Annotated in this window: 48 protein-coding genes and 7 pseudogenes (1 of these 55 cut by a window edge); 27 read left to right on the forward strand and 28 right to left on the reverse strand. The window is 70.6% G+C overall.

Annotated features, from left to right (window positions below; all coding sequences use genetic code 11):
- A partial coding sequence (locus ABT186_RS27345) for a type I polyketide synthase (RefSeq protein ID WP_351927305.1) occupies positions 1-1,605 on the reverse strand: 1,605 nt, incomplete at its 3' end.
- A 387-nt stretch (positions 1,606-1,992) separates the two neighbouring features.
- Here ABT186_RS27345 and ABT186_RS27350 point away from each other — a divergent pair.
- Entirely contained in the window at positions 1,993-2,280 is a 288-nt protein-coding gene (locus ABT186_RS27350) for an Rv0250c family protein (protein WP_351235594.1), read from the forward strand.
- Between the two features lie 121 nt (positions 2,281-2,401).
- Here the strand turns inward: ABT186_RS27350 and ABT186_RS27355 are convergent, their stop codons facing one another.
- Complete coding sequence (locus ABT186_RS27355; RefSeq protein WP_351927307.1) at positions 2,402-2,980, reverse strand: LuxR C-terminal-related transcriptional regulator; 579 nt, start codon at positions 2,978-2,980, stop codon at positions 2,402-2,404.
- A gap of 1,376 nt (positions 2,981-4,356) precedes the next feature.
- Positions 4,357-5,805 carry an aminotransferase-like domain-containing protein gene (locus ABT186_RS27360; RefSeq protein WP_351235596.1) on the reverse strand — a complete coding sequence of 483 codons (1,449 nt, stop codon included), beginning with the start codon at positions 5,803-5,805 and terminating at the stop codon, positions 4,357-4,359.
- Positions 5,806-5,866: 61 nt separating this feature from the next.
- Here ABT186_RS27360 and ABT186_RS27365 point away from each other — a divergent pair, with 61 nt between their 5' ends.
- Positions 5,867-7,261, forward strand: a complete 1,395-nt coding sequence (locus ABT186_RS27365; RefSeq protein WP_351235597.1) for a pyridoxal phosphate-dependent decarboxylase family protein — start codon at positions 5,867-5,869, stop codon at positions 7,259-7,261.
- A gap of 192 nt (positions 7,262-7,453) precedes the next feature.
- Here ABT186_RS27365 and ABT186_RS27370 read toward each other — a convergent pair whose 3' ends face one another.
- The 4 genes from ABT186_RS27370 to ABT186_RS27385 form a co-directional block, all read right to left on the reverse strand.
- A complete protein-coding gene (locus ABT186_RS27370; RefSeq protein ID WP_351927309.1) occupies positions 7,454-11,938 on the reverse strand; it encodes a caspase, EACC1-associated type in 4,485 nt (1,494 codons plus the stop codon).
- Positions 11,925-12,323, reverse strand: coding sequence for an effector-associated constant component EACC1 (locus tag ABT186_RS27375; protein ID WP_351235601.1), 399 nt, complete (start codon positions 12,321-12,323; stop codon positions 11,925-11,927). Before ABT186_RS27375 ends, ABT186_RS27370 begins: the two co-directional genes overlap by 14 nt.
- Positions 12,324-12,541: 218 nt before the next feature.
- Complete coding sequence (locus ABT186_RS27380) at positions 12,542-13,081, reverse strand: TlpA family protein disulfide reductase (RefSeq protein ID WP_351235603.1); 540 nt, start codon at positions 13,079-13,081, stop codon at positions 12,542-12,544.
- 191 nt (positions 13,082-13,272) lie between these two features.
- Positions 13,273-13,833 (reverse strand): MauE/DoxX family redox-associated membrane protein, encoded by a 561-nt coding sequence (locus ABT186_RS27385; protein ID WP_351927311.1) that lies wholly within the window; start codon positions 13,831-13,833, stop codon positions 13,273-13,275.
- 218 nt (positions 13,834-14,051) lie between these two features.
- Here ABT186_RS27385 and ABT186_RS27390 point away from each other — a divergent pair, with 218 nt between their 5' ends.
- The 4 genes from ABT186_RS27390 to ABT186_RS27405 all read left to right on the forward strand — a co-directional run bounded on the left by ABT186_RS27390 (position 14,052) and on the right by ABT186_RS27405 (position 16,891).
- Positions 14,052-14,219, forward strand: coding sequence for a hypothetical protein (locus ABT186_RS27390; protein WP_351235607.1), 168 nt, complete (start codon positions 14,052-14,054; stop codon positions 14,217-14,219).
- Positions 14,220-14,265: 46 nt separating this feature from the next.
- On the forward strand, positions 14,266-14,436 hold the full coding sequence (locus tag ABT186_RS27395) for a hypothetical protein (protein WP_351235609.1): 171 nt from the start codon (positions 14,266-14,268) through the stop codon (positions 14,434-14,436).
- Entirely contained in the window at positions 14,436-16,322 is a 1,887-nt protein-coding gene (locus tag ABT186_RS27400) for an ABC transporter ATP-binding protein (protein WP_351927313.1), read from the forward strand. The genes ABT186_RS27395 and ABT186_RS27400 overlap by 1 nt, the downstream gene beginning before the upstream one ends.
- A gap of 83 nt (positions 16,323-16,405) precedes the next feature.
- Entirely contained in the window at positions 16,406-16,891 is a 486-nt protein-coding gene (locus ABT186_RS27405; protein ID WP_351230655.1) for a S26 family signal peptidase, read from the forward strand.
- 5 nt (positions 16,892-16,896) lie between these two features.
- On the opposite strand, the pseudogene ABT186_RS27410 reads toward ABT186_RS27405, so the two are convergent.
- A pseudogene (locus ABT186_RS27410) lies at positions 16,897-17,040 on the reverse strand (carbohydrate ABC transporter substrate-binding protein); the annotation flags it as partial.
- A 113-nt stretch (positions 17,041-17,153) separates the two neighbouring features.
- Here ABT186_RS27410 and ABT186_RS27415 point away from each other — a divergent pair.
- The gene (locus tag ABT186_RS27415; RefSeq protein ID WP_351927315.1) at positions 17,154-18,821 is read left to right on the forward strand and encodes a sigma-70 family RNA polymerase sigma factor; all 1,668 of its coding nucleotides are present in this window, start codon (positions 17,154-17,156) and stop codon (positions 18,819-18,821) included.
- A gap of 75 nt (positions 18,822-18,896) precedes the next feature.
- Here ABT186_RS27415 and ABT186_RS27420 read toward each other — a convergent pair whose 3' ends face one another.
- Together ABT186_RS27420 and ABT186_RS27425 are read right to left on the reverse strand one after the other, a co-directional pair.
- Positions 18,897-19,613 carry a CBS domain-containing protein gene (locus ABT186_RS27420; RefSeq protein WP_351230651.1) on the reverse strand — a complete coding sequence of 239 codons (717 nt, stop codon included), beginning with the start codon at positions 19,611-19,613 and terminating at the stop codon, positions 18,897-18,899.
- Positions 19,614-19,626: 13 nt separating this feature from the next.
- The gene (locus ABT186_RS27425; RefSeq protein ID WP_351927317.1) at positions 19,627-22,320 is read right to left on the reverse strand and encodes a bifunctional acetate--CoA ligase family protein/GNAT family N-acetyltransferase; all 2,694 of its coding nucleotides are present in this window, start codon (positions 22,318-22,320) and stop codon (positions 19,627-19,629) included.
- Positions 22,321-22,652: 332 nt separating this feature from the next.
- Here ABT186_RS27425 and ABT186_RS27430 point away from each other — a divergent pair, with 332 nt between their 5' ends.
- Positions 22,653-23,066: a V-type ATP synthase subunit D gene (locus ABT186_RS27430; protein ID WP_351927347.1), complete on the forward strand. Its 414-nt coding sequence runs from the start codon at positions 22,653-22,655 to the stop codon at positions 23,064-23,066.
- On the opposite strand, the gene ABT186_RS27435 is transcribed toward ABT186_RS27430, so the two are convergent.
- Together ABT186_RS27435 and ABT186_RS27440 are read right to left on the reverse strand one after the other, a co-directional pair.
- Positions 23,005-23,628, reverse strand: coding sequence for a CBS domain-containing protein (locus ABT186_RS27435; RefSeq protein WP_351230647.1), 624 nt, complete (start codon positions 23,626-23,628; stop codon positions 23,005-23,007). The genes ABT186_RS27430 and ABT186_RS27435 overlap by 62 nt on opposite strands.
- 171 nt (positions 23,629-23,799) lie before the next feature.
- The gene (locus ABT186_RS27440) at positions 23,800-24,222 is read right to left on the reverse strand and encodes an Hsp20/alpha crystallin family protein (RefSeq protein ID WP_351230645.1); all 423 of its coding nucleotides are present in this window, start codon (positions 24,220-24,222) and stop codon (positions 23,800-23,802) included.
- Positions 24,223-24,495: 273 nt separating this feature from the next.
- Between ABT186_RS27440 and ABT186_RS27445 the strand changes: the two genes are divergently transcribed.
- From ABT186_RS27445 to ABT186_RS27465, 5 genes are all read left to right on the forward strand, one after another.
- Positions 24,496-25,920, forward strand: coding sequence for a nicotinate phosphoribosyltransferase (locus ABT186_RS27445; protein WP_351927319.1), 1,425 nt, complete (start codon positions 24,496-24,498; stop codon positions 25,918-25,920).
- Positions 25,904-26,785: a universal stress protein gene (locus tag ABT186_RS27450; RefSeq protein ID WP_351230641.1), complete on the forward strand. Its 882-nt coding sequence runs from the start codon at positions 25,904-25,906 to the stop codon at positions 26,783-26,785. The genes ABT186_RS27445 and ABT186_RS27450 overlap by 17 nt, the downstream gene beginning before the upstream one ends.
- Before the next feature lie 246 nt (positions 26,786-27,031).
- A complete protein-coding gene (locus ABT186_RS27455) occupies positions 27,032-27,193 on the forward strand; it encodes a hypothetical protein (protein ID WP_351927321.1) in 162 nt (53 codons plus the stop codon).
- 203 nt (positions 27,194-27,396) lie between these two features.
- The gene (locus tag ABT186_RS27460; RefSeq protein WP_351230637.1) at positions 27,397-27,585 is read left to right on the forward strand and encodes a hypothetical protein; all 189 of its coding nucleotides are present in this window, start codon (positions 27,397-27,399) and stop codon (positions 27,583-27,585) included.
- 167 nt (positions 27,586-27,752) lie between these two features.
- Entirely contained in the window at positions 27,753-30,179 is a 2,427-nt protein-coding gene (locus tag ABT186_RS27465; protein WP_351927323.1) for a SpoIIE family protein phosphatase, read from the forward strand.
- 30 nt (positions 30,180-30,209) lie between these two features.
- Here ABT186_RS27465 and ftsH read toward each other — a convergent pair whose 3' ends face one another.
- Together ftsH and ABT186_RS27475 are read right to left on the reverse strand one after the other, a co-directional pair.
- The gene (ftsH, locus tag ABT186_RS27470; RefSeq protein WP_351927325.1) at positions 30,210-32,282 is read right to left on the reverse strand and encodes an ATP-dependent zinc metalloprotease FtsH; all 2,073 of its coding nucleotides are present in this window, start codon (positions 32,280-32,282) and stop codon (positions 30,210-30,212) included.
- A gap of 136 nt (positions 32,283-32,418) precedes the next feature.
- Positions 32,419-33,294, reverse strand: coding sequence for a universal stress protein (locus ABT186_RS27475; RefSeq protein ID WP_351927327.1), 876 nt, complete (start codon positions 33,292-33,294; stop codon positions 32,419-32,421).
- A gap of 353 nt (positions 33,295-33,647) precedes the next feature.
- Here ABT186_RS27475 and ABT186_RS27480 point away from each other — a divergent pair, with 353 nt between their 5' ends.
- The 3 genes and pseudogenes from ABT186_RS27480 to ABT186_RS27490 form a co-directional block, all read left to right on the forward strand.
- Positions 33,648-33,932 carry a DUF1540 domain-containing protein gene (locus ABT186_RS27480; protein ID WP_351230629.1) on the forward strand — a complete coding sequence of 95 codons (285 nt, stop codon included), beginning with the start codon at positions 33,648-33,650 and terminating at the stop codon, positions 33,930-33,932.
- A gap of 11 nt (positions 33,933-33,943) precedes the next feature.
- On the forward strand, positions 33,944-34,402 hold the full coding sequence (locus tag ABT186_RS27485) for a CBS domain-containing protein (protein WP_351230627.1): 459 nt from the start codon (positions 33,944-33,946) through the stop codon (positions 34,400-34,402).
- A 393-nt stretch (positions 34,403-34,795) separates the two neighbouring features.
- Positions 34,796-35,068 (forward strand): annotated as a pseudogene (locus ABT186_RS27490) (P-type ATPase actuator domain-containing protein); the annotation flags it as partial.
- Between the two features lie 131 nt (positions 35,069-35,199).
- On the opposite strand, the gene ABT186_RS27495 reads toward ABT186_RS27490, so the two are convergent.
- The 3 genes from ABT186_RS27495 to ABT186_RS27505 all read right to left on the reverse strand — a co-directional run bounded on the left by ABT186_RS27495 (position 35,200) and on the right by ABT186_RS27505 (position 36,540).
- Positions 35,200-35,643 carry a universal stress protein gene (locus ABT186_RS27495; RefSeq protein ID WP_351230625.1) on the reverse strand — a complete coding sequence of 148 codons (444 nt, stop codon included), beginning with the start codon at positions 35,641-35,643 and terminating at the stop codon, positions 35,200-35,202.
- 195 nt (positions 35,644-35,838) lie between these two features.
- Positions 35,839-36,015 carry a hypothetical protein gene (locus ABT186_RS27500; RefSeq protein WP_351230623.1) on the reverse strand — a complete coding sequence of 59 codons (177 nt, stop codon included), beginning with the start codon at positions 36,013-36,015 and terminating at the stop codon, positions 35,839-35,841.
- 261 nt (positions 36,016-36,276) lie between these two features.
- Positions 36,277-36,540, reverse strand: a complete 264-nt coding sequence (locus tag ABT186_RS27505) for an SHOCT domain-containing protein (RefSeq protein WP_351230621.1) — start codon at positions 36,538-36,540, stop codon at positions 36,277-36,279.
- Between the two features lie 233 nt (positions 36,541-36,773).
- Between ABT186_RS27505 and ABT186_RS27510 the strand changes: the two genes are divergently transcribed.
- From ABT186_RS27510 to ABT186_RS27520, 3 genes are all read left to right on the forward strand, one after another.
- A complete protein-coding gene (locus tag ABT186_RS27510; protein ID WP_351230619.1) occupies positions 36,774-37,001 on the forward strand; it encodes a hypothetical protein in 228 nt (75 codons plus the stop codon).
- 145 nt (positions 37,002-37,146) lie between these two features.
- Positions 37,147-37,374 (forward strand): DUF1918 domain-containing protein, encoded by a 228-nt coding sequence (locus tag ABT186_RS27515; protein WP_351230617.1) that lies wholly within the window; start codon positions 37,147-37,149, stop codon positions 37,372-37,374.
- A 507-nt stretch (positions 37,375-37,881) separates the two neighbouring features.
- A complete protein-coding gene (locus ABT186_RS27520) occupies positions 37,882-39,576 on the forward strand; it encodes a sensor histidine kinase (RefSeq protein ID WP_351927329.1) in 1,695 nt (564 codons plus the stop codon).
- Between the two features lie 92 nt (positions 39,577-39,668).
- Here the strand turns inward: ABT186_RS27520 and ABT186_RS27525 are convergent, their stop codons facing one another.
- From ABT186_RS27525 to ABT186_RS27535, 3 genes and pseudogenes are all read right to left on the reverse strand, one after another.
- Positions 39,669-42,053 carry a phosphoketolase family protein gene (locus ABT186_RS27525; RefSeq protein WP_351230613.1) on the reverse strand — a complete coding sequence of 795 codons (2,385 nt, stop codon included), beginning with the start codon at positions 42,051-42,053 and terminating at the stop codon, positions 39,669-39,671.
- A 323-nt stretch (positions 42,054-42,376) separates the two neighbouring features.
- A complete protein-coding gene (locus ABT186_RS27530; protein ID WP_351230611.1) occupies positions 42,377-42,850 on the reverse strand; it encodes a hemerythrin domain-containing protein in 474 nt (157 codons plus the stop codon).
- Positions 42,851-42,868: 18 nt separating this feature from the next.
- A pseudogene (locus tag ABT186_RS27535) lies at positions 42,869-43,810 on the reverse strand (MFS transporter); the annotation flags it as partial.
- Between the two features lie 221 nt (positions 43,811-44,031).
- Between ABT186_RS27535 and ABT186_RS27540 the strand changes: the two are divergent.
- Positions 44,032-44,697, forward strand: coding sequence for a hypothetical protein (locus ABT186_RS27540; RefSeq protein WP_351927331.1), 666 nt, complete (start codon positions 44,032-44,034; stop codon positions 44,695-44,697).
- 544 nt (positions 44,698-45,241) lie between these two features.
- Here ABT186_RS27540 and ABT186_RS27545 read toward each other — a convergent pair.
- Complete coding sequence (locus ABT186_RS27545) at positions 45,242-45,853, reverse strand: hypothetical protein (protein ID WP_351230605.1); 612 nt, start codon at positions 45,851-45,853, stop codon at positions 45,242-45,244.
- A 5-nt stretch (positions 45,854-45,858) separates the two neighbouring features.
- Complete coding sequence (locus ABT186_RS27550) at positions 45,859-46,512, reverse strand: radical SAM protein (protein ID WP_351230603.1); 654 nt, start codon at positions 46,510-46,512, stop codon at positions 45,859-45,861.
- A 400-nt stretch (positions 46,513-46,912) separates the two neighbouring features.
- Between ABT186_RS27550 and ABT186_RS27555 the strand changes: the two genes are divergently transcribed.
- The 6 genes and pseudogenes from ABT186_RS27555 to ABT186_RS27580 all read left to right on the forward strand — a co-directional run.
- Positions 46,913-47,347 (forward strand): hypothetical protein, encoded by a 435-nt coding sequence (locus tag ABT186_RS27555; protein WP_351237695.1) that lies wholly within the window; start codon positions 46,913-46,915, stop codon positions 47,345-47,347.
- Positions 47,311-47,880 (forward strand): annotated as a pseudogene (locus ABT186_RS27560) (molybdopterin dinucleotide binding domain-containing protein); the annotation flags it as partial. The gene ABT186_RS27555 and the pseudogene ABT186_RS27560, both read left to right, overlap by 37 nt.
- A 1-nt stretch (position 47,881) precedes the next feature.
- A pseudogene (gene narJ / locus ABT186_RS27565) lies at positions 47,882-48,496 on the forward strand (nitrate reductase molybdenum cofactor assembly chaperone); the annotation flags it as partial.
- Positions 48,493-49,266, forward strand: a complete 774-nt coding sequence (gene narI / locus ABT186_RS27570; protein ID WP_351237693.1) for a respiratory nitrate reductase subunit gamma — start codon at positions 48,493-48,495, stop codon at positions 49,264-49,266. The pseudogene narJ and the gene narI, both read left to right, overlap by 4 nt.
- Positions 49,263-49,898 carry a vitamin K epoxide reductase family protein gene (locus tag ABT186_RS27575; RefSeq protein ID WP_351237691.1) on the forward strand — a complete coding sequence of 212 codons (636 nt, stop codon included), beginning with the start codon at positions 49,263-49,265 and terminating at the stop codon, positions 49,896-49,898. The genes narI and ABT186_RS27575 overlap by 4 nt, the downstream gene beginning before the upstream one ends.
- A gap of 113 nt (positions 49,899-50,011) precedes the next feature.
- A pseudogene (locus ABT186_RS27580) lies at positions 50,012-50,290 on the forward strand (DUF6457 domain-containing protein); the annotation flags it as partial.
- A 77-nt stretch (positions 50,291-50,367) separates the two neighbouring features.
- Here the strand turns inward: ABT186_RS27580 and ABT186_RS27585 are convergent.
- A complete protein-coding gene (locus ABT186_RS27585) occupies positions 50,368-50,829 on the reverse strand; it encodes a MerR family transcriptional regulator (RefSeq protein WP_351231573.1) in 462 nt (153 codons plus the stop codon).
- Positions 50,830-51,030: 201 nt separating this feature from the next.
- Complete coding sequence (locus ABT186_RS27590; RefSeq protein ID WP_351927333.1) at positions 51,031-52,065, reverse strand: globin domain-containing protein; 1,035 nt, start codon at positions 52,063-52,065, stop codon at positions 51,031-51,033.
- A gap of 32 nt (positions 52,066-52,097) precedes the next feature.
- On the opposite strand from ABT186_RS27590, the pseudogene ABT186_RS27595 reads away from it, so the two are divergent.
- Positions 52,098-52,230: pseudogene (locus tag ABT186_RS27595) on the forward strand (hemin transporter); the annotation flags it as partial.
- A gap of 159 nt (positions 52,231-52,389) precedes the next feature.
- Here ABT186_RS27595 and ABT186_RS27600 read toward each other — a convergent pair.
- From ABT186_RS27600 to ctaD, 4 genes are all read right to left on the reverse strand, one after another.
- Entirely contained in the window at positions 52,390-53,979 is a 1,590-nt protein-coding gene (locus tag ABT186_RS27600) for an oleate hydratase (RefSeq protein WP_351927335.1), read from the reverse strand.
- A 280-nt stretch (positions 53,980-54,259) separates the two neighbouring features.
- A complete protein-coding gene (locus ABT186_RS27605) occupies positions 54,260-55,258 on the reverse strand; it encodes an Acg family FMN-binding oxidoreductase (RefSeq protein WP_351231567.1) in 999 nt (332 codons plus the stop codon).
- A gap of 136 nt (positions 55,259-55,394) precedes the next feature.
- Positions 55,395-55,991 carry a hypothetical protein gene (locus tag ABT186_RS27610; RefSeq protein ID WP_351927337.1) on the reverse strand — a complete coding sequence of 199 codons (597 nt, stop codon included), beginning with the start codon at positions 55,989-55,991 and terminating at the stop codon, positions 55,395-55,397.
- A 3-nt stretch (positions 55,992-55,994) separates the two neighbouring features.
- Positions 55,995-56,614: the 3' portion of an aa3-type cytochrome oxidase subunit I gene (gene ctaD, locus ABT186_RS27615; RefSeq protein WP_502973337.1), read on the reverse strand. It continues 1,027 nt past the right edge of the window; the window shows 620 of its 1,647 coding nt (coding positions 1,028-1,647); its start codon lies off the right edge, out of view; its stop codon occupies positions 55,995-55,997.

Raw genomic sequence — 56,614 nt, forward strand, 5'->3', positions numbered from 1 at the left:
CACCTCACCAGACGCCAACGCCCCCAACCCGGCACCGAACTCACCCACATCGGCACCCAACACCACAGCCCGGTTCTCGAACGCCGTACGCGTCGCCACCAACGACCACGCCACATCCACCGGCCGCACACCCTCGCCATCAGACGCCAGGAACGACGCCAGGCTCCCCGCCTGACCAGCCAGCGCGTCCCCACCGCGGCCCGACACCACCCACGGCACCACACCACCAGCCGCAAACACAGGCGCCGAACCCTCTACGACGGACTCACCCCCCGACACACCCGGCGCCTCCTCCAGCACCACATGCGCATTCGTCCCGCCCATCCCGAAGGCACTCACACCGGCGATGAGGGGCGCATCGGGGCGGGGCCAGGGGCCTACGGTGTCCTGGACCCGCAGGCGGAGAGCGTCAAGAGGGATGTCGGGATTGGGGGTCTCGAAGTTGAGGCTGGGCGGGAGTTCGCGGTGCTGGAGCGCGAGCACCGCCTTGACCAGGCCGGCGATTCCCGCCGCGCCCTCCAGGTGGCCCACGTTGGTCTTCACCGAGCCGACGTGAACGGGCTCGTCGGGTGCCCTTCCGGCCCCCAGAACCGCGCCGAGGGCGGCCGCCTCGACCGGGTCTCCGACAGGCGTACCGGTGCCATGGAGTTCGACGTACTGGATGTCATGTGGCGCCGCGCCCGCGTTGCGCAGGGCGCGGCGGATGACTTCTTCCTGGGCGCGCGGGTCAGGGGCGGTGAGGGTGTCACCGCCCCCGTCGTTGTTGATGGCGCTGCCGCGGATGACGGCGCGCACGGGGTCGCCGTCGGCGAGGGCCCGGTCGAGCGGCTTCAGTACGACGAGGCCGCCGCCCTCGCCTCGGACGTAACCATTGGCGCGGGCGTCGAAGGTGTAGCAGCGGCCGTCGGGCGAGAGCGCGCCGAAACGGTGGGGGTACAGGCTGCTCTCGGGGGCCAGTTGCAGGTTGACGCCACCGGCGATGGCGATGTCGCTGTCGCCGGTGCGCAGGCTCTCGCATGCGAGGTGGAGGGCGACGAGGGAGGACGACTGTGCCGAGTCGAGGGTGAGGCTCGGGCCGCGCAGGCCGAGGAGGTAGGAGAGGCGGTTGGCAATCAGGGCGCGGTGGGTGCCGGTGAAGGACTGATGCGTGACGCTCTCCGGGCCGAGCCCGTGCAGCAGCGTGGCGTAGTCGTCGTGGGCGGCACCGACGAACACGCCGGTACTGGTGCCTTCGAGCTGGTCGGGGACGATGCGGGAGTCCTCGAGGGCCTCCCATGCAAGTTCGAGGACGAGGCGCTGCTGGGGGTCCATGGTGTCGGCTTCGCGCGGCGAGATGCCGAAGAAGCCGGCGTCGAAACCGTCCACTTCGTCGAGGTAGCCGCCCCAGAGCGGGGCGCCGTCTTCGGGCGAGCCGTCCTCGGACGCACCGGCAAGTCGCAGTCGGGCGGACGGAGTTGGACGCACGGCACTGTCCCCGGCGCGGAGCAGCCGCCAGAGGGCGTCGGGGGTCGAGGCGCCGGGCAGACGGCAGGCCAGGCCGATGACGGCGATGGCACGCCGGGGCGCGGCGTTGAGCCCGTACCGTGTGCGTTCTGACTCGCTCATTCCACTCCACCCGCTTGTTGGCCCGGTCCGCATGGGATGCAGACACCAGGTATGGCGTGTGTACGACATGCGTACGTGCCCGCGTCGTTGACGGCCCGCACCAGCCGGTGAGGGAGGGTTACTGAACGCGGGCCGTCGGGCTCCCCACGCTAGGCGCGCATGGACTAGGGCGCCCCCTAGATTCACGTGGGGCCGGGGAGTGCAGGGGCCCTGTCCTCGGCCGCTGTCCCGGGAAATGCCCAGACATGGCGCGCAGGACAGCTTGAGGTGTTGCGCTCGTCCGGGTTCTCCCCATGAATGAGCGCATCACCACTGAGGGAGCGGCGCCGATGCGTCCGGCGTACGTTTATGGCGCCTTGACCGTTCCGCAGGAGACGGAGGCACTTCATGATGAGCGCGGAGCTCGCGGACATGCGCGATGCCCTGATCAAGCTGCGCGGCAGCCTCGAGTCGCTGCGGCGGGCCGAGGGCGATTCACCGTACGTCCGCAGGCTGATGAACGACCTCGACCGGTTGCAGTTGGACATGGAGGACGTCTCAGGAGCGAGGCTCCCTCGGGCGGCGATGGCCGGGGGGACGAGTGCGCAGAAGGTCGTTCCGGTCAAGGACGGCCCGTACCATCACCTGCCCTGGCAGGACGCGGACGACGAGGGGATCGGGGGTCACCGCCGCTGAGGGTGTGGATGCGGTGCCTCGGTGACTGCCACCGGGGCCCGCCGTCGCAGTGCAATGGAGAACGCCGGGTTCCCCAAAGTGTGCTGAGGGGAACCCGGCGTCGGCGTCGAACGCGGCAAGCTCACTTCACGAAGTCGGGCATGGCACGGGGCGGCCAGCTGCCGACGGTGAGGACACCCATCGAGTAGGCGCGGGAGACCAGCGCGGCGCGGTTGGGGGCCTTGAAGCGACGCAGCATCAGTCCGACGTGGTATTCGACGCCTTGGCGGCTGAGGTAGAGCCGCGAGGCGAGTTGGATGGTCGACGCACCGGTGGCGACGCCCTCCAGTATGCGGGCGTCAAGGGCCGTGAGCATCGGTGTCGGCTTGGCCGGCCGCTCTGTGGCTTCGGCCGTTTCGTCGTCCGGGCTCATCAGTACGACGACACCCGAGAGGTCATCTCCCTCTCCCTTGACGGCTATACCGGTGATCTCGGCCGAGAAGACCCGATCGTGGCCGTGCATGGCGACCACGCGCTCGACGAAGCGGCTGCCATGGCCGTTCGAGAGATGGGTGAAGTGCTTCGGCAGGATGTTGCGGGCGCTCGGGTGCAGTACGTCGTAGATACTGCGTCCGCAGATCTCCGTGGACGACCGGGCCACATGACGGAAGAAGTCGGCGTTGGCCGCTTCTATTTTGAGGCCGGGGTCCAGGCTCGCCATGCAGGTGACATGGTGCGGGGCGCTCGGCCGTCGGTCTCCACGGCGGGTGTTGCGCGGGAATTCCTGAAGGCCACTGACCATTGCCGGCCTGTCGGCTTGCGGGAGCATGGAAGTCCTCTCCTGGGCGTCACACCGAACATTCACTTAAACAGGGGAGCCGGAGCGGAAAGGCCATTGCAAGAATTATCCCTTTCGTTTTTCTGCTCCGCTGTCGGCGACAGTAGGTTGGGCCGCGCGCCGGAGTCAACGATGACCTGGGCCTACGGGGGAAATACTGCGGTACCCCCGTACGGCGGGTTCGGTCATCGCGCGTAGCGCTGGTTCGGTGGGTGGGGTTGGTACGGTCACTCGTGCACCGGCCGCGAGAGATGCACACCCGCGTGCCCATGTCTCGGCGAGATGCCCGGCGTGTGTCGCGCACGCGCAGGAGACGGCCGGATCAAGGCTCCGGCCTGCCGCCCTCAGCGCACACACCTTGTCTGTAACCTGAGCGTCCACATGCGGAAACGTCAGTCACACCGTCTCGCGAGGCGCGATTACAACGATCCGATAACGAAGCGCACTTCATGGTTTGATCATGAAAAAAGCGAGTTTGAAGCGCCGACTCCTCCGCCCTCCCCTTCGCACGGAGGACCGCTCCCTCCCCATCCTGTCCAGACAGGTGACATGACTTCCCGCTCACCTCGGCACTCATTCAGGTCAATGGGAAACCGTGTTCCCCCTTGGAAACTCGGAAATAGAGGGTGCTCCGGCACACCCATTCCGAAATGCACCTCATACTGATTCGAAGCGGCTCCGGCGGCGCCGCCATGAGAAGTGCAACCGCGATGGCAACGGTCTTGCCCCTGCGCGGTTCGTCCCATTGGCTTCCGGCGGAGTTTCCGGCCGAGTCGGCCATCGATGCGGTGACCTGCCGACGGCGGAGACGGGCTCAGCGGCATGCACCGACTGCCTGGTGCTCCCACCACCTGGCGGCGCCGGACGAGCGCGAAGGCGCAACGCACTCACCTCGTACGACGGACACCACTGGCCTACAACATATGAGCCCCATCCCGCACGTGACGGGATGGGGCTCATATCCGAGCGCCGGGCAGGCCTTGCACCTGCATCTCCCCGCAGGAAGCGGGGCGTCTTTCCTTGGACCACCAACGCACTACCGGCTACCGGTAGTTCCGGCGACCAGCGCAAGATCCAGTGTAGCGCATGCCCAGCGCCCCCCCGGTGGCCTCGATGCCGGGCCTTGCCGACCGGGTGACCGCCCTGCGCCGCCAACTGACCGGGCCTCGCGCGAGAGCTCGTTGATCACAAGCCGCAGCCTGCGGCTGAGCTCGCGCAGCCGAGCGCCGTCCAGATCCCGGTTCGCCGTGGCGGGAGAATCATGGAGCTGAACGGTCCCCGCCGTCCTTGTGGACAGGTACGCGGCACTGACCCAGCAGGTCCACAGCACGCGCGAGGACCTCGGGTGTCGCCGTGAACGGCAGCCGCAGATGGTGGGCCAGGGTCGCGCGGTCGGCGGCGAACAGGGGGCCCGGGGTCAGTGCCAGTCCGCGCCGGGCGGCGCATGCCGCCAGGTCTGTCGCCGTCGTCGCAGGGCCGAGATGCAGCCAGAGCGACAGGCCGCCCGCCGGCACGACGTACGTCCATCCGGTTCCGATGAGGAGCCTGGCGAGGTGGTCGCGCTGGGAGCGCAGGCGCTGTCGACGGTCGGCAAGCACGGCGTCCAGTCCGTCGCCCAGCAGCTCGGCCGCGATCACCTGCTCCAGCGGCGGGGGCGACAGCTGGGCCTGCAGCGGATTACGCCGCAGCTCGCTCACGAGGTGCGCACTCGTCCGGATCCAGCCGACCCGCAGCCCGCTCCAAAGGATCTTGCTCGCCGAGCCGATCTGGATGACACCCGGCCCCGACAGATGCCGCTCGGTACCGGCCGGCGTCCTGAGATCGAGGTCGCGCATCGTCTCGTCGACGACGACGGTGACCGTGTGTCGGCGGGCCAGTTCGGCGACCTGCCGGCGGACCGGATCGGCCATGTGCGCGCCGGTCGGGTTGTGGAAGTCCGGTATGGCGTAGACGAGTTTGGGACGTCCTCGGCGCAACGCGTCCGCCAGATGCTCGATGTCCCAGCCGTCCGCCGTAACGGGGATGGGCAGCAGCCTCGCCCGGCGGCGGCGCAGTACCGACAGCACGCCCGGATAGGTCGGGCTCTCCACGGCGACTGCTGCTCCACGGTCCGTGTGGAGGTGGTCGAGGAGCAGGGTGAACGCCGCCAGCGCGCCCGAGGTGACCAGGATCTGTTCGGGCCGGGTGGGCAGGCCGGTACCGGTGTAGCGGTCGGCCAGGAGTTCGCGCAGGCGCGGCAGCCCCTCCGTGGCGACGCCGGAGTCGACGAGCAGGGATGCACTGCGTCCGACGGCCCTGTCGAGGGCGGCGAGGTAGGCCTCGTGGGGTGCGGCGGTGACGGCGAGAGTGAGGTCGAGGTCCGCCTCGGCGGCCCCGCCCCGGTCCAGGGACCACGGTGTGGTGCGCTCGGTGAGCCGGGCGGGCAGGCGTACGACACTGCCGCTGCCGTGTCGCGTGTGCAGCCAGCCGTCGCCCCGCAGCAGGCTCAGCGCGGCGACGACGGTGCCGCGGCTGATCCCCAGGGCGCGGGAGAGCTCGCGTTCGGACGGTATCCGTGTCCCGGCCGGCAGCCGACCGTCGATCACCCCCTCGCGTACCGCAGCTGCGAGCGCCCCGGCCAGCGGTCCATCCCGGTCGCGCCAGGCGCCGAGGCCTGCGAGAAAGCCCGTCGCCGGGTGTCCGGGGCCCGTGCCGATGTCTCTGTCCACCGGTCCAGTTTCCTGCAACAGGACCAGTCGTCCAATGGCAAGCCCCTCCTACGCTCCCCCCATGCACTCCACACTCGCCGAAGACCTCTCCCGGATCCCCGAACTCCTCCAGTCCGCCCGCGACTTCGCCGCCCGGGAAGTGACCGGACTGGCCGAGCGGACGGTCGTCCACCTGGGCAAAGCGCCCGACCGTGATCCCATGCCGGCGGAGGGCGCCGGTGCCGAAGGGGCGCTGGCGCGGTTCGCCGAGCGGTGGGCGCCGGGGTTCTCGGGATCGGCGGGCCCGCGGTACCTCGGATTCGTCACCGGTGGAGCGACACCTGCCTCCGTCGCGGGGGACTGGCTGACGGCCACATACGACCAGAACGGCTCCGGGGCGGCCGGTTCCTGGGCAACCGCGCTGGAACGGGAGACGGTGGGCTGGCTGCGCGAGCTGTTCGGGCTGGGCGAGGCGCACGCCGGAGCGTTCGTCACCGGCGCCACGGTGTCGAACACGGTCGGACTGGCCATCGCCCGCGAGTGGCTGGGCGAGCGCCTCGGTGTGGACGTGTCGCGGGACGGTGCCGCCGCACTCGGCCCGGTCGACGTCCTCTCCGGCAGTCCGCACTCCAGCGTCACCAAGGCGCTGTCCGTCCTCGGCATCGGCCGCAACCGGCTTCGCCACATACCCGTACTCCCCGGAAACCGTGAAGCCGTCGACGTGACCGCGCTCGACGCCGCTCTGACGGAGCTGGACGGACGGCCGTCGATCGTCGTGGCGAACGCGGGCACCGTGAACACGGTCGACTTCGACGACCTGCAGGCAATCGCCGCGCTGAAGGAGCGGCATGACTTCTGGCTGCACGTGGATGCCGCGTTCGGCGGCTTCGCCGCCCTCTCCCCCGCATACGCACACCTTGTCGACGGACTGGACGCCGCCGACTCGGTCTGCGTCGACCTGCACAAATGGCTCAACGTCCCCTACGACGCCGCCGTCCAGTTCACCCGCCGCCGCGACCTGCAGATCGCGGTCTTCCACAACGCCTCGCCCTACCTGGGCCTGCCCAGCGGCGAACCCGACTTCCTCCACCTCACTCCGGAGAACTCCCGGCGGCTGCGCGCCCTGCCGGCCTGGTTCTCCCTGATGGCCTACGGTCACGCCGGGCACCGCGAGATCATCGAACGCAACGTCGCCCTGGCGCACCGGCTCGGGTCGGGTATCGCTGATCTGCCGGGGCTGCGGCTGCTCGCGCCGGTGCGGCTCAATGTCGTCTGCTTCACCCTCGCCGACGAGCCCACCAAGGAACGCGTCGACGCACTGGCCGAGGCAGTTGCCACCTCCGGAGAGGCCTTCCTCACGCCGACGGTGTACGGCGGGGTGCCCGCACTGCGGGCGGCGTTCAGCAACTGGCGTACCAGCGAGGCGGATACGGAGCGGGTGCTCGGCGTCCTGGCATCGGCCACGATCCCGAGGTGAACGAAGCCACGACTCTCCAGCGCCCCCTGCATCACCGGTTTGGCAGGTGATGCGAACGGTGCAAGCCAGGGAACAACACGCCGCCTCTCCCCACGGCATTCAGGAACGCCCAGCAGGCTGGGATCGCCGGGGACATCATCGCGCTGCTGGACGACCTGAAGATCGAGAAGAGGCTGCCTGCCGTGCGGCCTCTCAGCAGGTCGTCTGGTGCTCCAGCCCGCGGACATAACGAGCCCATTGCTCGCCGTCCAGCCCCTGACCGGCCCGGGTGCAGGCCAGGTCGAGAGCGTGCGTGCGCGCGTCGTTGAGCTCCGCAAGGCTGTTCACGTTGACGGTGCCGTCCAAGGAGGCGGTCAGCAGCGTCCTGTCATCGGCGCTGATCGCCACGGACGTGACCGCATCGGTGTGGTGGCTGCCGACCACGCCGAGGTCGTAGGGGTGGACCGGGTCCGTGACGTCCCAGAGGATCGAGGTCTGGTCGGCGCTGCCGGACACCAGTGTGTGGCCGTCAGGGCCGAAGGCCAGTCCGAGGACCCAGCTGCTGTGTTGGACGAGCGGCGGGCCGAGATGGTGCGGCTCGGCCGGGTCGGTGATGTCCCAGAGGATGATGCTGGAGTCCAGGCTGCCGGTTGCCAGGGTGTGACCGTCGGGACTGAAGGCCACGGAGGAAACCCAGTTGGTGTGGCCGGCGAGTGGCTTGCCCAGTTGGTGCGGCGTGGCCAGGTTGTCGATGTCCCACAGTCTGGCCGTACCGTCCCAGCTCCCGGTGGCCAGGGTGTGTCCGTCGGGACTGAATGCGACCGCGTCCACACCTCCGCGGTGGCCCGTGAGCGGCTTGCCGATCTGCCGGGGACGGGACGGGTCTGATGTGTCCCAGAGCGTGATCGCGGAGTCCCCGCCGGCGGTGGCGAGGGTATGCCCCACGGGGCTGAAGGCCAGCGCGTCGACTCCGCCGTTGTTGGCGGTGAACTGCTCGATCTTCCGGAGATGGTGCAGGTCGCCGGCGTCCCAGAGGATCACGGTCCGGTCCAGACTGCCGCTGGCCAGTATGCGACCGTCGTGACTGAACGCCATCCCGAACACCCTGTTGGCATGGCGCCCTGTCTTGGGTGTGATCCCTCTGGGATGCTTCGGATCGGTCAGGTCCCAAAGGGTCACCTTGCCGTCCGCTCCACCAGTGGCCGCCGCACGGCCGTCCGGGCGGAGTGCCATGGACTGCACACCGGCGGAGCTGCCTTCGAGGCGGGCGGAGAGCGGAACGATTCCGTTGGCGGCCTTGCTTTGCCACAGGATCACCGTGTTGTCGGCGCTCCCGGTGGCAAGCAGGGTGCCCTGCGGGGCGAACGCCACTGCGTGGGTCCAGTTGGACGCCCCGGCGATGGAACTGGCCGTCATGCGGGGAGCGGCCGGATCCGAGGTGTTCCACACGGTCGTGTAATGGTCGGCGAGTGCAATGTCGATCTGGCGTCGGAATACTTCCAGTGCCTTCACCGGGGCATCTCCGGCAGAGATCTGGCTCATCCAGGTGGGGTGGCTCGGATCACCGGCGTTCCAGAGGTCGGCCTTCCCATCTCCGCCGCCGACGACGAGCGTACGACCGTCGGGAGCGAAGCCGAGGGCGGTCACTCCTCCTGAGTGGCTGATCGGGCTCTTCAACCGCCGGGGGTGCGCGCGATCGGTCACGTCCCACAGAACCGCGGTGCCGTTGGCGCTGCCCGTCACAAGCACGTGCCCATCGGGCCTGAACGCCATGGACGACAGGTCCCCGTTCTGGGCTGTCAGGGGCTGTCCGAGCAGGTGAGCGTGTTGGGGGTCGCTGGTGTCCCACAGCCGGACTGTGCCGTCCGCCGCACCGGCCGCCAGCGTGCGCCCGTCCGGCGCGAAGCCCATCGTGTGGATATTGGCCGGGCCGGTCAACGTCTCGCTGAGACGGCGCGGTTGTCGGGGGGAACTCACGTCCCACATCTGTACGGTGTGCCCTGTCTGGTCGCCGCCGCCGGCTGCGAGGAGACGCCCATCGGGGCTGAACGCCACTGTGAACACTCCGTAGCTGGGGCCCGGCAGCCGATCGAGCTCATGGGGGTGCTGGGGGGAGCTGGTGTCCCACAGGATGATGGTGCCGTCCTGGCTTGCGGTGGCCAGCGTCCGCCCGCCGGGCCCGAAGGCGACACCGACCACCGTGGCGGTGTGTTTCGACAAGGTGCCGGCATAGGGCGTGAACAGGCTGCTGAGGAGGTTCGCGGTCGTCGCGGGACTGTGGTCCAGCCGGTCGGCCGCGATACCGAGCTGCAATGCCAGCCGCGGGTCGTTGGGTCGGGTGGAGTCCGCGTCGCGCACCAACGCCTCTGCGACCGCGGCACGTTGTTCTCTCTGCGCGTCTCTGCGGCCCTTCACGGCGAACCCGGTCGCCACCAGTGACGCCACCAGCAAAAGGGCCAGCGTGACGACGGTGCCCGTCCGCAAGCGGCGGCGTCGCCGGTCGGCTCGTATGCTGGCGGCGAAGAACTCGGCCGCCAGCCTTCCAAGTTGGCTGCCGTTCTGACCCGGATCGCCGAACTGGTCGCGGACCAGTTCCAGTTGGCTTCCGCGATAGAGACCACTCGGGTCGCGCCCGTCTCTCTCCCAGGACTCGGCCGCGTCCAGGAGCTTCTGCTGAACCAGCAGGCCGGCGCGGCTGGTGTCGATCCAGCCGCGCAGTCGGTGCCACGCGCGCAGCAGCGCCTCGTGGGCGATCTGGGCGCTGCCGCCGTCAAGGGTGATCAAGCGTGCGCCGGCCAGCGCGTCGCGGGCAGCGGCGATGGCGGCGGCTTCGTCCGGCGGCCGTTGGGCCAGCAGGTCGGTGAGATCGAGCCGTCGACGGGTGTCCTCTGTGCTCTCGCTGATCCGGACCATGCGGAGCAGCATCAGCTTGGCGGCTCGCCGGGCGTCCGGGGTCAGGCTGTCGTAGGTGAGATCGGCCTGTTGGGTGACCGCGTCCCAGATCCCGCCGGTTGCGCCGTACCCGGCAAGGGTCAGGGTCCGGCCCTCGCGGCAGCCCCAGGTCAGCCAGAGGGCGTAGGACAGCAGCGGGAGGGCGCCGCCGGCGAACTCGCGGTCGGCGCGCAGGTCACGCAGCAGCGTGTCGGCCAGACCCGCCTCCAGGTTCAGCCCGGCCACTTCGGCGGGTTTCTCGATCGCCTCGCGGAGCTGCTCCGGTGTCATGGGCTCGATCGGGAACTGACGGTGCTTCAGCACGCCGACCAGCTCGGGATACGCCAGACAGGACGCATAGAAATCCGCACGGATTCCGAGCACGACCAGGGCCGGTGCGCTGATGGCAGCTTCGTCGCTCGCCGCGGCCGAGCAGATCGCCGCGATGAAGCGCCGCCGCTCGTCCTCGTCCTGGCAAGCGGTGAACACTTCCTCGAACTGGTCCACCACGAGCAGCAACCGGCCGCCCGGTACGTCCTGCCCACCTCCCTGCCGGCGTAACGCACGACGCATCAGATCGGCCGAGCGGGTCGGGTCCCCACGCAGCTCGGCGGCCAGCTCGGCTTTCGAGTATCCGGTCGGGCCGGCCAGTTGGCCGGCCAAGCTGTCGAGCGGATGTTCGCCGGGGGTGAGGATGAACTGCGGCCAGGTACCGGCCCCGGGCAGTGGGAGCTCGCCACGCTTGACGGCGGGAAGCAAGCCCGCACGCAGCAGCGAGGACTTTCCTGCGCCGGACAGCCCCACCAGCGCGACCGGACCACCGTCCTGCGACCATGCGGCCAGCTGCGTGAGCAGCTCGGCGGTGACCTGGGCTCGGCCGAAGAAGAACCTGGCGTCGTCGGCGGTGAACGGATCGAGGCCCGGATACGGGCAGACCTGTTCGTCAAGTTCCTCTGAAGGCACATGGGTTGCCGACGGAGTGTGCAGAGGTGCGGCAACCGGGTTGGCCGCCAGCACCAGGTCACCGGCCCTGCCACTGAGGTGGCGCTCCGGTGCGGGCAGGTGCCGGAGCGGCAGGACACGGCGCAGATGCCGGTAGGCGCCCTCAATGGTGAGCCCCGGTGGGCCGCCCGGGTCCCCCTCGCGCAGGAAGCGCAGCAGCTCCCCGGTGAATGCCGTGTACGGCTCGTCCGGCATTGCCAGCGCCTGTTCGTCCCGCGAGGCCGAAGCAAGCACGTAGCTGCCGCTGAGCGAGGCCAGCGCGAACGCATCAGACGCGGCAGTACCGAAGGAGCCGCGGGCGCGCCCGGCGAAGCAACAATCCAGCACCACGATGATCGAGCGCGCCCGGCAGTTGCTCAGGGCGTCGCGCACTGCCTGGTACGGCAGCGCCTTGAAGGCCAGTCCCTCGGTCAGGTCATCCGTCGCGGCCGTGGCCAGGTAGAGCTCGTTGCCGAGACTCACCAAGCCGTGGCCGACGTAGTAGAGCAGCAAGACGTCCTCGGCCTGCTTGGCGGCCGCGACGACGGCGTTGCCGAACTCGATCGGGTCTCTCGGATCGAGGAGCGGCGGGAGAAGGTTCTCCGGCCGAAGCCCGCAGGTGTCGACAAGGTTTCGGCCGAGCTCCTGGACGGTGGCCGACACCGCGGGCACGTCCGGCAGTTGAGAACCGGGCAGGTGACGTCCGGTGCCAATGAGCAGGGCGCGGGATCCGGGCGAGCCGAGCCCGGATCCCAGGGACGCGCCGGACGGGTCAGCCGGCGTCACCGGTTTCCCGATCGCCGACGGGGTGGAGGGAACGGGACAGTTCAGCCGTGATCCGCCGTGCTTCCGTCGCGTCCAGGCCGCTGACATTGGTGGCGCTGAACTCCGTCGATGTCCCGTCCGGCCGGACCACCTTGACCGAGACGTTGCCGGTACGCCGACGCAGCCAGGAGATCAGCACGCTAGCGACAGCCGTCGCCACGCCCCCGGGCCCGAGCGCGACGGTCAGTGCCTCCACGGCTGAGCCCAGTGCACCCTGCTCCGGCGGAGGCAACTCCAGCCGCACCAGGCCGCGCAACTCGTCCTCGGCGACCAGCCAGTCACGCAGCGAACGAAGCTCGTCGGCAGACCGATCGCCGACGACCTCGACCACTACCCGCTCGTCCACTCAGGTCTCCTGTCACTCCGCCCACAATCTTGACCATCCTGGCAGAGGGACTGGCTGCCAGAGGGGCGATTGGAGTCAGTGGTAACTGTTCTCCTCACAGGCAGGTGCGTACCAGTCACTCGTCGGGGTTGGGTTGTGGGCAAGGACTGGTTCTCTTCCAGCGCCACCTCAATGCCCTTGGCGCCCGCTCCGGACCTGCCGCGGGGCACTGCCCGGTGTCAGACCGCGGCCTTCGAGGGCGCCGGCAGCCGGGCCGGGTCGAAGGCGGTGGCGGCGAGGGTTCCGTCGGCCGTGATCAGGCCGAAGACCGGGTAGCCGGTGATGTCGAAGGCCTCACCGAGCGGTCCGTCGCCCGGCTCGACCACGACGTGTGCGACCTCGGACAGGGCCGCCACCTGCTCACGGGCCTCCTCCTCGGTGCCGTGCACTACGGCGAGGACGCTGCGACCGGTCTCGCGGGCGGTGGTGCGCGCCTGCTCCACGAAGAGCGGCAGCCGTTCCTTGCAGGCCCGGCAGTCGGGCGAGAAGAAGCCGAGCATGGTCTCGCCGAGGCTCTCGCGAGTGATCCGCTCACCGGCGGTGGTGACGGCGGAGAAAGCGGGGGCGGCGGAGCCGGCCGGGATGATCAGTCCTTCCGCCACCCGGTCGGCCTTCTCGGCGGCCTGGGCGCGGAGTTTGCGTATGACGCCGAAGGTGAGCAGCAGGTTCAGCAGACAGAGCACGGCGATAAGGGCGACTGCGGTGACCAGAAAGGGCATGGGTGACTCCGAGGTCTCGTGTCATCGTGAGGCGGGGTGTCCGCCGATTCGTGATCGCGACATGCGTGGCGGGCGGCGACCTGAAGGGGTACGGCGCGCGCCCGGTGCAGCGGCTGCGACTTGTGCGTCGCGGTGGCCGCCGCGGTGTTCCATGAGACATCAACCACCTTGGGCATCAGGGCGGTTGTCGCCTACGGGGCGGATCTGCGGACCCGTCCCGAGGTGCGTGGGGCGCCGTCGTCGAACAGCGTGCCCAGCTCGTCCGTGAAGATCACGAGCAGGGCGCCCACCAGCGCGCCGAACGCCGCGATCAGCACGCCCGCCGCCCGGGTCGGTGCCGACGTCCCCGCGAGCCCGGCGGCCAGACCGAACGCGGCGAGGGCGAGCAGCACGCTGTTCCGGACGACGTGGCGGCGGCCGATCGGCGCGGTCGAAGCACCGAAGCAGGCGCAGGACGCCTTGGTTCCGCTGCGGAGCGTGCGGACGATTCCCATGGTGAACGCGGCGAGCAGCAGCAGCGTCAGGACGAAGCCGGGCGCGCCGCCCGGCCCCAGGGCGAGCAGCACCACTGCGGCGCACTCCCCCGCGACCACGGCCACCGCCACGAGACGGCTCAGACGGGCCGGAACGCCCATGGAGCGGGCGGATTCCTGGAAGCCGTGGAAGGCCGCGGCGTTGCGGAGCTTTCCGGTTGCGGATGCCGCGAACACGATGCCGACGAGGAGTCGTACGGCAAGCAAGGCATAAGCCACGAGCAGCTCTCACCCCCCATGAGACGACTGTGCCAGAGGCAATGTAGTCCCAAGTCGACATGAGCAACAGTGGTCACTGGTCGCCCAGCCTTCCATAGAGAAACCGGAAGCAATCCGTCAACTTCCGTACTCTTGCGCTCAATTGGCATCACGACATAACTTCTGCCCCGGCCGGACTCACCCATGGTCCGGTCTTCACCCCGACGAGGAGGTCCACGATGACCCGTGTGATCGGCACGATGGGCGACAAGCTGCTGGGCATGCTGCTGAAGGAGGACCGGGCCGGCGCCTGCGTCCCGGAGCACGGCAGTTTCTGCAAGTGCGTGAACCATGTCCGGTACGTTTACAGCTGCAACGGCCCCTGCGTGAAGGACGGCAGCTGCTGACCCACGCCCATCCCACGCCATCCCGTCGCGTAACCAGGAGGTAGTCATGAGGCGAATGATCGGCACGATGGGCGACCGGCTGCTGCGGCTCGTACTCAACGAGCAGCACGCGGGGGCCTGCGTCCCCGAGGTGGGACAGCTCTGCTACTGCAAGGGCGGACACCAGTACCGGTACGCCTGTAACGGCGTGTGCACCAAGCGCTCCAACACGTGTTGATGACGCACTCGGATGCATCTGTTGGTTCCCCGGAGGCGGCTTCGCCTCCGGGGAACCGGCTCCGGGCCCGCGCCGTCTGGGCCGCGGTCGCCCTCCAGTTCCGCGCCACGCCCGGCGGCGCCTCCCTGCTGTTCGGCGTGACCGTGGGAGTCGGGGTGACGCCCGCCGCCACCGCGTGGCTCGCCAAGCTGCTCTTCGACGAACTCGGCCGCGGTGCACAGGCCGACGCGCGGCACGCCGTCAGCCTCGGCATCGCCACGGCGGCGCTCGGCGCGCTCTCCGCCGTCCTTCTGCAACTGGCTGGATATCTGGACGAGTTGGTGCGCAGAAGGCTCGTCGTCGAAGTCGAACGGACCCTGTTCGCCAAGGTCGACGAGTTCCACGGTCTGAAGCGGTTCGAGGATCCCGCGTTCCACGACCGGCTGCGGCTCGCCCAGCAGGCCTCGGAGGACGCACCGCACAACATCACCATGTTCACTCAGGAGGCCGTGCGTTCGGTGGCCGCGATCAGCGGCTTCACGGGCGCCCTGCTCGCCGTCTGGCCCCCGATGGTGGGCCTGCTGTTCATGGTCGGTGCCGCCGCACTGCTGGCCCGGCTCTCGCTGGCCCGCCGCCAGGTGGTGGTCTGGGAGCTGACCTCGGCCAGGCTGCGCCGGCACCTTTTCTACCGCTCGCTGCTGACCGACCCCCGCGCCGCCAAGGAGATCCGGCTGTTCGGCCTCGGCGGCTTTCTGCACGGCCGGCTGGTCCGCGCACTGAGCGACGCCACCGAGGCCGAACTCGCGGTGGCCCGGCGTGGGGCCCTGGTGCAGTCGGGTTTCGCCGCGCTCAACGCCCTGGTCGCCGGGCTCGGTACGGTCGTCGTGGTCGCGGGCGCGGCCCACGGCAGATTCACGGTCGGCGACGTGACTCTGTTCATCGCCGCCGCCGCGGGAGTGCAGGGCGCGTTCACCGGGATCGTGCTGCAGGCCGGAACGGCCGCGGAGGGCGTCCGGCTCTTCGGCCACTATCTCGATCTGCTCGACACCCCGGACGACCTGACCCGGGGCGAGGCCCCCGCGCCGCCGCTCACCGGGCGAATCGAACTGCGGGATGTCTGGTTCCGCTACGACACGTCCGGCCCGTGGGTCCTGCGCGGGGTGAACCTGACCGTCCCGGCGGGCACCGCAATGGGCCTGGTGGGCCGCAACGGCGCAGGCAAGAGCACCCTCATCAAGCTGCTCTGCCGGTTCTACGACCCAGAGCGCGGCGCGATCCTCTGGGACGGCGCCGACATCAGGACCATGGACGTGGCCGAGCTGCGCCGCCGGATCGGCGTCACCTTCCAGGACTACATGACGTACGACCTGTCGGCGGCCGAGAACATCGGCATCGGCGATCTGCCGCACCGCGAGGACCTGGAACGGATCCGCGCCGCCGCGGCGCTTGCCGGCATCGACAAGACCCTGCGGAACCTCCCCGACGGGTACGAGACCCAGCTCAGCCGGGTCCACCTCGACGAGGAGGGCGGCACCCCAGGGGTCACCCTCTCCGGCGGCCAGTGGCAACGGGTCGCGCTGGCCCGCTCGCTGATGCGCGGCGACTCCAATCTGCTGATCCTGGACGAGCCCAGCTCGGGCCTGGACCCGGAGGCCGAGCACGAGGTGCACCGCACCCTCAGCCACCACCGCCGGGGACGGACCGCGCTGCTGGTCTCACATCGACTCGGCGCCCTGCGCGAGGCGGACTCCATCGCCGTACTGGTGGACGGCAGGATCGCCGAACTCGGCTCCCACGACGAGCTGATGGCCGTGAGCGACGGGCACTACGCCCGGCTGTTCGGCCTGCAGGCCGCGGGTTATACCAAGAGCGGCGAACGGGCGAGGACCACGGAGGCGGCCACATGAGCCGCGAGGAACAGAAGGCGGTCGCATGAGCCGCCAGGAACGGAAGGCGGCCACATGAGTCGCCTGGAACGGAAGGCGGTCGCATGACGGGGGCCGGGCGGACGACGGCGGCGTTGGCAGTGGGGGCGGGCGTGCTGCTCCTTTCCGTACGCGTACTGCGTTCACGCATCGCGCTCATCAGGGTCACCGGGTCGAGCATGGCCCCGGCCTTCGCGGACGGCGACCGGCTGCTGGTCCGCCGCACCACGCGCGTGCGGCACGGCGACGCGGTGGTCTTCCGCAACCCCTTCCCCTTCGGCGACGGGGACGACCCCCTGGCCTGGCTTGTCAAGCGGGTTGCCGCCCTGCCCGGCGATCCGGTGCCGCCCGACGTGCGCGACATCGTCGGGGCGCCGGACGGCGGACTGGTGCCGTCCGGTTCACTGGTCGTCCGTGGCGACGCCGCCCGCACCCAGGATTCCCGCCACTTCGGCTATGTCCCCGAGTCGTCGCTGCTCGGCGTGGTGCTCACCCGTCCGAATGCCCCCGGCCGGAGCCGCGTCCGACCGTTCCCGAACCCGGCCGACTGACTCTGGCGGAAGTTGATCTGGTCGAAGGTGCCCATCGCGGGCCAGGCGTCCTTGTCGCCGAAGGCGATCGGGACCAGCCCGTCCTCCTTCATCTGCTTGCACAGGGCCACGAGCTCGTCCCAGGTGGTGGGGACCTTGTAGCCGTGCTCGTCGTGGCACTTCCGGCGCCCGCACAGGCTTTCGTAGTTTCTGTGACCAACGGGCCTCCCTGGGGTCTCCTCTTACGTACGGCCAAGCAGGAGTCGGTGGAAGGAGCACGACGATGATGGAGTCAGCGGCGGACGGGGAACTGGTGACGGCGGCGCGCGACGGAGTGCCGGAAGCGCTGGATGAGCTGGTGACCCGGTATTTGCCGCTCGTCTACAACATCGTCGGACGTGCCTTGTTGGGACGCGCCGATGTGGACGACGTCGTGCAGGAGACGATGCTGCGCGTGGTCCGGGGCCTGTCCGGACTCCGGGACGAGCAGGCGTTCCGGTCCTGGCTGGTCGCGGTGACCATGAACCAGATACGGGACTACCGTCAGACGCGTGGCGCACCCCTGTGCGACCTGGACGAGCTCACGGCAGTCGCCGACCCTGGTGCGGACTTCGCGGACCTGACGCTGACCGAGCTGGGCCTGTCCGGGCAACGGCGGGAGACCGCGGAGGCGACCCGTTGGCTGGACGAGGACGACCAGGAGCTGCTTTCGCTGTGGTGGCTGGTCGCTGCCGGACACCTGACCCGGACCGAACTGGCGGGCGCGCTCGGTCTGGACTCCCACCATGTGACGGTCCGGGTGAGCCGGATGAAAGCACAGCTGGAGACCGCACGACTGGTGGTGCGCGCGCTCGCCGCCGACCCTCGCTGCGCCGAACTGACCCGGACCATCCACCTGTGGGACGACCGGCCGAGCACGCTGTGGCGCAAGCGCGTGGCCCGCCACCTGCGCGAGTGCATGTACTGCGGCGGTCTGGGCGCGGATCTGGTCCCCGCGGAGCGCCTGTTGGTGAACCTCGCCCTGGTCCCGCTGCCGCTGGGCTTCACGGCGCTCGTCCTGGCGCGCATTGCGGGCCAGGCGACACCCGCCCCTGCGGCATACGCGATGCCCGCGTCTCACGCGCCGAAGGAAACCGGGCCAGTATCCCGCGGACGCACCCGTGGTCCCAGGCACCGCGCCAGGCGATCGCTCGCAGATTTCACCGGTAAGCCGCTGTTGACGGCCGCCGCGGTCACGGCCACCGTCACGGCGGCGGTGGGCATCGGGGCGTTCGCCTCGGGACCGGACAGCGGGCGTTCGACGGTCGGCCAGCAACGCCTCGACGACACAGGCGAGACCAGCGGTACCCCGACGCCGAAGGCGGCGGCAACCGCGTCGGTGGCCAGGACAACGCCGCCGAAGCCCTCACCGAGCAAGACCCGCACGCATACCGCTTCCCCCGCGCACCCGACCCGGAGCCCCTCCCCCACCCCCCACACCGCGGCTGCTCACGCGCAGACGGCGCCCACATCCGGCTCCGACCCGGAGGCTGCGGCAGCCGCGCAGGTCCTCGCCGTCATCAACCAGGCTCGTGCGGCCCAGAACCTGGCACCGCTCCAGCCGCTGAGCGGTCTGGAGTCGAGCGCGGGAGCACACAACCAGACCATGGCCTCGGGCTGCGGCCTGGAGCACCAGTGCCCGGGCGAAGCCTCCTTCGGCGACCGGGAGCACGCAGCCGGCGTCTCCTTCGGGTCCGCCGGCGAAAACATAGGCACCGGCGGACCCATAGCCCACACGACGGCAGCCCTCACCGACATGGCCGTGGGAATCACCAAGTCCATGCTCGCCGAGCAGCCGCCCAACGACGGCCACCGCAAGAACATCCTCAACCCGGGCTTCCACCACATAGGTATCAAGGTGCTGCACGACGCATCAGGCACGCTCTGGATGACTCAGGACTTCTCCGACTGAGGGGGCTTCGGCTCTACCTGCCCCCGGCCCACGCCGCCGGAAGGTCGCGTTGTCCAGTGCCTTGCCGCTGCGCAGTCAGTCGTCCGCGATTCCATGCAGCGCCTGCTCGTCGGGGGACACACGGGAGTCGTCGAAGCGGTAGGTGAGTTGGTCGATCACCGCGACCACGCCGTCGATCTGCCTGGTCATGGAGACGGCGATCTCCGTGTCGCTCTTGCCGTCCAACCGGCCGGTGAGGGTGACCACGCCCTCGACCACGAAGACGTCGACGGACCTGGGCGTCAGCCTCAGCGTGCGGACCAGTACTTCCTCGATCACCTCGTCGCGGATCTCCGTGTCGGGCCGCAGGAAGACCTGGAGCAGGTCACGGCGGGTGACGATGCCGACGAGACGGTCCTCCTCGTCCAGCACGGGCAGCCGTTCCACGTGCCGTTGAACCATGATCCGCGCGGCCATGGCGATGGTCTCGTCGGCGTGCACGGTGACGGGCGGTTCGGTCATCAGCTGACCGGCGGTGAAGGCCCTGGACTTGGCGGCCTGCCTCGGGGCCCTTGGCATCAACTCGGCGAACGTGAAGTGGTGTTTCGGCTCGTCCGCGTCGAGGGCTTCCGACTGCCGGGCCATCAGGTCCGTCTCGGAGATGACGCCGATGACCTTCTCATCGTTGTCGACGACCGGCAGTCCGCTGATCCGGTGGTCCGCCAGCAGCCGCGCGACTTCCTTGAACGTGGTGCCGTACTCCGCTCGGACGACCTCCGAGGTCATCACGGAGCCCACCTTGTTGTGCTTCATGGCCGTTCCCTCCTCAGCGGAGTCGGCGCAGATACGGGTCCTGGGGCTCGCGCGGCAGCAGACGGACGCGTGCGTCGAGCACGGTGACTCCGCCCGGTGCCGCAAGGACGGGGTTGAAGTCGGCCTCGGCAAGCTGCGGCAGGTCGCTCGCCATGCGGGACACCCGCAGGAGCAGTTGTTCCAGGTCTTCGAGGTCGACGGGCCCGGCACCGTGCGCGCCGAACAGGAGCGGAGCACAGCGCGGGGCCGTGATCAAGTCGTGGACGTCGTGGTCGGTGAGCGGGGATAGCCGGGCCGCATGGTCGGCGAGCACCTCGGTCGCGGTACCGCCGAGCCCGAAGAGCACGAGCGGTCCGAAGACCTGGTCCTGGACGACGCCGGCGAACAGTTCGGTGCCGCGCGCGGCGAGCGGCTGGACGACCACACCGGTCATCAGTCCCGCGAACCGCGTCTCGAAGTCCCGGAAGGCTGCCCGTACTTGCGCGTCGCCCTGGAGGTCGAGGTGGACGGCGTGCTGTTCGCTCTTGTGCAGCAGGCCCGGCCAGTGGGCCTTCATGACGACCCGGCCGTCGGGGCCGCGCAGTCGTTGGGCCGCGATGACGGCGTCCTCCTCGGTCTCGGCCCAGGACCACGGGAGTTGTGGGATGCCGTAGCAGGTCAGGAGGTCGGCGCAGGTACGCGGTTCGAGCCAGCCGCCGTCCGGGTGTGCGGCAAGACAGGCCTCGGCGATCTCCTGGGCATGCCGGGTGTCGACTCCGTCGAGGTCCGGGACGGTGCCCAGGGGCCGGTCGAGCCAGGCGGCGCGGCGGGCGGCATGGGCCAGCGCCCTTGCGGCCGACTGCGGGTCGGCATACGAAGGAACGGATCCGCCGGCGGTGGCGGGCAGCAGCTTCACCGGCAGGTCCTGTTCGAGGCGTACGGCAACGACCGGTCGTGCCCGGTGCGCGAGGCCGTTGGTGAGGGCGCGGATGAGGTCTTCGCCGGTCGCCGCGGCGAGCGCCGTAGGTACAAGGGCCACCAGCACGGCGTCGATGTCGGGGGACCGCAGGAGCCGGTCAAGGGCGTCCTGGAGCTGGTCTTCGGAGACGGCGGCGGTGGTGTCGACAGGGTTCCCCACGACGGCACCCAAGGGCAGCACGGCGAGCAGGTCGTCCACCACCTCGGGGGCGAGCGACGGGAGGGCCAGGCCCGCCTCCACGCAGGCGTCGGCCGCCAGGACCCCGACACCGCCCGCATTGGCGACGATCGCGACACGCGTACCGGCCGGCAGCGGCTGGGAGTGCATCAGGGCGGCCGTTTCGAGCAGTTCTCCCACCGAGCGGGTGGCGGTGATGCCGGCCTGGGTGAACAACGCCTGCCGGGTCATGGTGCGGGTGGCGGCGGCCGCGGTGTGCGAGGCCGCGGCTCGACGGCCCGCCTCGGTACGGCCGGCGTCGACGGTCAGCACGGGCATACGACGGGTCACACGCCGGGCCGTGCGGGAGAACGCCCTCGGGCTGCCGAAGGACTCCAGGTGCAGCAGGGCGAGGTCGGTGCGGCCGTCGCTCTCCCACCACTGGAGCATGTCGTTGCCACTGACGTCGTACTTGTCGCCGAGGGACGCGAAGGACGAGACGCCGATGCCGAGCCGGGACAGCCCGTCGAGCAGCGCGATCCCCACACCGCCGGACTGCACGGCGACCCCCGCGGTGCCGGGGCGCGGATGGTCGGCGGCGAAGGTGGCGTCCAGGCACAGCTCCGGGTCGGTGTTGGAGATGCCCAGGCAGTTGGGTCCGACGAGCCGCATGCCGTGCGTGCGGCACGCGCCCAGCAGCGCCTGGGCCTGGCTACGGTCGAGGCCCGCGGTGACGACGAGGAGGGCCCGTACGCCGGCCTTGCCGCACTCCTCGGCAGTGGCGGGGACCACCGCGGCGGGCACCGCGACGACCACGAGGTCCGGTGTCAGGGGCAGGGCACTGACCGAGGGGTGGCAGGGGACGCCGAGGACCGAGTTGACGCTGGGGTTCACGGCGAACAGGCGGCGGGTGAAGCCGCCCGCCTTCAGATGGTGCAGGATCGCCCGGCCCACGGAGCCGGGCTTGCGTCCGGCGCCCACGACGGCGACCACGTTCGGGCGCAGCAGCGGCTCCAGGCTGGCCACATCGGCGGCCCGGCCGCGTTCCTCCACCGCCGAGAGGTAGGTGTCGTCGGCGTCGAGCGCGATGGTGCAGCGCACCTCCGGGCCCTCGAAGTGGCGCGCGGTGCGCAGGCCGAGGTCGGCGAAGAGCCGGAGCACGTCGCGGTTCTCGCTCAGCGCGTCGGCGGTGAAGGTGGTGATGCCCCTGGCCCGGGCCGCCGAGACCAGGTGCTCGACGAGGAGGGTGCCGACGCCCCGGTGGTGCAGCGTGTCGGCAACCGCGATGGACATCTCTGCCGCGTCTCCGTCTCCCCCGGTGTCGTACTCGGCGAGACCGATCACGTGGCCCTGTGTCTCGGCCAGGAGCGCCCGATATCCGGGACGCGCCGGGGCGCACGCGCGGTCGGCCGCCATGGCGGCGGATCGCGGGCTCACCGCGAAGAACCGCAGCCGGAGGTTCTCCGGGGACATCTCCTCGTAGAACCTCTGCAGCTGCTCGTGATCCCCGGGCCGCACGGGACGGACGCGCACGGTGGTGCCGTCCGCGAGCAGCGCGTGGACCGGGGGGCGGCTGAGCGTGCCGTCCGTCATCACGGACCTCCTCGAAGCCAGTCGATGCTTCGAGCATCCGGCGGACCGGGAGGTGATCACATGGGCTGTCCGGGGACATGGAGGGGGCCGGTCGGCCCTGAAATCGGCCCACGGCCATGTCGGGTACCTGATCGTTGCGATGAGCAACTGCTCCCGCTCTACGGGGGAGGGAAGGAAGCCCCCTTCACTTCCCAGCTGCCAGAAGGCGAGAGCCCCGCTCGCAGGACGGCGGGCGAGCGGATTGGTGACGACCTTCCGGGCGAGGGGCGGGGCCGGGCAGCACTCCGTCGGGCAGGTCCGCCGGCCCCCCGCGCAGGAGGCAGGAGGTAGCCATCCGTCCCGCGTGTCGTGGACGGTGCGCTCGCCCCGCGGAACCGACGCCCGGGACCACCGCGCTCGCTCACGCCGAGACGGCGTACCGCGCGGCGGTCCGCACCGCCGCCGAGCACGCCACTTCCCGCACCGCGGCCGAACTCATCGCCGCGGAGGCCGAACGGACCCGCCAACGGGTGCGCGCCCTGCGCCGGCACTGGATTCTCCGCCTCACGCGCGAGCCGGCCGCCGTGGAACTGGCTCTGGAGGAGGGGGAGCACGAGGAGGCGGTACGGCGGCGCTGGGCCGCCTCGTCCCGCAACCGGGCACGGAACCGAGTACGGAGCCGGCCGGTCCGGCACTCCGCACATCTCAGCGAGGCGGCACCGTCGCCCCGTCCACCGTGTCGTCCCGGTCGAAGTCGAGCCGGTTGACGACCTCCACGACGCCGTCGACCCCCTCGCACAACTGCACAGTGACAGGGAGCAGACTCTTGCGCTCCACTCTGCCGCTCAGTGTGACCCTGCCGTCGGTGACCTCGACCGTCAGCGACGAGGGTGGCATGCCCAGCGTCCGGACGATGACATCCTCGAGGATCTCCTCCTGGATCGCACGATCCTGACGGAGGAACAGTTGCACCAGGTCGCTACGGCTGATCACGCCGGTCAGGCGGCCGTCGCCGTCCACCACGGGCAGGCGTTTGACCTTCCGCCTCTCCATCGTCCGCGCGGCCCGGACCACGTTCCACCCCGGCTCCGCGACCACGGCGGGGCTCGTCATCAGTTCCCCGGCGGTGCTCCCGACGCCGACGGACGTGTGCTTGCGCAGCAGGTCCGCCTCGGACACCACCCCGACGGGCCGGCCACCGTCGTCGACCACCGGGACGGCGGTGATGTCGTACTCGTCCAGGATGCGTGCGATCTCCTTGAACGTCGTGCCCGGCCGCACGCTCACGGCGTTGGGTGTCATCAGTTCGCCCACGCTGCGGTGCGTCATCGCTCGGCGCCTCCTTCCCGTGGCCCCTGGGGCAGCACCTCTGATCAGTGTCGGCCAGGTGGCAGGATGGCGCGCCGTGTGGCGGGGAGCGCGCGTGTCTTGAAGGCCGGGCGTGAAGCTGCGGCTTGGGCGGGCGTGAGCCCGCCCGTCCGGGACCTGCCGGGCACGGGATCACGTGCCGTGCTTGACCTCGATGTGCTTGGCCTCGGCCTTCTCACGTCCGAGGCCCACGCTGATGGTGAGCATGCCGTTGGTGTAGTCGGCCTTGACGTCGTCCTCGTTGGCGCCCGGCGGCAGCGAGACGCTGCGGCTCATCGAGCCGTAGCGGATCTCACTGCGGTTCTTGTCCACATCGCGTTCGGTGCGCTCGGCCTTGACGGTCAGCACGCCTTCGCTGATGGCGACGTCGATGTCCTCGGCGGAGACGCCCGGAAGCTCCGCCCGCATGACGTACCGGTCGCCCTCCGTGTAGTCCTCGATGCGGACCGCGTAGAGGTCAGCCATCGTGGGCATCGCGAAACGCGCCGGGAAAGACTCGAACCACTCCGGAACGTCCGGGAACGGGAACCTCTGCCTGCGTGTGAGTGTGGCCATTGCCGTACCTCCAGGACTGCGGTTGCGGCTGTCGACATCTCCAGTCCACCGCATGCACCTGTCTCGGCACTGAGGCCGAACAGCCCATACCGAGGGGGACCTATAGTCCCTTTGGCACCTTTTCATCCACCGGTCACTGTCAGTCACGGACAAGACCCTGCTCACTGGGCCGGTCGGCCCATGCTTTCGCGCGGGCATTCGCCGAGACTGGTGAGGAGATGAAGGAGCGTCCTCGGCACCTGCTCCTCCCCGGCCCACCCAGTGGCGATCACCATGTCCGATGTCACCACCACCGATCTGTACGAGGTGACCATGGCCATGTCCTACCTGCGGGAGGACATGCGAGCCCCGGCCACCTTCAGCCTCTTTGTACGGGATCTGCCGCCCGGCCGGGGTTTCCTGGTCGCCGCGGGCCTCGAACCGGCCCTGGACTTCCTGGAGGGCTACCGCATCGAACGGGGCGATGTGGAGACGTTCGCGGCAGCCCTCCACCGGCCGCCCAAGGACCTCGAGCCGCTGCTGGGCCTGGCCTTCGACGGCGAGGTGCGTGCCGTCCCGGAGGGACACGTCGTCTTCCCCGGGGAGCCGTTGCTCGAAGTAACCGCGCCTCTCCCCGAGGCCCAGCTCGTCGAGACGTACCTGCTCAACCAGCTGTGCCATCAGACGGCGGTGGCGTCCAAGGCGGCACGCTGTGTCCTGGCGGCGGCCGGACGGCCCGTCGTGGACTTCTCGCTCCGCCGCACCCACGGCCCCGGGGCCGGGTGGCAGGCGTCCCGGCTGGGAGCTCTGGTGGGCTTCGCGGCCACCAGCAACGTGGCGGCGGCCCATGCCCTGGGCCTTCCGGCCACGGGCACCATGGCCCACTCCTACGTCGAGGCGTTCCCCGGTGAGGAGGAGGCGTTCCGCGCCTTCGCACGTACCCACCCCGGCCCGGTCACGTTCCTCGTGGACACCTACGACACCGACACGGGAGTGAGGGCCGCGGCCCGCGTCCTGAAGGAGATCCGCCGGGGGCCGGGTTGTGCCATCCGCTTGGACAGTGGCGACCTCGGAGAGCTGGCGCGGCGGGCACGCGCCACGCTCGACACCGTGGGGCTGGCCGATGTACGCATCGTCGCGAGCGGCGGGCTGGACGAGTACGCCGTCGCCGAACTGGTGCACAGCGGGGCCCCGATCGACGTGTATGCCGTGGGCACGAAGGTGGGCGTGGCCGCGGACGCGCCGTATCTGGACGCGGCGTACAAGCTCGTCGAGTACGACGGCCGCCCGGTCATGAAGCTGTCCTCGGCGAAGGCGACGGCCCCGGGCCGCAAACAGGTCTTCCGCTGCCCGGGACGGCCGGATGTGATCGGCCTGTGGGACGAGGACCCGCCGGGCGGGACACAACCGCTGCTGCGCACCGTCATGCGCGCCGGCCGGCGGACGGGCGCCCCCGACCGGTGGGAGTACGCACGGGCACGCCTCGCCCATGACATCGCCGCCCTTCCCGCCTCGGCCCGCAGGATCGACGATCCCGAGCCGCTGCACCCGCTCAGTTCCCTGGCGCTCGAGGATCTGACATCACGAGTGCGTGAAGAGACCGAAAGTCGGTTCTGCCCTGAACGCCTCGGCGTGTCCGGGAGCGGCGGGCATGCCGATCGGAAGCCCACGTCCCCGCGTCGACGAACTGCTGGAGGCGACCATGGCCCGACCCTCTGATCACCGGCCGATCGTGGTCGGTGTCGATCCCGACCCCGCGAAGCGGATGGCGCTGACCTGGGCGGCCGACGAGGCCGCACGGCGCCGGGTGCCTCTGCGTCTGGTTCACGCCGAGGGCGTACCGACCGTGGAGTTCCGGCGGTGGCAGGTGCCGCCCTCCTGGGAGGCCTGGAACCAGGTGATGCACGTGGCCGGCGAGCAGATGCTCAAGGACGCGGTGGCCTTCGCCGAGACCCGGCAACCGCAGGTCGAGGTGTCCGCGCTGCTGGCGGAGGGGAACGCTGCATGGGTCCTGCAGGAGCAGAGCCACGACGCCACCGCGGTCGTACTGGGCTCGCGGCACCTCAGCCGGGTGCGGGAGGTGTTCAGCTCCAGCTCGATCGCTCTCCCCGTCATGGCGCACGCCCACTGCCCCGTGGTGGTCGTGCCCGAGGCGGAGCACATCACCCAGCAGCCCGCCCACTTCGTCGTCGGCGTGGACGGCAGCGCGCATTCCGTCGCCGCCGTCGACTTCGCCTTCGAGGAGGCCGCCCTGCGCGGCGCGGCCCTGCGGGCCCTGTACGCGTGGCAGCCCGGACGGCTCGGGATTTTCGACGAACGCGCGGCGCAGCACGAGTGCCGCCGTCTGCTCTCCGAGACCGTCGCGGGCCGCCGCGCGGCGTACCCGGACGTCGAGCTGCACCACGAGCTGGTGATCGGCCATCCCGTGAAGGTGCTGGCCGAGCAGTCCACGCACGCGCTGGGCCTGGTGGTGGGCACCCGAGGACACGGCGGCTTCGCCGGCCTGCTGCTGGGCTCGGTGAGCCAGGGCGTGCTGCCTCACGCCCGCTGTCCCGTCATCGCCGTGCCGCATACGCCCGCGTGAGCCGGAACGGTTCGGGTCGGGCTGGAGCGCACCGTGCCGAGTGAGGACGCCCATGGCGGGCGGGAAGAAAACCCCGTTCTGACGAGGGCTCGTCCGGGCCGGCGTCTGATGGAGTCCGGGCTGTTGGCGTGACCGCGTGTGCTCTGCTCGGCGGCGGGATCGCATGGCTGCTGGGCCGCCACGACGCCGCCGACGCCTGCTGGGCCGCCGGCACCGCACTGGCCGTGGTACCTGCGGTCGCCTGGCATGACGATGTCCCTGGCCGCCATGACCGCCGCCCTCCTCGGACGGCTGTCACCCGCCCCGGGCGCTCTCCTCCAGGAAGCCATCGACGTGACCGTCATCCTCAACGCCCTCCGCGCGCTGCTCCCCGCACCCGGGAAGGACCCGGCACGCCCTGGGACCTGAGGCGGAAAGCCTCGTCCACCGGTTCGCCACCGAGCACGACGGCCTCAGGGGCACCCTCGACGCCATCGTCCACCGGTTCGCCACCGAGCACGACGGCCTCAGGGGCACCATCGACGCCATCCGGGAACCCGCAGGCCTCCTCACCACGGACCACGGTCCCGACGCCCTGGCCGCCGTACGCGAGATCGGAGACCACCGACACGATGAGCCGCGCCCACGCCGAGATCGAGCGCCTGGCCCACCGCATCGCCACCCATGTGCGCCTCGCCGACGAGCAGGGCGGACTCGGGCCGGAACAGCTCGACGGTCTGCGCGCCTCGCTGTACGACCTCCACACGATCCTCCGCCTCCATTTCGCGCAGGAGGAGAGCTACTTCTCGCTCGCACCGTGACGTCGCCTCCCTGGTGCTCAGCGTCGCGATGCCACGACGCGCGAGAGCGAGCGAAGAACGATAGAAGTGGAGTACAGGGTCGACGCGGCGAGGCGGACGCTTTGCCGGACCTGTGGCGTCGTCGGCGCCTACCCAAGGCCGCGGTGTCCGCGGGGGCAGAATGGGCGATGATCGACATGCACGGTGCCACCTCACTCGGTAGCGGCTCCGGTGCGCACCCGGATCCGGCCGTCTCGGCCACGGCAGTCGTCGATGCACAGGGAATCGTGACGGGATGGAGTGCGGGCGCCGAGCGCTTGCTCGGCTACCCGTACCAGGAGGTTGTGGGGCGTCCGGCGAACCGTCTGCTCGGTTCGGACACTGACGTCGGGAAGGCATTTCCCGCAGCCGCGGACGGGCGGACCAGGACGGCCCTGCTTCGGCACAGCGACGGCCGGCGCGTGGAACTGCAACTGCGGGCGTATCCCTCGTACGACCGCGAAGGCAACGCACAGCAACTCGTCGTGGCCACACTGCCCGAGAAGGCGCATCCGGACCTGGCGACGACGGAGGAGGCGTTCGCACAGTGCCACCTGCCCATGATCGTGTTCGACCGCGAGTTGCGGGCCCTGCGGGCGAGTGCCGGCGCCGAACGCGAACTCGGCCTCAGTGAAGACCGGATGTGCGGTCTGCGCATCACCGACATCCTGCCGCCGCACATCTGCGCGGCCGTCGAGGACGGCATGCGCCATGCGTTCGAGGCGGGGCGCCCCGCGCAGTTCCATGTACGTGGCAGAGCCCGGCCCGGAGCACGCGAGAGGATCTGGTCCTTCACCGTGTCCCCGCTCAAGACTCCGGGAGGGCAGGTGCGACACGTGGAGCTCACCGCGCTCGATGTCAGCGACCAGTACCTGGCTCGGGAGCGGCTCGCCCTCCTGAACGACGTCAGCACCCAGGTGGGCAGCACTCTGGACGTGATGTGCACGGCCCAGGAGATGGCCGAGGTGGCGGTGGGCCGGCTCGCCGACTTCGTGACCGTCGACCTGTTGGACTGCCTGTTCCGCGGTGTCGAGCCGACTGCTTCCGCCACGGGCACCGTTGCTCTGCGGCGTGCCGGGCAACAGTCCGTCCTTGCCGGCGTGCCCGAGGCAGTGATCAAGCTGGGGGATGTGGATTACTACCCGGAGTCCGCGCCTCCCGTCCGCTGCCTGGCCACCGGCCGGCCCTCGCTGCATCGCACCCTGGACGAGCCGATCCACGCATGGGCGGCAGCCGATCCCGAACGGTCAGGAGTGGTCCGGGCCTTCGGAATCCACTCGCTCATGGTCATCCCGCTGCGCGCCCGCGGTACCACCCTCGGCGTGGCTGTCCTCGTGCGCCACCGGCGCCAGGAACCCTTCGAGGAGGACGACCTGCTTCTCGCCGAGGAGATCGGCGCACGCGCCGCCGTCGCCGTGGACAACGCCCGCCGCTACACCCTCGAACGCACAACCGCTCTGGGCCTGCAGCGCAGCCTGCTCCCGCGCCGGCCCGCCGCCCAGCAGGCGGTCGAGGTCGCCCACCGCTATCTTCCGGCCCGCACCCGGGCAGGACTCGGGGGCGACTGGTTCGATGTGATCCCGTTGTCGGGTGCTCGGGTCGCGCTCGTCGTGGGCGACGTGGTGGGCCATGGCCTGCGTGCCTCCGCCACCATGGGGCGCCTGCGGACCGCCGTACGGACCCTTGCGGACGTGGACCTTCCGACGGACGAACTCCTCGTCCATCTCGACGACCTGGTCATCCACCTGGCGGCAGAGGAGGACACGACCTCCGAGCCCCGCCTCGAAATCTCCACCGAACTCGTCGCCACCTGCCTGTACGTCGTCTACGACCCGGTCTCGCGCCGCTGCACAGCCGCAACCGCGGGCCATCCGCCGCCCGTCGTCGTCACTCCCGACGGCGCGGCGGACTTCGTCGACATTCCGCCGGGCCCACCACTGGGGATGGGCGGTCTGCCCTTCGAAACGGTGGAGTGGGAACTGCCCCCGGACAGCCTCCTCGCGCTGTATACGGACGGCCTGGTAGCAGGGACCCAGCACGACCTGAGCAAGGGCCTCGCCCTGCTGCGCCAGTGCCTGGAACAGCCCGCCCACTCCCTGGGGGCCGTCTGCGACAGCCTGATCCAAACTCTGCTCCCCGCACAGCCTCAGGACGATGTCGCCCTGCTCGTCGCCCGTAACCGAGCCTTCGACATCGGCCAGGTCGCCACGTGGGACCTGCCGTCCGACCCTGCCGCGGTGGCCGATGCCCGTGCCGATGTCCTGGCTCGACTGGCGGATTGGCGGCTGGGCGATGTGGCGTTCACCGCTGAACTGGTGGGCAGCGAACTCGTCACCAACGCGATCCGCTACGGGCAACCGCCCATCCGGTTGCGTCTGATCCGCGACACAGTCCTCATCTGCGAGGTCTCCGACAGCAACAGCACCGCCCCGCACCTGCGGCGGGCCCGCACCTTCGACGAAGGCGGCCGTGGCCTGCTGCTGGTCGCCCAGTTCGCCGAGCGCTGGGGGACGCGCCACCATGCCCGGGGGAAGACGATCTGGGCCGAGATCGAGCTTCCCGACGGGCGAGTGTGAGGGCACCCGTCGCCTTGGTCCAACTCCGACTCACGCAGTCCCCCGGCCGATGCCGGGCTCCTCGTTGCCGGGCGTCGATTCGGCCGAGCGGTCTCCGCCACCGGGAACGCGGGCCACTGGGGGCACCGGCAGCAGATCGGCGCCTCCGGACCCCGGAAGGCGTCCGTCTCCTTCCCGACGATCCTGCCGATCTTGCTGTTCGTGCCGGAGAACCTCCAGGACGGCGGAGCCGTCCACGGTCTCCCGGGTGACGAGCAGGTCGGCGAGCCGGTCCAGGGCCGGGCGGTGGTCCCGCAACAGGCCCGTGGCCCGCTCCTCGGCCTCGCGCAGCAGGCGCGCTGCTTCCTCGTCGATGATCCGCTGGGTCTGTTCCGAGTACGGCTGCCGAGTGGGCTCCTCGGCGGTCTCGCCCAGGTAGCGCGGGTTCGCGGAGGCGTAGCCGACCGGGCCGAGCGCCCGGGACAGACCGAAGTCCCGCACCATGCGGGTGGCGATATGCGTGGCCCCGGCCAGGTCGTTGGCGGCGCCGCTCGATCCCTCGCCGAAGACGACGAGTTCCGCCGCCCGGCCGCCGAGCCGGACCGCGAGCAGGTCGGTCAGATAGCCCTCGCTGTACAGGTGGCGTTCGGCCTCCGGAAGCTGCTCGGTGACCCCCAGCATCATACCCGACGGCAGGACGGTGACCTTGGCGACCGGGTCGGCGTGCTCGCACAGCGCGGCGACCAGGGCATGCCCTGATTCGTGCACGGCGACGGCATGGCGTTCTTCGGGCAGCAGGGCGTTGGACGCCTCGCGGCGGCCGAGCAGGACGCGGTCTCGGGCGGCGTCGAGGTCGTCCGGCTCGATCTGCACGCGGTCGGCCCGTACGGCGTTGATGGCGCCCTCGTTGACCAGGTTGGCGAGGTCCGCGCCGGAGAAGCCCGGAGTGGCCCGGGCGACGGTGTCGAGGTCGACGTCGGGGGCGAGGATCTTGCCGCGGGCGTGGACCCGGAGGATGGCGGCGCGCTCCATCTGGTTGGGCAGCGGCACGGTGACCTGGCGGTCGAAGCGGCCGGGGCGCAGCAGGGCGGGGTCCAGGGCCTCGGGACGGTTGGTGGCGGCGAGGACGACGATGCCGGTGGACTGGTCGAAGCCGTCCATCTCGGCCAGCAGCTGGTTGAGGGTCTGTTCCCGTTCGTCGTTGCCGCCGATGTGCCCGCCGCCGGCGCGCCGTGCGCCCACGGCGTCGATCTCGTCGATGAAGATGATGGAGGGCGCGCGTTTGCGGGCCTCGTCGAACAGGTCCCGCACCCGGGAAGCACCGACTCCGACGAACATCTCGACGAAGGCCGACCCCGTCACCGACAGGAACGGCACATCGGCCTCCCCGGCGACGGCACGGGCGAACAGTGTTTTGCCGGTGCCGGGCGGCCCCACCATGATCACTCCGCGGGGGCCCTTGGCGCCGGCCGCCGCGTAGCGCGACGGGTTGCGCAGGAAGTCGACGACCTCACTGATCTCCTGCTTCACCCCGTCGTACCCGGCCACGTCGTCGAACCTGGTGGTGGGCCGCTCCGCCTCGATGATCTTCGCCCGGGAACGGCCGATGGCGCTGAGGCCGCCGGTCACCGAGCGCGCGGCGCGACGTCCGAACCACAAGAAGAGCCCGATGAAGAGCAGCATCGGCAGGAAGGCGACCAGGAGCGACCCGAACGGGTTGCTGCCGCCCTTGCTCTGTGAGGCGGTGATCTGCACGTGCTCGGCCTGGAGCTGCTGCTGCAACTGTCCGGTGCCCAGTGCCGTGGGGATCTGCGTGGTGAACTTCGTACCGTTCTTCAGCGTGCCGCTGACCGCCCCCTTGTCGTTGATGTCGACGGTCTTCACCTGGCCCACGCCGACCTTGGCGGCGAAGGCGCTGTAGGACAGGTGGGCCGGCGGGGTCCCTGACGGCGCGCGGACGAGCAGGAGGACGACCAGGAAGACCACCCAGGCCACGGGCAGGATCCACCACTGCCAGCCCGAACGCGGCGGTTGCTGCGTGGGCGGCTTCGGGGGTTCCCGCGGCGGCCCGGACTTGGCGGGCGGCGTGAGATGCCGGTGCGGCATACGCACTCGCGTGATCACAGTGCACCGCCTCCTCCGACGGGCCTGATGTCACCTTGTCCCACCAGTCCACCACATCGGCAGCGCGCTCCGATCACGGCGCCGGCCCGCGTTTCGTGGAACCCGGTGCGCGAGGCCTCGCACCCGATACGACCGATCACGGCAGCTCCGGCACGACCGCCACCGGGCATTGGGCATGGTGGAGCAGCATGTGTGCCACCGGGCCCAGTTGAAGCCCTGGGTGGCCGCGACGACGCCGTACGCCGATGATCACGAGGTCGGCGGCGGCCGACCGGTTCATGAGGACCCTCCAGGCCTGTCCCTCGACCGGGGACCGGCACACCCGGACGTCCGGATGGTCCGGCGCGGTGTCCTGCAGCAGGGCGTCGATCAGTGTGGAAGCCCGCTCCTCGTGGTAGAGGGCGGGATTCCCGGCGAGCAGGGGGTGCTCGACGGGTTCGTGCGCGGGAAGGCGCCAGGCACGGACGACGTCCAAGGCACAGTCTCGCGCCTCGGCCTCGCGAAAGGCGAACCGCACCGCTGCGCCGCTCGTTCCCGGTTCTCCGGCACCGAGAACGATCCGCCCGCGTGGGCGCTCCAGTGCTGCCGGGTCACCGCGGATCACGATGACCGGACAGGAAGCGCGACCCGCCACGGTCAGACTCACCGAGCCGAGCAGCAGTCCCTTCAGCTCACCACGGCCACGGCAGCCCGTCACCAGGGCCATGGCGTTGTTGCTTTCCTGCAGCAGGGCGACCACAGGGTCTTCCGGCAGCACATCGCCGATGACCTTGACGTCCGGGTTGCGGCACTCGACGCGCTCCACCGCGGTGGCGACGATGTTGTCCGCCAGCGCCTGAGGCGCCGGGCGCTGGAGGCTGCCCGAGGGCACAAGGCTTTCGTACCGCTCCCACAAGGACGCGTACACAAGCCGCAACGGCAGGCCGTACCGGGCCGCCTCGTCCGTCGCCCAGTCCACCGCCATCAGGCTGGAACCGGATCCGTCGACGCCTACCACCAAGGGCCGTTCCATGGTTCCCACCGCCTTTCGTGCGGTTGCGGAACCCACGGCACGCAGGTCCCATCTGCCACCGTCACACCTGCCGGGACGCCGCGAGAGGGTCGATCGGTCCCTTGTCGGCGGCATTCGGCCCAAGTCGTGGGTGCCTGTCCGGAGTGCCCTGGTCGGATTGGTCCCGCAAGGGTCCGGGTGGCCCTGCCCTGGGCGCGACGCACCCCCGCCCTTCGGGTGATTCCCGGCCTGTCGGGGTGTCGCACACCATCCCGGCGTGAGAGTCCCAACACCTTGAGGACTGACCGATCGTGCGACGTCACGCAGCCCGGCACGCTCGCATCCGCAGCGTACGCGGAGGTCAGGAGGACCCCATGGACATGCCCTATATCAATGAGTGCGCGGTGGAGTCGTGCTCGTACAACGTCGGCAGCGCGTGCCACGCCCTGGCCATCACCGTCGGCGATCCCCCGCACGCCCGGTGCGACACGTTCTTCATCACCTCCTTCAAGGGCGGTGACCCGGCCGCCACCGGGCAGGTCGGGGCGTGCAAGATGACCGATTGCCGGCACAACTCCCGACTCGAATGCCAGGCGGCGGGCATCGCGGTCGGCCCCGGGCACGGGGGCGCCGACTGCCTGACCTACAGCCCGCGCTGAGGAGCCATCGTATGAAGGTGTCCGAGGTGATGAGCGCTCCAGCGGTTGCTGTCCCCCCTCAGACCTCATTGGCGGAGGCGGCCCGGCAGATGGACGAATACGGGGTCGGTTCCGTGCTCGTCGTCGAGGGCGGGGCGCTGCGCGGCATCGTCACCGACCGCGACCTTGCCGTGCGTGGGCTGGGCAACGGCCTGGACACCGAGGCGCGGGTGGATGCGGTGATGTCGCCGCAGGTCATCACGCTGGACGTGTCCGACGACATCCACGTGGCGTATCGGACCCTCCGTCGGGCCGGTGTGCGGCGCCTGCCCGTCCGCGACGGGCACCGGGTCGTGGGAATGCTGACAGTGGACGACCTGCTCCTGGACGTGTTTCAGCGCATGGCCGACCTCCTCGGGCCGGTTGCCTGGAGCATCCTCGAAGAGCCACCCGGTCCGCCCTCGGCGGACAGCTTTTCGCACGAAACCTGAACCGGCCCGCACAGACTGCGAGGACGGTCCTGGTGCCCCGGATACGTCACGGACAAGGTGCCCGCCGATGGGAACCGGAACCGAAGTTCTGACCCCGCCGGGAGACGGCGGCCACGGGCCGCCTTCGGCCGGCGAGGCAGGCTCCTGTGTGCAGACACGGCCGGCCGGGGACGTCTTCGCCGTACTGGACAGCTCTCCCCGCGGCCTCGCGTCGACCGAGGTGGCGGAGCGAGGGCTCGGTTCGGCACGAACGAGCTGCCGCGCGCGGGACCCAGGCATGTGTGGCCGCAGCCGGCCGCACCGTTCACCGGCCTCTTCGCGGTGGTGCTGAACGCCACGATCGGCTTCGCCCAGGAGCACTCGGCCGAACGCACGGCGGAGTCCCTGCGGGCGATGGTGCCGCACACGCGCCGGGGGCTGCGCGACGGGGAGCGGCGGGAGCTGCCCACGTGGGAACTGGTGCCGGGTGACGTCGTGGTCCTGGAGGCCGGGGACGCGGTGTCGGCCGACTGCCGTCTGGTGGAGGCACAGGAGGTGGCGGTGAACAACGCGGCGCTGACGGGCGAGAGCGACGCCGTCGCCCGTACCGGCGAACCGGTGGCGCCCGGCCCGGTGCTGGAGGCGCGCAACTGCGTGTTCATGGGCACCGATCTGGTCGCGGGCACGGGGAAGGCCGTGGTGTTCGCCGCGGGAGCGGCGACGGAGTTCGGGCGGATCTTGTCGTCAGCACATGTCCGGATGTGCTGTGCAGGTCCGGGGGCGGTGGCTGTGGTGCGGGCGAGGCACGGCGTCTTCGGCTATGACGCTTCCGGGCGGACGATCACCACGGGGCAGTTCGCGTGCTGCGCGACCTGGTGGCTGACGGACCCCAGAAGGGCGCGGGCGAAACCGCCTCGCCCCCGGCTGCCGACTACCAGGGCCTCGGCCCCCTCGGCCGCCTGCAGCAGCACGTCGGCGGGGTTGCCGCGCACCAGGTGTGCCTTGACCGAGGAGGGCAATTCCGCGCCCAGCACGTCCCTCAGCTCTTGGACCAGCCCTTGCCGGGCGTTGTCCTCGTCCAGGGCTGCGTCCACGACAGGACCCGACCAGCCGTACATCCCCGGCAGCTCCCACGCGGCCACGGCATCCACGCTCCCGCTGATCAGGTCGGCGTACCGTACGGCCCACCGCAGCGCGGCGTGCGAGGACGGCGACCCGTCGATGCCGACCACGACACGCGGCCCCGGGGCGTTCCTGCTCATGAGTCTCACCTCTCCTGTGGCCCTGTCGGCGGCCAGGCTCACCGCGCCTCTCCCGTCCACGCTGCGCGAGTCGGCGGCGGCCCGCCAGACGAGGGCGGCCCAGGGCATGGCTCGGGTGACGCCTGGTGACTGGCCAGGGCGTCGTGGAACAGGTCGCTGCACATGGCCGGACACATGCCGGCCGGCACACCTTGGTCATTCCAGCCTGGCTGGTGCGTCCTGGGGCAGCAGCGCGGGCAGGGCGAGCGCGGCGGCGATGGGAAGGGCCACGACGATGGCCCGCGGGGGACCGCGCGTGTGGTGCACGTGGACGGCGCAGACCGCGACGGCCAGGATACCGACGGCGATCAGACCCCAGGTCACTGCCGCCATCGCCGCTCACCTCGGGGTGGCGGCCTGGTGCGGACCGCGGGCACCACCCGGCGGGTGGCTGCGGGCGGCTGTCCGGTGACAGAGCTTCGGCCGGAACGCGGGGGTACGGCGGGTACAGGGGGTCCACCGTGTGCGTACGGCGACCTCGCGTTCGGCGAACACCGCGATCGCGACAGCGACGCGTACGTGCCGTGGTTGCGCTGGTTCGTCGTCGGCCTCCTTCAGCGGAGGACGGAGGCCGCAAGCGATGCGGCCAGTGGTTCATGGTTTGGCGAGTGGGCCGGCGTGCAGGGCGTTCAGGCGGCGCCGGTACTCCTCCTCGTCGATCTCCCCGCGGGCGAACCGCTCACGGAGGATCTCCTCGGGCGTGGGCCTTGCGGGGGTGTGGGTGTGCTCCTGGGGCCGGTTGAGGGCGCGGAAGAGCAGCACGGCGATCGTGATGATCAGCGCCCAGAAAAGGATCATGCCGAACGACATCATGAACCAGCCCCACCCGCTGACGCCATGGTCGTACCAGAACATCATCGCCACTCACCTGCTTCGGCTGTTTCGGCGACCGCGTGGTGACGGGCACCCAAGGATTGTTCGCCTTGACTGCATCATGCCTCTGCCCCATGCCGCAGTCCGGGGCCGGACGGTCCAGGGCCGATGGGCCATTCCGCCCCTACCGGGCAGGGGTACCCAGCCGCAGGCTGAAAGGTGGCCTCCGGGAGGCGAAGCTGCCATGAGTGTCGTGGAAATCGTCGTGGTCGTAGCTGGTGACCGTGACCGTACGGGGCGGCTGCAGCCCTGACGTGATCAAGGTCCGCCAGGGTGCGCCGGTGGAGCTGGTCTTCGACCGGCAGGAGGCCGGGGAGTGCACCTCCCGTGTGATCTTCCCCGACCTCAGGGTCGGTGCCGGTTTGCCCGCCCGCAGCGACCCCGCTCACGCCGAGGAGAAGTTCAACGAGCTCACCGACACCATGCGCCGGACATTGCGCTTTTAGCGGGGCTGGGTCCCGAGGCCCTCCTGGGTGCCCGAACGGCCCCACTTCACGACCTGGCTCAATGGCCCATCCTTGAAGTGGGACTCCATGCCCCGACGCAAGAAGGACGTCGGCGGAAGCCAAGGCAGGTGAGGAGTGATCGAGCATGCAGGCACATGCGGGTGACGTACTGCGGTTCACCGGCAGGACCGTGGGCACACCGGAACACCATGCCACCATCACGGAGGTACTCGGCCGGAACGGGGAACCGCCGTACCGAGTGCGCTACGACGACGGTCACGAGACCGAGATCTTTCCCGGCCCCGGATGCGTGATCGAGACCCGCCCGGCAAGCGATGCCTCGTCCGGGCATCCGCGGCGGGAGCGGCGGTGACCACGCTCGCCGGAGCCGGCCCAGAGCCGGAGCGGGCCGCGTGCGGCGCCAGGCTGCCGTCGCACCGACTGGTGCGTGGTGCCGCCGCGGTGCGGCCGGGGAGCGGCAGGGATCGGGAGAGCGCCCGGAATGCCGCCAACGGATGGCTACTGCTGCCCAAGGCCGGGTGGAGACGCGTCGACACCATTCGTGTGCGCCGCCTGTTCGGCTGAAGCGGCAGACGGCTGCCGGGCCCCTGCGCGCCTCGCTCTGGCTCAGGGGCCGACATCCGACGCCGACCCCGCGCACCTGTGCGAGCAGGCCATCCGCAACCACGACCCGTGCATCTCGTGCTCGGCCCACTTCCTGGACCTCGACATCGAACAACGCCCCTGCCCTCGCTGACCACCGGAGTGCCTGCGAACGCGTTCGGCCCGTCGGGCATCCTGGGGGTGAGCCGGCGACACGGTGAGGGGAGCTGTGGTGGAGGAGCGCGCGCGGGATTCGCGTGAAGTGGAGACGTCCGGGATGTCTTCACAGCTGCGGCTGGATGCACTGCTGGACGACCTTCAACAGCAGGTGGCGCAGGTCCGGGCGGCCCAGGACCGCGTCCACACGTTGCTGGACGCGGTATTGGCGGTCGGATCGGACCTGGACCTGGAGGTGGTGCTGCACCGCATCGTGGAGTCGGCGGCCACCCTGGTCGACGCCCGGTACGGGGCACTCGGCGTGCTGGGTGAGGAAGGCACCATCCAGCAGTTCCTCACGGTCGGCATCGATGAGGAGGCCATCGCCCGCATCGGACACTACCCGCGCGGCGAGGGCATCCTGGGCCTGCTCATCCGTCACCCGGAGCCGCTGCGCCTGGCGAACCTGGCGGAGCATGCGGCGTCCGTCGGTTTCCCGGCCGGACACCCGCCGATGACCAGCTTCCTGGGCGCCCCCATCCGGGTGCGCGACCAGGTGTTCGGGAACCTGTACCTGACCAACAAGAAGAGCCGCACGGAGTTCGACACCGACGACGAGGCGGTGCTGCGCACCCTGGCCGCGGCGGCCGGTGTGGCGATCGACAACGCCCGGCTGTACGAGGACGCGCACCGCCGACAGCGGTGGCTGGCGGCCAGCAACGAGCTCACCCGCAGCCTCCTGTCCGGCGCGGATCCCGCGGCCGTGCTGGAGTCCTTCACCGCCACCGTACGGGAGATGGCCTGCGCGGACCTGGTCACCCTGGCCGTGCCGGTCGGCGACAACGGCGAGCTGGTCGTCGAGGCCGCCGCGGGCGCGCGGGCCGAGGAGGTCCGCGGGCTGCTGTTGCCCGCCTCGGCACTGGCCGCAAAGGTCTACACATCCGGGGAGACGATCACCTGCGAGGCCGTGAGTGCCGACCCGCGCGCCGAGGGCGGCAGCGCCTCGGTGGTGGAGCTCGGGCCCGCGTTCTTCATACCGCTCGGCACCCGGGAGCATGTGCGCGGAGTGTTGCAGGTGGCGAACGTACCGAGCGGCTCCCGCTTCACCGACGCCGTGGTCGACATGGTCACCGGGTTCGGCAACCAGGCCGCGTTGGCCCTGGACGTCGCCGAACACCGGCGGGACACCGAGCGCATGGTCGTGCTCCACGACCGCGACCGGATCGCCCGGGACCTGCACGACCTGGTCATCCAGCGGCTGTTCGCCGGGGCGCTGTCGCTGCAGTCCGCGTTGGGCCGGGTCGCCGACCGGCCGCAGGTGGGCGAACGGGTCCAGCGGGTCGTGGACGACCTGGACGACACCATCAAGATCATCCGCTCCACCATCTACGCCCTGCGCGAGCGCGATCAGGCCCGTCGCGGCAGCGGGCTGCGCGCACAGCTGGTGGCGGCCACCGAACGGGCCACCGAATCGCTCGGCTTTGCCCCGGCGCTGCGCATGACGGGTCTGCTCGATACGGCCGTCTCCGCCGAACAGGCCGAGCAGCTGCTGGCCGTGCTCGGCGAGGCACTGTCCAACGCCGCCCGGCATGCGCACGCCACCACGGTCGACGTCAGCGTCGAGGTCACCGACGCCGCCCTGCGGCTGCGCGTGGCCGACAACGGCCACGGAATCGACCCGGCGGTCACCCGCCGCAGCGGCCTGGCCAACCTCCACGGGCGAGCGGAGGAAATGGGCGGCACGTTCAGCCTGACGTCGAACCAGCCGAGCGGCACCGTCCTCGAGTGGGGTGTCCCACTCTCCCCGACCGCCTGACGCTTCGCGCCCGCGACCGGACTCCTGAACGCTGACGCGCGGCTGGTCGGCACACTTCACATGCGCGCCTCAGTCGCCGCCGTGACCGCTGCTCAGCCGTCCCACGTCCAGTCGGCGACCTCCGGCATGTCCATGCCGTGCTCGCGGATCCAGACGTGGTGGCGCTGGCGGGCGTCCTCCATGTGCTGACGTACGGCCGCCGAGCGGACCGCGAGGCCGGGGACGCGGTCGATGACGTCCATCACGAGGCGGTAGCGGTCGAGGTCGTTGCGGACCACCATGTCGAACGGCGTGGTCGTGGTGCCGATCTCCTTGTAGCCGCGCACGTGCAGATGATGGTGACCGGTGCGCCGGTAGGCCAGGCGGTGGATCAGCCACGGGTAGCCGTGGTAGGCGAAGATCACCGGCTTGTCGGGGGTGAACAGCCCGTCGTACTCGAAGTCGGTCATCCCGTGGGGGTGTTCCTCACTGGGCAGCAGCCGCGCGATGTCCACGACGTTCACGACCCGCACGGCCAGCTCGGGCAGGTGCCGGCGCAGCAGCTGGGCGGCGGCCAGCACCTCCTGGGTGGGCACGTCGCCCGCGCAGGCCAGCACCACGTCCGGTTCCCGCGAGCCGTCCTCGGTTCCGGCCCACTCCCAGATGCCCGCGCCGCGCGCACAGTGCACCTTCGCTTCCTCCATCGACAGCCAGTCGAAGCAGGGCTGCTTGCCGGCCACGATCACGTTCACGTAGTCCTTGCTGCGCAGCACGTGGTCGGCCACCGACAGCAGGGTGTTGGCGTCCGGCGGCAGGTAGACCCGTACCGCCTCCGGGCTCTTGTTGAGGATGTGGTCGACGAAGCCGGGGTCCTGGTGGGAGAAACCGTTGTGGTCCTGCCGCCACACATGCGAGGTCAGCAGGTAGTTGAGCGAGGCGATGGGGGCCCGCCACGGCAGACGGCGGGTGGTACGCAGCCACTTGACGTGCTGGTTGACCATCGAGTCGACAATGTGGACGAATGCCTCGTAGCACGAGAACAGCCCGTGCCGGCCGGTGAGGAGGTAGCCCTCCAGCCAGCCCTGGCAGGTGTGTTCGGACAGGATCTCCATCACCCGGCCGTGCCGGTCGAGGTGTTCGTCCACGTCTAGTGTGCCGGCCTGCCAGGCTTTGCCGCTGGCCGCGTAGACGGCCTGAAGACGGTTGGAGGCCGTCTCGTCGGGGCCGACGAGGCGGAAGTCGCGGCGATCGGCGGTGGCCTGCATGACGTCCTGCAGCAGGTCGCCGAGGACGCGGGTCGGCTCGTGCAGGGTGGCGCCCGGCTTGTCGACCTCGATGGCGTGCCGCTCCAGCGGCGGCAGGGGCAGCTCGCGCAGCAGCAAGCCACCGTTGGCGTGGGGAGTGGCGCCCAGCCGGCGCGCCCCCTCGGGGATGCAGGCCAGCACGTGGGGGCGCGGGGCGCCCTGCTCGTCGAACAGCTCCTCCGGCCGGTACGAACGCATCCACTGCTCCAGCAGCCGCAGGTGCTCGGGATTGTCCCGGACGGCGGCCAGCGGAACCTGATGAGAGCGCCAGGTGCCCTCCACGGGCAGGCCGTCGACCTCGGCAGGGCCGGTCCACCCCTTCGGGGTGCGCAGCACGATCACCGGCCAGCGCGGCCGCTCGGTGACACCGTCCTCGCGGGCGGCGCGCTGGAGCGCGGCGATGCGGTCCAGGGCGGTGTCCATGGCCTGTGCCATCGCGCGGTGCACGACCGCCGGGTCGTCACCGGTGACATGGATCGGATCGTGGCCGTAGCCCTTGAGCAGGTGGTCGAGCTCGGCCTCGGGGAGCCGGGCCAGCACCGTCGGGTTCGCGATCTTGTAGCCGTTGAGGTGCAGGATCGGCAGGACGGCGCCGTCGTCCACCGGGTCGAGGAACTTGTTGGAGTGCCAGGACGCTGCCAGCGGTCCGGTCTCCGCCTCGCCGTCGCCGATCACGCAGGCGACCAGCAGGTCCGGGTTGTCGAGCGCGGCGCCGTAGGCGTGGGAGAGCGAATAGCCGAGTTCGCCGCCCTCATGGATCGAGCCGGGTGTCTCGGGCGCGACATGGCTGGGGACGCCGCCGGGGAAGGAGAACTGCCTGAAGAGCTGTGCCATGCCCGCCGCGTCGCGCGTGATGTCGGGGTACCTCTGCGAGTAGGAGCCCTCCAGCCAGGAGTTGGCGAGCACGGCGGGTCCGCCGTGACCGGGGCCCCAAATGCACAGGGCATCCAGGTCGCGGGCCCTGATGACGCGGTTGAGGTGGGTGTGCACCAGGTTCAGGCCGGGGGATGTGCCCCAGTGGCCCAGCAGTCGCGGCTTGATGTGTTCCGGGCGCAGCGGTTCGGTCAGCAGGGGGTTGGCCATGAGGTAGATCTGGCCGACGGAGAGATAGTTCGCGGCGCGCCAGTGGGCGTCCAGCGACCTCAGCTCGTCGTCCTCCAGCCGGGCAGGCGCCTGCTGTGTGTCGACGGACATCGGGATTCCTTCCGTGTCGGGACAGCGGTCGGGGTGTCGTGCGTGCCGGTCTGTACAACCCACCCTCCGCCGACGCGCCGGGTGCCCGACAGGGCCGTTCGGGCCACACCCCGCTCCGGAAGGAACCAAACGGAGCATCCCCGCCGCGGTTCGGCCCGCACGTCGGGCAGCCGGGCTGGACGTCCTGGAAGCGATCGAGGTGCAGCCGGAAGATTTCTCGGACCCCGGGATTTCTCCGGCGACCGTGGTCCGCATGGCAGCAGTCCGCCCGGCGGCAGAGGTTGCGCCGGGCGGACGGGTGGGACCAGGAGGGGGAGGTCAGGTCAGGTGGACGACTCCGGCATGCGGGTGCCGGCCCGGGCGCGAACCGCCTCGACGGCTTCCCACTGTTCGGTGCTCAGGTACGCCAGTGCGGCCGGGAAGACGCCGTCCTGTTCCTTGAGAATGTGGTCGCGCAGCAGATCGAGGGCCGCGATCAGCCGCGCCGGCCAGTCCGGGTCGGTCAGGAACGGTCCGTTCGCCTCGGCCAGCACTGCCTCGATACGGCGGTGCTCGTCCTCCAGTGCGGCGATCTTCTCGGGGAAGTCGGCGGCCAACGCCGCGAACAGGCCGTGCTCCTCCACCTGGGTGTGCGGGCCCAGCACGGCCGCCATCTCCCGGGCCAGCTCCGCCATGTACGCGATCTTGCCGTCACGGTGGGCGTCGCGCACCTGGCCGATGAGATTCACCACCGTCTCGTGCTCCAGGGTCAGCTGGTCGATGGATTCCAGTGCCTGGCAGCCGCAGTACTCACACATCGTGCGGTCCTCTCCTGATCAGTGTGTCTGGGCTGCGGGGACGCGCCGGGTGAGCGCCTGGCGCACGCCCGTCCCGGTGAAGGCCAGGGCCGCGGCGGCCACCGCTGCGAGGAGCACCAGTCCGATCGCGTACGAGCCGTAGGCGCCGTACAGCGAGCCCATCACCAGCGGCGGGACGAAGCCGCCGAGGCCGCCCGCGGCGCGGACGACGCCGGTGACCGAGCCGACCTTGTTCGCCGGGGCGAGAAGCGCGACCAGAGCGAACACGGCGCCGCTGCCCGCGCCGAGCGCGGCCGCCATGGCCAGGAACGCGACCGTCCCCACGGGGGCCAGGGACAGCGTGAACGACTGGACGAAGGCTCCGGCGAAGACCACGGTCAGCGCCCCGGCCAGCACCCGTACCGGGCCGATCCGGTCCGACAGCCAGCCGCCGATCGGGCGCATCGCGACCGCCAGCAGCACAAAGCCGGCCATCCGGTTCGCCGCGTCCGCCTGAGCCACGCCGTAGCCGGTCTTCAGATAGGTGGGCAGGTAGACGGAGAAGGCGACGTAGCCGCCGAAAGCCACCGCGTACAGGGTGGACGCCTGCCAGGTGATCCCGAGCTTCAGGGTGGCGGCCAGACGACGGGCCAGGGGTTCGGTGGGGACCGTACGGCCGGGCGCGTCCCGCAGCACCAGGGCGGCCACCACCGCGTAGACGGCCAGCTGCGCGGCGGTGATCACGAAGGGGTTGGCCATTCCGTGCGCCTTCACCAGCTTGACCGTGGTCAGCGCGCTGATCGCGGTGCCTCCCATGCCGGCCCCGAAGAGGCCGATGGCCAGACCTCGCCGCTCCGGGGGGAACCAGGCGTTGACGAAGGGCACGCCGACCGCGAGGGCAGTGCCGCCCATGCCGAGGAAGAACCCTCCCACCAGCAGGGAGGTGAGCGAGGAGTGCCCGGCCAGACCGAGGTAGAGCACCGCGCATGCCGGCCAGGGTGACGTCGACCGTGCGCGTAACGATGGTGGGATCGCTGCCTGTCCCGGCAGCGACGGTCGACCGGTCGGTGTTGCCGCCGCTGTTCGCGATCAGCACGGCCGCCACGATCAGTACGGCGCCCGCCGCGGTGCCCAGCAGGACCGGCCGTCGCGACGAGCCGCTCCCTCTGCCCCCGAGGGAACCTCGCATGAGGACACGGCCCGTGAGAGCGAGGAACGCCACTCCGGCAGCCGCGGCCGGCAGCACGCCCGCTGTGCCGGCGGGATCGGGCAGCGGCAGCGCCAGCAGCGCGACGCCGGCGTTGAAGGCCACCAACCGGGTCGACCAGCCCCGCTCCAGCACTGCCCGCAGGGTGGCCCGCTCCTTCGGGCCGTTGCCCAGCACGATCGGCAGCAGGTACGTCAGGGCGCCGATGAGGACCTGCGCGACGAACCCGATGAGCAGCACCGGAACCAGGGATCCGACGCCCTCTCCTGCCTCTGTGAGTGGCACGTCGGCCAGGATTCCCGCATCCGCCGCCAGGGCGACGCACAGCCATCCGGCAGCCGCGCCCAGCATCCAGGCGGCCGCCGACGACACCGGACGCCTCCCCTGCACCGTGCGGGTGAACAGCTCCATCGCCACGGCCACGCCGACGGCGTACGCCGTGACACCGGTCAAGGCGGGCAAGGGCCACCCGGCCGCCAGTGCGACCACTGCGGCCAGCAGTCCGCCCCCGGTCAGCCCCAGCACCCGGCGCGTGACCCGGGTGGTGCGCTCGGCCATGCGTACGCCCAGCACGGTGGGCCAGAGCATGAACAGGGTGCCCAGTACCGACCGGCACCCCAGCAGGGTTGCGTGGATGTGGGCCAGCCGCAGCCCGGCGTAGTACCGCGGACCTGCCTGACCGGTGGCGAGCAGGCCGCCCAGCACCGCGCCGGCGATCAGTGCCGCCGCGGCAGCCCGGTAGAAGCCGACGACGGGGGCCAGACGTCCGCCGAGCGCGCCACGGCTCATGCGCACCAGCACCACCAAGTGGGCAGTCACCGCGGCCACCAGCAGCGCGCACGCGGCGCCGGTCAGGGTCGGCCAGTCCGCCCACACACCGATCAGCACACCGACCACGGCCAGGTTGACCGCGGCCAGCCGGGCATCACTCCACCGTTCGTCGGGACGCCGGGCGTGCAGCAGGGCGACAGCGAAGTGTTCGCTCGAGACGACGATGGCGGTGGTGGCGGCGCCGAGCAGGAACAGGTGGATTGCCGGCCAGCGGGCGACGGGCAGCGACTGCTGGGAGCTCGCCGCCAGCAGTGCCAGGCCCGCCCACGCCACCACCGCGACATGGGGGCGCAGATGACGGGCCTTCAGCCCGGACTGCCTGAACCTGCTGGGATACCGGCCATCGGTGGCTTCGGGGCGATCAAGCTGGCTGGTCACATGGCTTCCTGTTGCTCTGCAAGTTGTTCGCGCAAAGGGTGGTGAACCGGCGGGTCGGCGGCATGTGCCGGAGCGGCGCCGCTGGCCAGCAGCGCGGCCAGTTCCCGCTGGTAGGGGAAGGACCCGGGCCGGTAGCCGCACCAGGGCTCCTCGGCGAACGGGTCGCCGGTGACGCCGTAGGCACGGGAGCGGGAGCCGCCGCAGACGCGGCGGAACTCGCACGATCCGCACCGGCCGCCCAGCCGGTCGGCGTCCCGCAGCCCGGTGAACAGCTGTGAGGTGCGGTAGATCTCGGTCAGGGGTGTCTCGCGTACGCTGCCCGCGCCCAGTGGCAGGAAGCCGCTGGGGTGCACGGTTCCGGTGTGCGAGATGAAGACGAATCCGCGGCCCGCGTTGACGTCCAGCGGCGGTCGACGCGCCCGGCGTCCTCCGGCATCGAGGCCCAACTCGACAGCGCGGTCGCGCAATCGCCGGTACAGCGGCCCGAGTCCCAGCACCGCGACATGGTCCTCGCCGGCGTTCGCCAGCACCTTCCGCTGGAGTGCGACGCGGCGGAAGTGGTGCACTTCGGTCGTCTTGGCGGGCACGGTCAGTCCCACGTCGTACACGAAGTTCAGGACGTCCTCCGTCTCGGCGGGGTGGGCACGCCGAGCCGGCGGCCGCGGCCGGTGTGCACCAGGAAGAAGGCGCTCCACAGCATCGCGCCGTGCTCGACGACCAGGCGGACGATGTCCAGGAGGTCATGGAGGTTGTGCCGGGCGACCGTGGTGTTGATCTGCACCTTCATGCCGAGTGCGCGGGCGGTGTCCCACGCGTCGAGGGTCCAGCGGTACACCCCGGGTACCCCGCGGAATCCGTCGTGCAGCTCGGCCGTGGAGCCGTCCAGGCTCAGCGAGAGCCCGACCGCACCCGCCGCGTGCACGGCCCGCAGCCGGTCCGGGGTGAGGGTGGGGGTGCCGGACGGGGAAACGGCGACGCGGACGCCCGCCTCTTCGCCGTACTCGATCAACTCCACCAGGTCGGGTCGCTGGAACGGGTCCCCGCCGGTGACCACGAACAACGGGGCGGGCTGCCCGAATGCGGCGACCTGACGGAGCAGTCCCTGCGCGGCGGCAGTGCCCAGCTCACGCGGGTCCCGGTCGGGCACGGCCTCGGCTCGGCAGTGCAGGCAGGCCAGCGGGCAGGCGCGGGTGGACTCCCAGATGACGATGAACGGCTTGTCCGCCACGTTCTGGTGCTGTCGGCGGATCGCTCGGGCGTCGCTCACCGGGCCCTCCGTGCCGGGTTCGTACGTATCGTGCGTCCGGCCGCCCGGGAGTCAGAGCAGACGTGGCAGGCGGCCGGACGGTGACCGGTCCGGCCCGTGTGTGGCGCCCGCCACGGGGGACGGCGGTGGAGACAGCCGCACGGGCGCTCGGTGTGGTCGTACACGGGACACCTCCGGATCGGTCGGCAGTCAGCATCCGGCATCGGACGGCATCGGCGCGGCGGCCGATGAGCCCATCGCCAGGGGCCTAGGGTCCCTTGTTCCGGTGATCACGGCAGGGCCGGACGGGCCGGCAGGGACCAGGGTCCCGACGACGCAGCTGAGGTCGGGCCGGAAGGTCTCCGGGACAGGGCCGTTCGGCCCCAGGCTCCGAGCGGGGCCAATACCTAGCGTCGTGGCCATGGAGAACGACAAGATCGCGCGCCGGTCGCAGCGGCGCGCAGGCGAGGGCTGGCCGCTGGCCGCCCGCAGGCTGCTGACCAGGCGCGAGATCTCGGCGGACGGCCGCGCTGTCTTCGCTGCAGGCGACCCGAAGTGGGAGGGCTTCTACCGGGACCGCTGGGCGCACGACAAGGTGGTGCGCTCCACGCACGGGGTGAACTGCACCGGTTCCTGCTCGTGGATGGTGTACGTCAAGGACGGCATCATCACCTGGGAGCACCAGGCCACCGACTATCCGTCGATCGGCGCGGACTGCCCGGAGTACGAGCCGCGCGGCTGCCCGCGCGGGGCTTCCTTCTCCTGGTACCCATACTCGCCGAGCCGCGTCCGCTACCCGTATGTGCGCGGCACGCTGCTGTCGCCGACACCCGCACCCAGCCGCGTGCCGTCATGACGTCCTACGAGTGGTCGGGCTCGGAGACCGGCGGGCGCCGTTACTCGCCGTTCGTCATCAACGTCGAGCACAAGAAGCCCTGGCACACCCTCACCGGACGCCAGCACTTCTTCGTCCAGCACGACTGGATCGCCGAAATGGGTGAGCAACTCCCCGTCTACCGGGCGCCGTTGAACACGCCGCGGCACTACGGCAACGAGCACCTGGGCGACGGGCGGGCCGAGGTGACGGTCCGCTACCTCACCCCGCACTCCAAGTGGTCCATCCACTCGAACTACCAGGACAACAAGTACATGCTCGACCTGTCCCGCGGCGGCCCGGTCATCTGGATGTCCACCGCCGACGCCGAGAAGATCGGCGTGAAGGACAACGAGTGGATCGAGGCCTACAACCGCAACGGCGTCGTCGCCGCCCGCGCCGTGGTCACCCACCGTATGCCCGAGGGCACGGTGTACATGTACCACGCCCAGGACCGCAACGTGAACGTGCCGAAGACCGAGGTCAGCGGCAGGCACGGCGGTATCCACAACTCCCGCCCGGCCGGTGATCACCGCCACCCCGGAGGCGCTGGCGCCTTCGGAGGCCACCACCGAACTGGCCGCCTTCACCGCCTGGTTCACCGCGCAGGAACCCGACGCGCTGGAACGCCACTACGTCGAGATGTTCGACCTGCGTCGCAAGAGCAGCCTGTACCTCACCTACTACCTGCACGGCGACACCCGCCGCCGCGGCATGGCCCTGCTCACCCTGGCCCAGCGGTACCGGGCGGCCGGCTGGGACACCGACGGCGGGGAACTCCCCGACCACCTCCCGGTCGTCCTGGAGTTCGCGGCGCTGACCGGGCCGGGCGTCGGCGAGGTTCCGCTGCGCCAGCACTGGCGCGGCCTTGAGCTGATCCACCGGGCGCTGACCGACACGGACTCCGCCTACCGGCACGTTCTGGCCGCCCTGCTCAGCCTGCTCCCTCCGGCGACCGAAGCCGATCTGCGGGCGGTGGCCGAGCTGGCCGCCCAGGGACCGCCCAACGAGGACGTCGGCCTCGATCCGTACGGGAGCGGGGAGTTCGCCCCGCCCGGCGCCTTCGTCCCGCCCGAGCAGGCCCCGCCGACCCTCATGCCGCCCCTGTCCTCCCCGGAAGGCCACCGATGAGCACCGCCGCCTCCCTCGCCACCACCAGCGGCACCGACCTGCTGCTGTGGGTCGCGTTTCCGTACATCTGCCTGGCCGTGTTCGTCGTCGGGCACATCTGGCGCTACCGGCAGGACCAGTTCGGCTGGACCTCCCGCACCAGCCGGCTCCTCGAACACCGTTGGCTGCGCTGGGGCAGCCCGCTGTTCCACCTGGGTGCCTTCATGGTGATCGCCGGACATGTCGTGGGGCTCGCCGTACCCGCCTCGTGGACCGGGGCCGCCGGCATCAGCGAGCACACCTACCACACGACGGCCGTCTGGGCGGGTTCGGTGGCGGGCGTCGCCATGGTCACCGGACTCGGCATGCTGTGCGCCCGCCGCCTGCTGACCCGCCGGATCCGGCTGGGCACCGACCGCAGCGACAAGCTGCTGTTCCCGCTGCTGTCCGCCACCGTCCTGCTGGGCATCAGCGCCACCGCCGCGCACAACGTGTTCGGCGGAGGCTACGACTACCGGGAGACCGTCTCCGTCTGGTTCCGCGGCGTCTTCACGCTCCAGCCGCAGCCCGAGGCGATCGCCGGTGCTCCGCTGCTGTTCCAGCTGCACGCCCTGACCGCCTGCCTGCTCTTCGCCGCCTGGCCGTTCACCCGGCTGGTGCACGTGTGGAGCGTCCCGATCGGGTACCTCGCCCGGCCGTATCTGGTCTACCGGCGGCGGACCCCGTCGACGGCCCGTTCGACCGGGCAGCTCCACGGCCGGCCGGCCCGTTCCTCGCGGCGCGCCGCGTGACCCGCGAACAGGCCCGTACTGCGGACATCACGGCCGTGCGGCGCACGCACGGGTCGGGCGCGAGCCGCACCACGGGCCTGGTCATGCTCCTGACCGGGCTGCTCGGCTGGCTCGCCTCCTTCCAGCTCACCGTGGACGACTGGCGTCTGCTCAAGAACCCCGCCTACCAACCGCCTTGCAACATCAGCCCGGTGGTGAACTGCGGCAGCGTCATGTCCAGCGCGCAGGGCAGCCTGTTCGGCTTCCCCAACATGCTGCTGGGCCTGGGGGCCTTCGCCGCCGTGGCCGTCCTGGGCGCGGCCGTGCTCACCGGGAGCCGCCTGCGCCGGTGGCTGTGGCTCGCGCTGGACGCGGGGGCGCTGGCGGGGGTCCTTTTCGTGCACTGGCTGATGGCGCAGTCGCTGTACGAGCTGGGCAAGATCTGCCCCTACTGCGCCGTGGTCTGGGTCGTCACCATCGCCCTGTTCTGGTACGTGACGCTGCACTGCGTGAGCCACGGGATTCTGCCGGTTCCGCACGGCGTCGTCGTCTTCCTCCGGGATACGCACTGGTTGCTGCTCGGCGGCTGGTACGGGGTGATCGCGCTGCTCGTGCTGACCCGGTTCTGGCCGTACTGGAGCAGCCTGCTGTGACCGGCCACCTGTCCGTGGGCCGGCCGGGGCCACCGGTCGGCCCACGGGCCGCAAGGACGTAACAGCCGGAGAGCCAAAGGACATTGGACGAAAGGACAATGATCATGGACGAGGTGCTGGCGGAGTGGACCGCCGCCGTGAAGGCCGACCTGGGCATCGACCTCGAGGTCGACCGGGCCCTCCTCCTCCGCCTCGCGGGTGACGCCGCTCATGGCGTGGCCCGGCCGGCCGCTCCGCTCTCGACCTTCCTGGTCGGATACGCGGCGGGGCGTGCGGGGGGCGGTCCTGACGCGGTGGCCGCCGCCGCCAGGCGCGCGGAAGAACTCGCGGCCTGGTGGGCCGGCGCACCGCGGCCCCGGGGCTGCATGACCGGTCCTTCCCCTCGCCACTGACGCCCAAGGCCCCCGGGAGCACTGTCCCGGGGGCCTTGTCGGCATCGTCGGAAGAGCTCCCGCAGGTGCCGGCTCAGTCATGGGGCTCCGGGAGCCGGGCCCCGAACAGACCTCGGCGGCCGTAGCCAACGGCCCCGAAAGCCCCTGCCACCGTTGGATACTCGCTCTGCTCCTTGCGCAGTTCGAATGCAGGCCTGCCGATGCGCCGGCTCGACGCGCACTCCGATGCGGCCGACGGGCTCGATCGGAGCAACCGTCGGAACACAGACCTCGACCGGGCCGTTGCCGTCCTCGTGGACAGGCCCGTGGTAGACGGCGAACACCGGTCCGGACCGGCATGCGCCTGCCGTGCGCAGATACGCTCTCCCGATCGCAGCGCCGCCAGTAGTCTCCGACTGCTCGGCCTCGTAGTACCGCACGCGGCTGCGGGGATCCACATGGGCGGGCACGAGCAGGCCCTTGTCCGCGTAGAGCCGAAGCGCCTTGTGGCTCAGCCGGCTGCGGGCGGCGAACTCCCCGATGACCGTCAGATCTCGCATGCGCCCATCGTCAGCCCTGCCCCTGGGGCAGCTGCAAGCAGCTCCCCGGCCAGGCCGCGTGCGCGGCAGCCGTGAGGACGGCGACGGACCGCGCGCGCGGTGGTTCGCTTGCTTCGGCCTTCTCACCGCACAGTCAGCCCCGGCACCGGTGTGTCGGGGCTGAGCGTGTGCCACTCACTCGCGGCACGGCGTTGTGCGGTGTCAGCCCTCGGCATGGGTGAGCCACAGGTCGGGGCCGAAGACCTCGTAGCGGATATGGCGTGTGGGGACGCCGGCCTGGAGCAGCTGGGTGCGGACAGCGCGCATGAAGGGGAGCGAGCCGCACAGGTATACGTCGGCGTCGGCGGGCAGGCCCAGGCCGTCGAGGTCCATCAGGCCCGTTGGGGAGCCGGGTCCCTCGGTTGCGTCCCGTTCGTACCAGAACTCCGCGCGCGCGTCGGACAGTTGCTCCACCAGACGGACGGTCTCGGCGCGCAGGGCGTGGTCGGCCGGGGTGCGGTCGGCGTGCAGGACCCACACCGGACGGGACGAACCGGTGGCGGCGAGGTGTTCGAGCATGCCGGCCATCGGGGTGCAGCCGATGCCGGCGGAGACCAGCACCAGCGGGGCGTCGGAGTCGTCGAGAACCACGTCCCCGAACGGGGCCGACAGGGTGAGCTCGTCGCCGACTCGTACGGTGCGGTGCAGCTGGTTGGAGACCTCGCCCTCGGGTGCGTCGGCAACGCTGGCCACCCGATTGACGGTGATACGCCGCAGCCGGTCGCCGGGAGCGTTGGACAGGGTGTACGGGCGGGTCTGGTGGATGCCGTCGGGCATGAGCACCCGGACGCTGACGTACTGGCCGGCCCGCGCCCGGGGCAGGGGGCCGTCGTCGGCCGGGCGCAGCAGGAAGGAGGCCACGTCCGGGGTTTCCTCCCGCCGCTCCACCACGGTCCACTGCCGCCACGGCTTGCGCGGGTCCACTTGTGCCTCCTGGTAGAGGCGGGCCTCCTGGGCGATGAGCGCGCCGGCCATCAGCCAGTACACCTCGTCCCAGGCCCCGGCCACCTCGGGGGTGACCGCCTCGCCCAGCACGTCGCCGATGGCGCGGAAGAGGTACTTGTGGACGATCGTGTACTGGTCCTCGCTGACGCCGAGCGCCGCGTGCTTGTGGGCGATCCGGGACAGAAGAGCGTCCGGGCGGGCGTCGGGGTTGGCCAGCAGGGCCTGCGCAAAGCTCCTCTGAGATGTAGGCACGGGGAGGGACGGTGCTCACTGTCACAGCCGGGATCCTTCGTGAGATCACGGCGCGCTTCTACGGCACCATGTTCGCCGAAGCAGCCTGAACTGCTGGACGGCCTGTTCAACCGTGGTAACCACGCCAGCGGCGAGCAGCGCCAAGCCCTGGCCGGATCCATCGCCGGCGTCCAGGGCACCGCCGACGGCGGGCAGGGTGGATCCGACCGGCACGTCGATCATTCCGGCGGAGCCGTCATTGCGAAGAGGGCCGAATTTCCCTGAGGAAAGGGCCCGTCGGTCCGACCCCTGTGCGCTGTTTGGCACGGGCTCCGGACGGGCGGCTCAAGCCAGAGCGGCCTTGAGCGCGCCGAAGGCCGTCTTCGGGTCGGCGAGGGCGTGGTGGATGCCGGGGATCTCGTCGTGGAGGCCGAGGAGGCCGTAGACGGCGTGCATGGCGCCGCGGACGGAGTACTCGACAGTGAAGACGACGTCCTCCGGGACCTCGGTGAACTGGCCGAGGAAGGCGAAGTTCGCCGCGCCGCGCGGGATGACCAGCGGCCGGTCGTGGGTAGTGCGTGGGGCGAACTGGCTGGTGATGTAGGGCAGCATCACCGGGATGACGGTCGTGGTCGCCGCGGCCTGGTCCTCGATGTCGGACAGGCCGAGGTGGCCGAGGAGTTCGGTGAGGATCTCCCGGCCGGTGGCCCGCGCCATCGGCTTGCCGACGAAGTCGCCGTCGTTGTCGACGAAGAGCCCGTAGCCCCACAGGGTGTAGACGTCCTCGGGCTGTCCCTCGAAGTGCGGCGCGTGCGGCACGACGATGGACATCAGCCAGTTGGAGTCCTTGAACGTCATCAGCGCGCCGGTGCCGGGGAGGTTGCCGGACAGCTCCTCGATGCGGTGCAGCAGCAGCGGGCTGCGCATGGTGAGGGTGAAGGACTCCCACTTTGCCTCGTCCACGTTGCCGTTGAAGGCGGCGGGGTGTCCGAAGTCGTCGGCCTTGGCGGCTATGGTCTCCCACAGGCGCCAGCCGCCGTCGCGCTTGTCGCGGATCACCTCGGGGGCGCGGTCGTCGCTGCCGTAGGCGGCGTCAGCGGTCATCGAGCCGAGGGTGAGGAAGGCGTAGTCGGTGTTCCCCAGGTCGTACGCGTCGGGCTGCCCGGCGCGGTCGAAGCGCAGACGTCGCACCCGCCGGGTGCCGTCCTCCTCGGTGGTCAAGTCGACGTCCGTGACCCGCACACCGTGCTCGAAGCGCACCCCGTGGGCCTCCAGCCAGGCCTGCAGCGGGCGGATGATCGAGTCGTACTGGTTGAGCCGGGTGCGGCGTACGCCCGCCAAGGTGTGCATCCGCGGGAACTCCTGCATGAAGCGCAGGAAGTAGCGCCTGAGCTCGATGGCGCTGTGCCAGTTCTGGAAGGCGAAGGTGGTGCGCCACATCGCCCAGAAGTTGGTCTCGAAGAAGTGCGGGGAGAAGAAGTCCTCGATCCGGCGGGCCCCGATCACCGCCTCCGGAAGCACGAGCAGCCGGGTCAGCTCCAGACGGTCGCGGACGTCGAGGCCGTAGTCCGCAGCGTCCAGCACGGTGGTGCCCTTGCCGATCAGCCGTGCCTTGGCGTCCGTGGGCCACTTCGCGCTGAACCGCCGAATCTCCTCGCGGACCGACAGCGACGGATCGGTCAGAGTGGGAATCGTGTCCAGGAGGTTCCACAGGCAGGTGTACGCCTCGTCCTCCAGCATCCGCCCACCCCGGGTGACGTATCCGGCGGGCTCACCGCGGCCGTCCATGGAGCCGCCGGCGACCGGGAGTTCCTCGAGTATGTGGATGTTCTCGCCGGGGAAGCCGCCGTCGCGGATCAGGAAGGCAGCAGCTGCCAGCGAGGCGATGCCGCCGCCGACGAGGTAGGCCCGGGGCTGCTGCGGAGCGTCGGTCATGACGTCCCTCCGTTCTGCCGTCCGCTGTAACAGACGGCCGACTGTGGTCAGGAGCCGTGCGGCGGGGCGCCGACCGTGAGGCGGCGTGGGTGTACGCACGGCACGACGCCGACGGAATGAGGCCGACGCCTGTGACCGTCAGTCAACTCGCGGGGAAGCGGTACGGGCAGGGGCCGGATGTCCCTGGTCACGCGCCGACGGGCCCAGGACCTGCACCAGGCAACCACGAGGAGTGCGGTTCAGCCCATGCGTCATGACCGCACGCCTGTGAGGGCCTCGTTCACTGGACGATGTCGAGGACATCCCGGACGGGACGGCGGGGCGTGGTGGGGCCCTGGGGTCCGTAGCCCAGACGCAGCACCATCTGGACCTGGCCTCTGCCGGCCACTGGATCGCGGGCGATCAGCCGCAGATCCGGGCTCTCAAGGGCATGGGAGGTCAGGGAGGCGGCAAGTCCCGCCAGGGTCGCCTCCAGCAGGACGCGTTCCAGCGCCTGCCCTGCACACAGCCAGTCGGCGGGGGCATCGCCCGGTGTGCTGAGCAGCGCCAGGTGAGGGTTCCTCTCGAAGGTGGTGGTGCCGCGGTCGGCCACCGGCCGACGGCCGGCGAAGTCCCGCATCGGAGCCTTGCCGTCCCGCACCCGGGGACCGAACGCGTAGTCCGGTACGCCGTCGGTGGCCGTGTCCGCCTCCGGGCCGACCCGGGTCCAGCGGTCCAGATCCTCCATGCCCTCGGGATTCAGGGCGTCACGGCTCTCGGCGTCGTGGACCAGGCCCAGCAGGGTTTCCACGTGCCAGGGCCCGGGGAACAGCAGCTCGGCTCCCTCGAGGTCTGCTGCCCTCCGCAACGCGTCCCGTACGGCCTCCGGGATGTCCTTCTCGTCGAAGGGGTGCCTGCTGGTGTGCCGCTCGCGGATCGCGGGATGCAGCCGCGAAAGGTCGGCCACACCCGAGGAGGTACGACGCGCTTCGCCCAGCTGGACATCGGCGAGCAGCAGCGGCTCCGCGGGATCCGGCAGCAGCCGGACCACTGGGTCGAACCCGGCGTGCACGGCAGCGACGCGCAGGTTGAGCAGCGCCGCTCCACAGCCGATGTGCAACGCCCGGTTCCCGGGGTCGGAGCGGGGCATGGCCCGGTCGAGATCGGCAAACAGCAGAAGGACACGGTCGCTCGCCACAAACCGGAAGCGCCATGGTTGCGCATTGTGCATGGACGGGGCAAGGACGGCCGCGGCGACCAGGGCGGTCGCGGTCTTCGCGTCCAGCCGCTGTGCGTCCATAGCGCCCTCCTCGCACACCACGCAGTCTCGCCTCGTCCAGGCGAGTACCCCGGCTCCACAGGCTCAGGGAGCGCGTTCCCAGTATCCGCCGGACGGCATCCGCAGCCCGGCGAATCTCCGAGCCCCGGGTCGAGACTCATCCTGATGTCCGACCCCTCACCTGTTCTGGTGTTCGAGTCCGGCGACCGCCTCCGTCGGCACGGTGGCGGCTGAGCGCCCGCATATACACGGCCGCGATGGTGAGGCACAGCCCGACGACCGCGGAGGGTACGGCGTGAACCGCCCACCAGTCCTCTCCGTGCTCGGGCTCTGCGACCACTGCGAGGGTCGTCGCGGCCACGGCGGCAGCCAGACCGATGCCGATGAGCAGGGCGACGACATGCCGGGCACGATCGATATCGGGAGGGTGCTGACCGGGGCGCAGGTCCGCCCAGTCGCGTGCGGCCTCGCGCGTCTCGCGGCGGCGCTGCACGGCCGCGCGTGCCCGAAGGGCCGCCGTGAGTGCGACGCCCACCACGGCCGCGGCGGAAGGAATCCACCACGTGTCGGAGACGAAAAGCAGTACCGCGACGATCCCGGTCGTGGTCCAGCCGCTGAGGCAGGCCGCCGCGGCTCTGCGACGGGAGACGGGCCGGTCGGCTCCGGCGCGCAGGTCGGCAAGCGCCGGCAGGTACCAGACGCATCCCGCTGCGGTCACCGTTGCGGCTCCCAGGGCGAGAACGGCTTGCGGCATGGTCTACCTCGCCGCCTCGAGTGCGGCGATCTCCGGATGGTGCAGGTCGAACGCCGGGGACTCGGACCGGATCTGCGGCAGGGACAGGAAATTGTGCCGCGGCGGCGGGCAGGAGGTGGCCCATTCCAGGGAGCGGCCGTAACCCCATGGGTCGTCGACGTCGACCGGCTTGCCGTACTTGGCGGTCTTCCAGACGTTGTAGAAGAACGGCAGGATCGACAGCCCGAGCAGGAACGCCCCGATCGTGGAAAGTGTGTTGAGGGCGGTGAAGCCGTCGGCGGCAAGGTAGTCGGCGTACCGTCGGGGCATGCCCTCGGCGCCCAGCCAGTGCTGTACCAGGAAGGTGAGGTGGAAGCCGACCGTGAGCGTCCAGAAGGTGATCTTGCCGAGGCGTTCGTCGAGCATCTTGCCGGTGAACTTGGGCCACCAGAAGTGGAATCCGGCGAACATCGCGTACACGACGGTGCCGAACACCGTGTAGTGGAAGTGTGCGACGACGAAGTACGAGTCGGAGAGGTGGAAGTCCATCGGCGGTGACGCCAGGATCACCCCGGTCAGGCCGCCGAAGACGAAGGTGATCAGGAAGCCGACGGTCCAGAGCATCGGTGTCTCGAAGGACAGCG

Source organism: Streptomyces sp. NPDC001634 (assembly GCF_040298185.1).
GTDB lineage: Bacteria > Actinomycetota > Actinomycetes > Streptomycetales > Streptomycetaceae > Streptomyces.

What these genes read in the sequence shown, in the direction of transcription:
- ABT186_RS27350 (WP_351235594.1), top strand. Translation starts at nt 1,993, where the DNA reads ATGATGAGCGCGGAGCTCGCGGACATGCGCGATGCCCTGATCAAGCTG.
- ABT186_RS27355 (WP_351927307.1), bottom strand. Translation starts at nt 2,980, where the DNA reads ATGGCGAGCCTGGACCCCGGCCTCAAAATAGAAGCGGCCAACGCCGAC.
- ABT186_RS27365 (WP_351235597.1), top strand. Translation starts at nt 5,867, where the DNA reads ATGCACTCCACACTCGCCGAAGACCTCTCCCGGATCCCCGAACTCCTC.
- ABT186_RS27380 (WP_351235603.1), bottom strand. Translation starts at nt 13,081, where the DNA reads ATGCCCTTTCTGGTCACCGCAGTCGCCCTTATCGCCGTGCTCTGTCTG.
- ABT186_RS27390 (WP_351235607.1), top strand. Translation starts at nt 14,052, where the DNA reads ATGACCCGTGTGATCGGCACGATGGGCGACAAGCTGCTGGGCATGCTG.
- ABT186_RS27395 (WP_351235609.1), top strand. Translation starts at nt 14,266, where the DNA reads ATGAGGCGAATGATCGGCACGATGGGCGACCGGCTGCTGCGGCTCGTA.
- ABT186_RS27400 (WP_351927313.1), top strand. Translation starts at nt 14,436, where the DNA reads ATGACGCACTCGGATGCATCTGTTGGTTCCCCGGAGGCGGCTTCGCCT.
- ABT186_RS27405 (WP_351230655.1), top strand. Translation starts at nt 16,406, where the DNA reads ATGACGGGGGCCGGGCGGACGACGGCGGCGTTGGCAGTGGGGGCGGGC.
- ABT186_RS27415 (WP_351927315.1), top strand. Translation starts at nt 17,154, where the DNA reads ATGATGGAGTCAGCGGCGGACGGGGAACTGGTGACGGCGGCGCGCGAC.
- ABT186_RS27420 (WP_351230651.1), bottom strand. Translation starts at nt 19,613, where the DNA reads ATGAAGCACAACAAGGTGGGCTCCGTGATGACCTCGGAGGTCGTCCGA.
- ABT186_RS27425 (WP_351927317.1), bottom strand. Translation starts at nt 22,320, where the DNA reads ATGACGGACGGCACGCTCAGCCGCCCCCCGGTCCACGCGCTGCTCGCG.
- ABT186_RS27435 (WP_351230647.1), bottom strand. Translation starts at nt 23,628, where the DNA reads ATGACGCACCGCAGCGTGGGCGAACTGATGACACCCAACGCCGTGAGC.
- ABT186_RS27440 (WP_351230645.1), bottom strand. Translation starts at nt 24,222, where the DNA reads ATGGCCACACTCACACGCAGGCAGAGGTTCCCGTTCCCGGACGTTCCG.
- ABT186_RS27445 (WP_351927319.1), top strand. Translation starts at nt 24,496, where the DNA reads ATGTCCGATGTCACCACCACCGATCTGTACGAGGTGACCATGGCCATG.
- ABT186_RS27450 (WP_351230641.1), top strand. Translation starts at nt 25,904, where the DNA reads ATGGCCCGACCCTCTGATCACCGGCCGATCGTGGTCGGTGTCGATCCC.
- ABT186_RS27455 (WP_351927321.1), top strand. Translation starts at nt 27,032, where the DNA reads ATGACGATGTCCCTGGCCGCCATGACCGCCGCCCTCCTCGGACGGCTG.
- ABT186_RS27460 (WP_351230637.1), top strand. Translation starts at nt 27,397, where the DNA reads ATGAGCCGCGCCCACGCCGAGATCGAGCGCCTGGCCCACCGCATCGCC.
- ABT186_RS27465 (WP_351927323.1), top strand. Translation starts at nt 27,753, where the DNA reads ATGATCGACATGCACGGTGCCACCTCACTCGGTAGCGGCTCCGGTGCG.
- ABT186_RS27475 (WP_351927327.1), bottom strand. Translation starts at nt 33,294, where the DNA reads ATGGAACGGCCCTTGGTGGTAGGCGTCGACGGATCCGGTTCCAGCCTG.
- ABT186_RS27480 (WP_351230629.1), top strand. Translation starts at nt 33,648, where the DNA reads ATGGACATGCCCTATATCAATGAGTGCGCGGTGGAGTCGTGCTCGTAC.
- ABT186_RS27485 (WP_351230627.1), top strand. Translation starts at nt 33,944, where the DNA reads ATGAAGGTGTCCGAGGTGATGAGCGCTCCAGCGGTTGCTGTCCCCCCT.
- ABT186_RS27495 (WP_351230625.1), bottom strand. Translation starts at nt 35,643, where the DNA reads ATGAGCAGGAACGCCCCGGGGCCGCGTGTCGTGGTCGGCATCGACGGG.
- ABT186_RS27500 (WP_351230623.1), bottom strand. Translation starts at nt 36,015, where the DNA reads ATGGCGGCAGTGACCTGGGGTCTGATCGCCGTCGGTATCCTGGCCGTC.
- ABT186_RS27505 (WP_351230621.1), bottom strand. Translation starts at nt 36,540, where the DNA reads ATGATGTTCTGGTACGACCATGGCGTCAGCGGGTGGGGCTGGTTCATG.
- ABT186_RS27515 (WP_351230617.1), top strand. Translation starts at nt 37,147, where the DNA reads ATGCAGGCACATGCGGGTGACGTACTGCGGTTCACCGGCAGGACCGTG.
- ABT186_RS27520 (WP_351927329.1), top strand. Translation starts at nt 37,882, where the DNA reads ATGTCTTCACAGCTGCGGCTGGATGCACTGCTGGACGACCTTCAACAG.
- ABT186_RS27525 (WP_351230613.1), bottom strand. Translation starts at nt 42,053, where the DNA reads ATGTCCGTCGACACACAGCAGGCGCCTGCCCGGCTGGAGGACGACGAG.
- ABT186_RS27530 (WP_351230611.1), bottom strand. Translation starts at nt 42,850, where the DNA reads ATGTGTGAGTACTGCGGCTGCCAGGCACTGGAATCCATCGACCAGCTG.
- ABT186_RS27555 (WP_351237695.1), top strand. Translation starts at nt 46,913, where the DNA reads ATGGAGAACGACAAGATCGCGCGCCGGTCGCAGCGGCGCGCAGGCGAG.
- narI (WP_351237693.1), top strand. Translation starts at nt 48,493, where the DNA reads ATGAGCACCGCCGCCTCCCTCGCCACCACCAGCGGCACCGACCTGCTG.
- ABT186_RS27585 (WP_351231573.1), bottom strand. Translation starts at nt 50,829, where the DNA reads ATGCGAGATCTGACGGTCATCGGGGAGTTCGCCGCCCGCAGCCGGCTG.
- ABT186_RS27600 (WP_351927335.1), bottom strand. Translation starts at nt 53,979, where the DNA reads ATGACCGACGCTCCGCAGCAGCCCCGGGCCTACCTCGTCGGCGGCGGC.
- ABT186_RS27605 (WP_351231567.1), bottom strand. Translation starts at nt 55,258, where the DNA reads ATGGACGCACAGCGGCTGGACGCGAAGACCGCGACCGCCCTGGTCGCC.
- ABT186_RS27610 (WP_351927337.1), bottom strand. Translation starts at nt 55,991, where the DNA reads ATGCCGCAAGCCGTTCTCGCCCTGGGAGCCGCAACGGTGACCGCAGCG.